54 protein-coding genes and 1 pseudogene (1 of these 55 only partly in view) are annotated in these 56,342 nt (G+C 64.1%); 30 read left to right on the forward strand and 25 right to left on the reverse strand.

What is annotated here, in order from left to right:
- The first annotated feature begins 70 nt into the window (after positions 1-70).
- From Q3C01_RS16625 to Q3C01_RS16635, 3 genes are read left to right on the forward strand one after another with little or no spacing between them, the layout of a single operon-like run.
- The gene (locus tag Q3C01_RS16625; protein WP_458146396.1) at positions 71-1,813 is read left to right on the forward strand and encodes a fumarate reductase/succinate dehydrogenase flavoprotein subunit; all 1,743 of its coding nucleotides are present in this window, start codon (positions 71-73) and stop codon (positions 1,811-1,813) included.
- 34 nt (positions 1,814-1,847) lie between these two features.
- Positions 1,848-2,081: a 4Fe-4S dicluster domain-containing protein gene (locus tag Q3C01_RS16630; RefSeq protein ID WP_008141081.1), complete on the forward strand. Its 234-nt coding sequence runs from the start codon at positions 1,848-1,850 to the stop codon at positions 2,079-2,081.
- A gap of 2 nt (positions 2,082-2,083) precedes the next feature.
- Entirely contained in the window at positions 2,084-3,061 is a 978-nt protein-coding gene (locus Q3C01_RS16635) for a HEAT repeat domain-containing protein (protein WP_458146397.1), read from the forward strand.
- 2 nt (positions 3,062-3,063) lie between these two features.
- Here Q3C01_RS16635 and Q3C01_RS16640 read toward each other — a convergent pair whose 3' ends face one another.
- The 20 genes from Q3C01_RS16640 to Q3C01_RS16735 all read right to left on the reverse strand — a co-directional run bounded on the left by Q3C01_RS16640 (position 3,064) and on the right by Q3C01_RS16735 (position 25,188).
- Positions 3,064-3,690 (reverse strand): FMN-dependent NADH-azoreductase, encoded by a 627-nt coding sequence (locus Q3C01_RS16640; protein ID WP_458146398.1) that lies wholly within the window; start codon positions 3,688-3,690, stop codon positions 3,064-3,066.
- 3 nt (positions 3,691-3,693) lie between these two features.
- Positions 3,694-5,262, reverse strand: coding sequence for an isochorismatase family protein (locus tag Q3C01_RS16645; RefSeq protein ID WP_458146399.1), 1,569 nt, complete (start codon positions 5,260-5,262; stop codon positions 3,694-3,696).
- Between the two features lie 18 nt (positions 5,263-5,280).
- Positions 5,281-6,129 carry an MBL fold metallo-hydrolase gene (locus tag Q3C01_RS16650; protein ID WP_458146400.1) on the reverse strand — a complete coding sequence of 283 codons (849 nt, stop codon included), beginning with the start codon at positions 6,127-6,129 and terminating at the stop codon, positions 5,281-5,283.
- Between the two features lie 35 nt (positions 6,130-6,164).
- Positions 6,165-7,055, reverse strand: a complete 891-nt coding sequence (locus tag Q3C01_RS16655; protein WP_458146401.1) for an amidohydrolase family protein — start codon at positions 7,053-7,055, stop codon at positions 6,165-6,167.
- Positions 7,052-8,173, reverse strand: coding sequence for a vWA domain-containing protein (locus Q3C01_RS16660; protein ID WP_458146402.1), 1,122 nt, complete (start codon positions 8,171-8,173; stop codon positions 7,052-7,054). The genes Q3C01_RS16655 and Q3C01_RS16660 overlap by 4 nt, the downstream gene beginning before the upstream one ends.
- Positions 8,170-9,051 (reverse strand): AAA family ATPase, encoded by an 882-nt coding sequence (locus Q3C01_RS16665; RefSeq protein ID WP_458146403.1) that lies wholly within the window; start codon positions 9,049-9,051, stop codon positions 8,170-8,172. The genes Q3C01_RS16660 and Q3C01_RS16665 overlap by 4 nt, the downstream gene beginning before the upstream one ends.
- Positions 9,052-9,059: 8 nt before the next feature.
- Positions 9,060-10,082, reverse strand: coding sequence for a xanthine dehydrogenase family protein molybdopterin-binding subunit (locus tag Q3C01_RS16670; protein ID WP_458146404.1), 1,023 nt, complete (start codon positions 10,080-10,082; stop codon positions 9,060-9,062).
- Positions 10,083-11,678 (reverse strand): xanthine dehydrogenase family protein molybdopterin-binding subunit, encoded by a 1,596-nt coding sequence (locus Q3C01_RS16675; RefSeq protein WP_458146405.1) that lies wholly within the window; start codon positions 11,676-11,678, stop codon positions 10,083-10,085.
- Positions 11,679-11,690: 12 nt separating this feature from the next.
- On the reverse strand, positions 11,691-12,167 hold the full coding sequence (locus tag Q3C01_RS16680) for a (2Fe-2S)-binding protein (RefSeq protein WP_458146406.1): 477 nt from the start codon (positions 12,165-12,167) through the stop codon (positions 11,691-11,693).
- A gap of 5 nt (positions 12,168-12,172) precedes the next feature.
- Entirely contained in the window at positions 12,173-12,991 is an 819-nt protein-coding gene (locus Q3C01_RS16685) for an FAD binding domain-containing protein (protein ID WP_458146407.1), read from the reverse strand.
- Positions 12,992-12,993: 2 nt separating this feature from the next.
- Positions 12,994-13,437, reverse strand: a complete 444-nt coding sequence (locus Q3C01_RS16690) for an SRPBCC family protein (protein ID WP_458146408.1) — start codon at positions 13,435-13,437, stop codon at positions 12,994-12,996.
- Between the two features lie 5 nt (positions 13,438-13,442).
- On the reverse strand, positions 13,443-13,880 hold the full coding sequence (locus tag Q3C01_RS16695) for an SRPBCC family protein (RefSeq protein ID WP_157331006.1): 438 nt from the start codon (positions 13,878-13,880) through the stop codon (positions 13,443-13,445).
- Positions 13,881-13,890: 10 nt separating this feature from the next.
- Positions 13,891-16,800: a flotillin family protein gene (locus Q3C01_RS16700; RefSeq protein ID WP_458146409.1), complete on the reverse strand. Its 2,910-nt coding sequence runs from the start codon at positions 16,798-16,800 to the stop codon at positions 13,891-13,893.
- A 26-nt stretch (positions 16,801-16,826) separates the two neighbouring features.
- Positions 16,827-17,660 (reverse strand): phosphoenolpyruvate hydrolase family protein, encoded by an 834-nt coding sequence (locus tag Q3C01_RS16705; protein ID WP_458146410.1) that lies wholly within the window; start codon positions 17,658-17,660, stop codon positions 16,827-16,829.
- 3 nt (positions 17,661-17,663) lie between these two features.
- A complete protein-coding gene (locus Q3C01_RS16710) occupies positions 17,664-19,880 on the reverse strand; it encodes an ABC transporter permease (protein WP_458146411.1) in 2,217 nt (738 codons plus the stop codon).
- A complete protein-coding gene (locus tag Q3C01_RS16715) occupies positions 19,873-20,655 on the reverse strand; it encodes an ABC transporter ATP-binding protein (RefSeq protein ID WP_458146412.1) in 783 nt (260 codons plus the stop codon). The genes Q3C01_RS16710 and Q3C01_RS16715 overlap by 8 nt, the downstream gene beginning before the upstream one ends.
- The gene (locus Q3C01_RS16720) at positions 20,648-21,775 is read right to left on the reverse strand and encodes a branched-chain amino acid ABC transporter permease (RefSeq protein WP_458146413.1); all 1,128 of its coding nucleotides are present in this window, start codon (positions 21,773-21,775) and stop codon (positions 20,648-20,650) included. The genes Q3C01_RS16715 and Q3C01_RS16720 overlap by 8 nt, the downstream gene beginning before the upstream one ends.
- A gap of 1 nt (position 21,776) precedes the next feature.
- Positions 21,777-22,787, reverse strand: a complete 1,011-nt coding sequence (locus Q3C01_RS16725) for a branched-chain amino acid ABC transporter permease (protein ID WP_458146414.1) — start codon at positions 22,785-22,787, stop codon at positions 21,777-21,779.
- A gap of 195 nt (positions 22,788-22,982) precedes the next feature.
- Positions 22,983-23,810 carry a helix-turn-helix domain-containing protein gene (locus Q3C01_RS16730; RefSeq protein WP_458146415.1) on the reverse strand — a complete coding sequence of 276 codons (828 nt, stop codon included), beginning with the start codon at positions 23,808-23,810 and terminating at the stop codon, positions 22,983-22,985.
- 127 nt (positions 23,811-23,937) lie between these two features.
- Positions 23,938-25,188, reverse strand: a complete 1,251-nt coding sequence (locus Q3C01_RS16735; protein ID WP_458146416.1) for an ABC transporter substrate-binding protein — start codon at positions 25,186-25,188, stop codon at positions 23,938-23,940.
- Between the two features lie 324 nt (positions 25,189-25,512).
- Here Q3C01_RS16735 and Q3C01_RS16740 point away from each other — a divergent pair, with 324 nt between their 5' ends.
- From Q3C01_RS16740 to mmsB, 12 genes are all read left to right on the forward strand, one after another.
- Complete coding sequence (locus Q3C01_RS16740) at positions 25,513-26,703, forward strand: fumarylacetoacetate hydrolase family protein (protein WP_458146417.1); 1,191 nt, start codon at positions 25,513-25,515, stop codon at positions 26,701-26,703.
- 277 nt (positions 26,704-26,980) lie between these two features.
- Positions 26,981-27,946 carry a galactofuranose ABC transporter, galactofuranose-binding protein YtfQ gene (ytfQ, locus tag Q3C01_RS16745; RefSeq protein ID WP_458146418.1) on the forward strand — a complete coding sequence of 322 codons (966 nt, stop codon included), beginning with the start codon at positions 26,981-26,983 and terminating at the stop codon, positions 27,944-27,946.
- A gap of 182 nt (positions 27,947-28,128) precedes the next feature.
- A complete protein-coding gene (locus tag Q3C01_RS16750; RefSeq protein WP_458146419.1) occupies positions 28,129-29,673 on the forward strand; it encodes a sugar ABC transporter ATP-binding protein in 1,545 nt (514 codons plus the stop codon).
- Entirely contained in the window at positions 29,670-30,662 is a 993-nt protein-coding gene (locus Q3C01_RS16755) for an ABC transporter permease (protein ID WP_458146420.1), read from the forward strand. The genes Q3C01_RS16750 and Q3C01_RS16755 overlap by 4 nt, the downstream gene beginning before the upstream one ends.
- On the forward strand, positions 30,659-31,639 hold the full coding sequence (yjfF, locus tag Q3C01_RS16760; RefSeq protein WP_458146421.1) for a galactofuranose ABC transporter, permease protein YjfF: 981 nt from the start codon (positions 30,659-30,661) through the stop codon (positions 31,637-31,639). The genes Q3C01_RS16755 and yjfF overlap by 4 nt, the downstream gene beginning before the upstream one ends.
- Complete coding sequence (locus tag Q3C01_RS16765) at positions 31,636-32,406, forward strand: FadR/GntR family transcriptional regulator (RefSeq protein ID WP_458146422.1); 771 nt, start codon at positions 31,636-31,638, stop codon at positions 32,404-32,406. The genes yjfF and Q3C01_RS16765 overlap by 4 nt, the downstream gene beginning before the upstream one ends.
- A gap of 2 nt (positions 32,407-32,408) precedes the next feature.
- Positions 32,409-33,335, forward strand: coding sequence for a Gfo/Idh/MocA family protein (locus Q3C01_RS16770; RefSeq protein ID WP_458146423.1), 927 nt, complete (start codon positions 32,409-32,411; stop codon positions 33,333-33,335).
- A 2-nt stretch (positions 33,336-33,337) separates the two neighbouring features.
- A complete protein-coding gene (locus tag Q3C01_RS16775; protein ID WP_458146424.1) occupies positions 33,338-34,414 on the forward strand; it encodes an aldose epimerase family protein in 1,077 nt (358 codons plus the stop codon).
- Entirely contained in the window at positions 34,411-35,292 is an 882-nt protein-coding gene (locus Q3C01_RS16780) for an SMP-30/gluconolactonase/LRE family protein (protein ID WP_458146425.1), read from the forward strand. The genes Q3C01_RS16775 and Q3C01_RS16780 overlap by 4 nt, the downstream gene beginning before the upstream one ends.
- Positions 35,293-35,366: 74 nt before the next feature.
- Positions 35,367-36,440: a multiple monosaccharide ABC transporter substrate-binding protein gene (gene chvE, locus Q3C01_RS16785; protein ID WP_458146426.1), complete on the forward strand. Its 1,074-nt coding sequence runs from the start codon at positions 35,367-35,369 to the stop codon at positions 36,438-36,440.
- Positions 36,441-36,621: 181 nt separating this feature from the next.
- Complete coding sequence (mmsA, locus tag Q3C01_RS16790) at positions 36,622-38,199, forward strand: multiple monosaccharide ABC transporter ATP-binding protein (RefSeq protein ID WP_458146427.1); 1,578 nt, start codon at positions 36,622-36,624, stop codon at positions 38,197-38,199.
- A complete protein-coding gene (gene mmsB / locus Q3C01_RS16795; RefSeq protein ID WP_458146428.1) occupies positions 38,196-39,386 on the forward strand; it encodes a multiple monosaccharide ABC transporter permease in 1,191 nt (396 codons plus the stop codon). Before mmsA ends, mmsB begins: the two co-directional genes overlap by 4 nt.
- Before the next feature lie 185 nt (positions 39,387-39,571).
- On the opposite strand, the gene Q3C01_RS16800 is transcribed toward mmsB, so the two are convergent.
- The gene (locus tag Q3C01_RS16800; protein WP_458146429.1) at positions 39,572-40,384 is read right to left on the reverse strand and encodes a Crp/Fnr family transcriptional regulator; all 813 of its coding nucleotides are present in this window, start codon (positions 40,382-40,384) and stop codon (positions 39,572-39,574) included.
- 387 nt (positions 40,385-40,771) lie between these two features.
- Between Q3C01_RS16800 and Q3C01_RS16805 the strand changes: the two are divergent.
- The 3 genes and pseudogenes from Q3C01_RS16805 to Q3C01_RS16815 form a co-directional block, all read left to right on the forward strand.
- A pseudogene (locus tag Q3C01_RS16805) lies at positions 40,772-41,023 on the forward strand (protein norD); the annotation flags it as partial.
- A 149-nt stretch (positions 41,024-41,172) separates the two neighbouring features.
- A complete protein-coding gene (locus tag Q3C01_RS16810) occupies positions 41,173-41,712 on the forward strand; it encodes a hypothetical protein (RefSeq protein ID WP_458146430.1) in 540 nt (179 codons plus the stop codon).
- Between the two features lie 117 nt (positions 41,713-41,829).
- Positions 41,830-42,015 carry a hypothetical protein gene (locus Q3C01_RS16815; protein ID WP_458146431.1) on the forward strand — a complete coding sequence of 62 codons (186 nt, stop codon included), beginning with the start codon at positions 41,830-41,832 and terminating at the stop codon, positions 42,013-42,015.
- Between the two features lie 383 nt (positions 42,016-42,398).
- Here the strand turns inward: Q3C01_RS16815 and Q3C01_RS16820 are convergent, their stop codons facing one another.
- Entirely contained in the window at positions 42,399-42,563 is a 165-nt protein-coding gene (locus Q3C01_RS16820; protein WP_458146432.1) for a hypothetical protein, read from the reverse strand.
- A 221-nt stretch (positions 42,564-42,784) separates the two neighbouring features.
- On the opposite strand from Q3C01_RS16820, the gene Q3C01_RS16825 reads away from it, so the two are divergent.
- The 3 genes from Q3C01_RS16825 (at position 42,785) to Q3C01_RS16835 (ending at position 44,926) form a co-directional block, all read left to right on the forward strand.
- Positions 42,785-43,096: a hypothetical protein gene (locus Q3C01_RS16825; protein ID WP_458146433.1), complete on the forward strand. Its 312-nt coding sequence runs from the start codon at positions 42,785-42,787 to the stop codon at positions 43,094-43,096.
- Positions 43,086-43,409: a sodium-independent anion transporter gene (locus Q3C01_RS16830; RefSeq protein WP_458146434.1), complete on the forward strand. Its 324-nt coding sequence runs from the start codon at positions 43,086-43,088 to the stop codon at positions 43,407-43,409. The genes Q3C01_RS16825 and Q3C01_RS16830 overlap by 11 nt, the downstream gene beginning before the upstream one ends.
- A 104-nt stretch (positions 43,410-43,513) precedes the next feature.
- Positions 43,514-44,926 carry a DUF2252 domain-containing protein gene (locus tag Q3C01_RS16835; RefSeq protein WP_458146435.1) on the forward strand — a complete coding sequence of 471 codons (1,413 nt, stop codon included), beginning with the start codon at positions 43,514-43,516 and terminating at the stop codon, positions 44,924-44,926.
- Positions 44,927-44,955: 29 nt separating this feature from the next.
- On the opposite strand, the gene Q3C01_RS16840 is transcribed toward Q3C01_RS16835, so the two are convergent.
- Genes Q3C01_RS16840 through Q3C01_RS16850 form a run of 3 tightly spaced genes read right to left on the reverse strand, consistent with a single transcriptional unit; the run spans position 44,956 to position 47,255 of the window.
- A complete protein-coding gene (locus Q3C01_RS16840; RefSeq protein WP_458146436.1) occupies positions 44,956-45,894 on the reverse strand; it encodes a TorF family putative porin in 939 nt (312 codons plus the stop codon).
- A gap of 24 nt (positions 45,895-45,918) precedes the next feature.
- Positions 45,919-46,581, reverse strand: coding sequence for a VIT1/CCC1 transporter family protein (locus Q3C01_RS16845; RefSeq protein WP_458146437.1), 663 nt, complete (start codon positions 46,579-46,581; stop codon positions 45,919-45,921).
- A gap of 59 nt (positions 46,582-46,640) precedes the next feature.
- Positions 46,641-47,255: a potassium channel family protein gene (locus Q3C01_RS16850; RefSeq protein ID WP_458146438.1), complete on the reverse strand. Its 615-nt coding sequence runs from the start codon at positions 47,253-47,255 to the stop codon at positions 46,641-46,643.
- Here Q3C01_RS16850 and Q3C01_RS16855 point away from each other — a divergent pair.
- The 9 genes from Q3C01_RS16855 to Q3C01_RS16895 all read left to right on the forward strand — a co-directional run.
- The gene (locus tag Q3C01_RS16855) at positions 47,232-47,780 is read left to right on the forward strand and encodes a DUF3302 domain-containing protein (RefSeq protein WP_458146439.1); all 549 of its coding nucleotides are present in this window, start codon (positions 47,232-47,234) and stop codon (positions 47,778-47,780) included. The two genes, Q3C01_RS16850 and Q3C01_RS16855, sit on opposite strands and share 24 nt — an antisense overlap.
- A gap of 30 nt (positions 47,781-47,810) precedes the next feature.
- Positions 47,811-48,956, forward strand: coding sequence for an HlyD family secretion protein (locus tag Q3C01_RS16860; RefSeq protein ID WP_458146440.1), 1,146 nt, complete (start codon positions 47,811-47,813; stop codon positions 48,954-48,956).
- Positions 48,957-49,071: 115 nt separating this feature from the next.
- Entirely contained in the window at positions 49,072-50,403 is a 1,332-nt protein-coding gene (locus tag Q3C01_RS16865; protein ID WP_458146441.1) for a TAXI family TRAP transporter solute-binding subunit, read from the forward strand.
- A 101-nt stretch (positions 50,404-50,504) separates the two neighbouring features.
- Positions 50,505-51,164: an HAD family hydrolase gene (locus Q3C01_RS16870; protein ID WP_458146442.1), complete on the forward strand. Its 660-nt coding sequence runs from the start codon at positions 50,505-50,507 to the stop codon at positions 51,162-51,164.
- 8 nt (positions 51,165-51,172) lie between these two features.
- Positions 51,173-52,123, forward strand: a complete 951-nt coding sequence (locus Q3C01_RS16875) for a sugar-binding transcriptional regulator (RefSeq protein WP_458146467.1) — start codon at positions 51,173-51,175, stop codon at positions 52,121-52,123.
- Between the two features lie 222 nt (positions 52,124-52,345).
- Complete coding sequence (locus tag Q3C01_RS16880; protein WP_458146468.1) at positions 52,346-53,599, forward strand: ABC transporter substrate-binding protein; 1,254 nt, start codon at positions 52,346-52,348, stop codon at positions 53,597-53,599.
- Between the two features lie 91 nt (positions 53,600-53,690).
- Positions 53,691-54,563 (forward strand): carbohydrate ABC transporter permease, encoded by an 873-nt coding sequence (locus tag Q3C01_RS16885; RefSeq protein WP_458146443.1) that lies wholly within the window; start codon positions 53,691-53,693, stop codon positions 54,561-54,563.
- A 4-nt stretch (positions 54,564-54,567) separates the two neighbouring features.
- Complete coding sequence (locus tag Q3C01_RS16890; RefSeq protein ID WP_458146444.1) at positions 54,568-55,398, forward strand: carbohydrate ABC transporter permease; 831 nt, start codon at positions 54,568-54,570, stop codon at positions 55,396-55,398.
- A gap of 18 nt (positions 55,399-55,416) precedes the next feature.
- Positions 55,417-56,342, forward strand: the 5' portion of a protein-coding gene (locus Q3C01_RS16895) for an ABC transporter ATP-binding protein (protein WP_458146445.1). The gene runs 82 nt beyond the window's last position; 926 of the gene's 1,008 nt are visible here — the first part of the coding sequence; its start codon is at positions 55,417-55,419; the stop codon falls past the right edge of the window.

Below are 56,342 nucleotides of genomic sequence, written 5' to 3' on the forward strand. Positions count from 1 at the left end.
TCGCCGGTAAGCCACCTGAACAAATCTGATGCAAAGGCGCCGGACGTGCCGGCGAACCCAGGAGCAAGCGATGGCACTAGATCAGATTGTCGACGGACTTTCGGAGGTTTCCTGCGACGTGCTCGTCATCGGCGGCGGCACGGCCGGTCCGATGGCAGCGCTGAAAGCGAAACTGAAGAACCCGAAGGCCAACGTCGTCCTGCTCGAAAAGGCCAACGTCAAGCGCTCCGGCGCGATCTCGATGGGCATGGATGGACTGAACAACGCCGTCATTCCCGGCTACGCGACGCCAGAGCAGTACACCAAGGAGATCACCATCGCGAACGACGGAATTGTCGATCAGAAGGCGGTCTATAAATACGCCCAAAACTGCTACAAGATCATCGAGGAGCTCGACAGCTTCGGCATCCGCTTCCTGAAGAACGAGAACGGCGACTATGCCGTCAAGAAGGTGCACCACATCGGCACTTACGTCCTGCCGATGCCGAACGGCGAGACCGTGAAGAAGGCACTCTACCGTCAGCTCCGCCGCGCCCGCATCCTGATCTCCAACCGCTACATGGCGACGCGGTTGCTCAAATCCGCCGACGGCCGCATCGCCGGTGCGATCAGCGTCAATACGCGCACCGCCGAAATGCTCATCATCAAGGCCAAGGCGGTGATCCTGTGCATGGGCGCCGCCGGCCGGCTCGGGCTGCCAACCTCCGGCTACATGTTCGGCACCTACGAGAACGCCGCCAATTCCGGCGACGGCTACGCCATGGCCTATCACGCCGGCGCGGCGCTCGCGAACCTCGAATGTTTCCAGATCAATCCGCTGATCAAGGACTATAACGGCCCGGCCTGTGCCTATGTCGCGGGGCCCTTCGGCGCCTACACCGCCAACAACGAAGGCTCGCGCTTCATCGAATGTGACTACTGGTCGGGCCAGATGATGCTCGAGTTCTACAACGAGCTGTTGTCCGGCAAGGGGCCGGTGTTCCTCCAGCTCAAGCATCTGCATCCCGACACCATCTCGGAGATCGAGTCCACGTTGCACAAGGTAGAGCGGCCGACGCGCGGCTTGTTCCAGCAGGGGCGCGGTGTCGACTATCGAAGTGAATCGATCGAGATGCACATCTCCGAGATCGGATTCTGCTCTGGCCACAGCGCCTCCGGCGTCTTCGTCGACGACAATGCGCGCACCACCGTGCCGGGACTCTATGCCGCCGGCGACATGGCGAGCGTGCCGCACAACTACATGCTGGGCGCCTTCACCAACGGCTCGGTCGCCGGCATCGACGCGATGGAGTTCGCTGACGGCCACGACTTTGCGGAAATCGATCCGAGCGAGGTGGCGAAAGAGCGCGAGCGCGTGATGGCGCCGACCACGCGCGAGGACGGCATTCCACCGAACCAGATCGAGTACAAGACGCGGCGTCTCGTGAACGACTACCTCCAGCCGCCGAAGGTGACCCGCAAATACGAGCTTGGCATGCGCCGCCTCGCCGAGGCACGCGAGGACATGCAGGACCGCATGATCGCGCGCAACGCGCATGAATTGCTCCGCGCGCTGGAGGTGCAGTCGATCATGGATTGCGCGGATATGGCGGCTCACGCCTCGCTGTACCGCGAGGAGAGCCGCTGGGGCCTCTACCACTGGCGCACGGATTTCCCGGAGAAAGACAACGAGAACTGGTTCTGCCACACGCTGCTCAGCAAGAAGGACGACAAGATGACCAGCGAGAAGCGCGCGGTCGAACCCTATGTCGTGCCGATCGCCGACGACGAGAAGGACCTCTACGACAAGCAGCGCATCCGGGCGAGAGCCTGAGCCGCCGAACAGCAACGCAACAGGAGATCTCGAAATGCCTCTCGCTTCCTATCAGACCTCGGTCCCGGTGGTGGTCGACGATGCCAAATGCATCGCGGACAAGGGCTGCACGGTGTGCGTCGACGTCTGCCCGCTCGACGTGCTCCGCATCAGCGACATGACCGGCAAGGCCTACATGGCCTATGACGAATGCTGGTACTGCATGCCCTGCGAGGCCGATTGCCCGACCGGCGCGGTCACCGTCAACATTCCCTATCTCCTGAGGTGAGCATGTCGAGCCCGTTCGAATCCTACGACGATCTCGACGACGCCGACGAGCGGCTTCAGGCCGCGGACCCCGCGGAACGCCGCGTCGCCATCATCGCGCTCGGTCATTCCGGCGATCCCGCCGCGATCGGCCATCTCGCCAACATGGTGTCCGACCCCGACGCCGGCGTGCGCCAGCAGGTTGCGATGGCGCTCGGAGAGTTCGACGGGCCGGAGGCGGCGGGTGCGCTCGTCAAGTTGCTCGTCGACCCCGAACGGATCGTGGCATCAGCCGCAGCCGACAGCATGGCCGAGTTCAAGGATCCCGCCTGCGCCGACATCATTCTGCCGCTGGTCAGGCATGCCCACGCCTTCGTCCGCATGGGCGCGCTGCGCGCACTGAAAGAGCTGCGCTGCAAGGACACGCTGAAGCCTGCGCTGGAAGCGCTCCAGGATGGTGATGCGGCCGTGCGCGTGCAGGCGATTGGCGTCATCGGCTTCCTGAAGCTCGAAGAGTCGATTCCAGCGCTGACCGCGCTGATCCACGATCCCGACGCCCACGTACGCCGCGCCGCGGTAAGCGCGCTCGCCTTCTCGCAGATGAGGCCGGCGGCCGAGACGATCACGCGCGCGCTGAAGGACGCCGACTGGATGGTCCGGGAGATGGCTGCCGAAACGCTGGGGCTCAACGTCAACGGTTCGCTCGCCGCCGATCAACTCATCGCCACGCTTGCCGACGAGTTCTGGCAAGTGCGGCTCAAGGCCATCCGCAGCCTCGGCAAGATGAAGATCGAACGCGCGGTGCGCCCGATCGGTAATGGCATCAACCACGAGCAGGCGAATTTGCGTAAGGAGGCAGCCGCGGCGCTTGGAGAGATCGCCGATCCCGAGGGCGAGGCTTACCTTGCCGTGGTCGCCAACGACCCCGATCCTGACGTGCGCAAGAACGCGCGTTGGGCGCTTCAGCAGATCGCTGCGCGGAAGGCGCGGGCCGGCTCGTAAGGTCAGAATCGCTTCGCCAGGTCAGCGAGGCGGCGATGAGCGCTGTCGCGGGCGGCGCGGATCGGATCGGCCGGTCCGGCCGTCGGGCCGATCGGCACGAAGCGGACGTCGTTCACGCCGATGAAGCGCAGCGCTTCGCGCAAATAGGGCGTCGCCATATCGATGCGGCCGCGGTTCATCCCGGTCGCAAAATCGCTGCCGCTTGCCAGGATCACCAGCGTCGGTCGGTCCTTCAGCAGAGGAAAATAGCCCTGCAACGGATCGAAGCGGAAGGTCAGGCCGGGCTGGATGATGACGTCGAACCACTGTTTCAGCTTGTAGGGGATGCCGAAATTCCACATCGGCGTCGAGATCAGGACGCGGTCGGCGAGCGAAAAGCGCAGCGCCATCCGCTCGGCTTCGGCAAAGCTGTCGCGCTGTGCGTCGTTGAATGCCTGCGCCTTCATGCGCGCATACTTCGCCTCGACGATCGGGCCGACGAACTCCGGCATGCGCTCGCGCCAGAGATCCATCACATCGACGTCCCAGTCCGGGTGCGCCTCACGAAAGCCGTCAAGAAAGACGCGCGCACCGGCACTCGACTCGGAGTCGGCACGCGGCGAGCATGACAGGTGCAGGAGTTTTGCCACCGCTCATCCCAGCGCTCTGATGACGGTCTCGGCCTTCGTGACGACGGCGACGTTCTGCATGGCGAAGTTGACCGAGGCGTTGTGCCAGTCGGCGTTCATGGTCGAGCAGCAATCCTCCGGCACGATCATGAAATAGCCCTTGTCGGCGCCGGTTCGCGCGGTGTGCTCGACCGACATGTTGGTCCAGGCGCCGGTGTTGATGATCATGTCGCGCCCCGTCGCCTTGAGGATCGTCTCGAGCTTCGTACCTTCCCATGCGCTCATGCGCATCTTCTCGACCACGAAATCGCCGGGCCGTGGCTCGAGGCCGGACACGGGCGCCGCGCCCCAGCTCCCCCGCACCATCGCCTTGTTGTCGACCAGCCCCTCGAACAACGGCGCGTTCAGCGTGACGCCGGGTGCGCCGGGCTCGACGACGAACCAGACATGGATGATGGCAACGCCGCGTCCGCGCGCAGCTTCCGCAAGCCGGCGTACGTTCTCGATCACGTTCTGTTGGCGCGCATGCACGGGGGCACCGGACTCGGCAAAGGCCCCGCCGTCCATGACGACGTCGTTTTGCAGATCCTGGATGATCATGGCGCAGCGCTGTGGATCGAGCCGCAGCTCGCCGCCGGTGAGGATCGGTGCTGCTGCCGAAGAGCTGGTGCCCGCGCCGCCACGCTTGCCGCTCATATAGGGCTCGTGCCGCGGCCCCGTTCGGGTCGGGATCGCGTAGACCGAATGCGTCGCGGTGAGATAGAGAGTGCGGAAATCCGGTCCGCCCCAGGCGAGATTGGCGACGAGCTCGGGCACCCGCACCTTGCCGAGCAACTCGCCGCGCGGCGAATAGACCCAGACGCCGCCGGGTGCGGTGACCCAGACATTGCCATGCTGGTCGCACTTCATGCCGTCGGGCAGGCCAGGTTCGAGCTCCGACTTGATCCCGCTTGCAAATACGCGGGCGTTCGACTGGGTACCGTCTGCGTTGACATCGAACACGCGGATGAGGGCCTGTACGGTGTCATTGACATAGAGCAGTTTCTCGTCGGGCGAAAAGCAGAGCCCGTTCGGCTGATCGAACAGATTGCGCTCGACCACGAGCTGCGGCTCGCCGCCCGGCATGACGCGATAGACGCCCTGGAAGCCAAGCTGCCGCGGCCGCTCGACGCCATAGACGGGCATGCGTCCATACCAGGGATCGGAGAAATAGATCGCGCCGGAGGAATGGACGCAGACGTCGTTTGGGCTGTTGAGCTCCTGACCCTGGAAATGCGAGGCCAGCACCTCGCGCCGGCCGTCGGGCCGTTCGCGGATCAGTGACGAGGTCGCATGCTCGCAAACGATCAGGTTCACCTCGGCATCATAAGTCATGCCGTTGCATTTGTTCGCCGGGCGCTTGACCTCGACGACACCGCGCCGCGCATCCCAGCGCCGGCGCACGTCGCCCGGCATGTCGGAGAACAAGAGGTATTGATCAATCGGATGCCAGATCGGCCCTTCCGTGAACTCAAAGCCGGTGCCGACCTGGCCGACCGGCGCGTAGGGATCGATCAGGGTTTCGAATTCCGAACGCAGGGTGACGTGCGTCATCGCTCGATCCTCGTCTTGTCAGGCAGGGAACCAGTTGCGCTCTGGCAACGACTGCACGATCGGTCCGGGCACCTGGTCATGCAACCGCCCCACGACATTGCCGCCTTCGATCTTGGCGGGCCGGTCGTGCACCGGCAGCAGATAGCGCGAATTGCTGAGGAGCTTCTTGATGGCGGCCTTCTCGGCGCGCTTGGTGGTGCCGTGGTTGCCGGTCGTGCGCGGCTCCCAGTCGTGGATCTCGTGGAAGGGCGTGACGATCTGGTCGTTGAAATCGTAGATCACGTCGCCGCAGATGGTCGCGATGCCGTCGACGGTGTGGACGATGATGTTCATCGAGCCTTCGGTGTGCGCGTTCGCAGCGTCGCAATAGACGCCGGGCATCAGCTCGATGGGACCGGTGATTTCGAGGTCGAGGAAGCGCAGCGCGCTCTTGGTGTGCAGGCGGTCGATCAGGTGCTTGATGTCGGGGGCGGGATATTGCGGGTGCATCAGGCCGGAGACCGAATATTCGAGCTCGCGGCGGTTGACGACGACCGTCGTGTTCATCGGGAACAGATCGTCCTTGCCAGCGTGGTCGATGTGCAGATGAGTGTGGCAGACGAAGCGGACGTCGCCCATGCGTACGCCGTGGCGCGCGAGTTGGTTCTCGATCATGTTCTCGTGGTATTGCAAGCCCCGCATGCCCAGCGTCTCCATGATCTGGTTGGAGCGGTAGCCAGTGTCGACGACGACCGGGTAGGGGCCGCCGAGGATCAGGAAGCCGAGGGTAAGGACGCGCCGGGTGCGGCCGCAGTCGCGGCCCAGAACCAGAAAGCTCGATTCCAGCTCGATATCGCCATAGTCCAGGATCTTGATCTCCAGCGGCATTCTTTCCCCTCCCTGTCTCGTTTTCCTTGATGCCTCTACGGTCCGAGCCGGTAGACGCTCGTCGCGGTTGTCCTGAAAATGGCCTGGCGCTGCGCTTCGCTCAGTGGCGCAGCGGCAGCGCGGAACGCGTCCACCAGCTCGCGATAGCTGGTCCACAATTTCTCAATCGGGAAGTTCGAGCCGAACAGACAGCGTTCTGCGCCGAACATCATGACGGTGTCGGCAACGATGGTGGCAATATGCGCGGCATCGTTGCGGTGGATAAACGTGCCGAGCCCTGAAAGCTTGGCGTAGACGTTCGGGGACGCTGCAAGACGGCCCATGCCGACGCGCCAGGCGGCGCGGCCCGCGGGCGATAAATCCTCGGGCATGCCCGCATGTTGCAGGATAAAGGTCACGTCGGGGCAGGCGTCGGCGAGATCCGCCGCATCCGGCATCTGCGGCGTGAAGACCTGCAGATCAAAGCTCCAGCCGTAATCCGCGAGCCGCGCGATGTTGCGGCGGATCATGAGATTGCGGCAGAGATCTGGCCGCGCCGCAAAGCGATAGAGCGGGTTCTCGTGCCAGTGGAGTTGCATGCGCACGCCGCGCATCAGCGGATAGCGCTCCAGACGGTCGAGCTGCGGACGGACGTCCGCGGCGGCGAAGTTGGCATAGGCGACGATGGCATGCGGCCAGCCGTGCTCATCGGCGGTCTGCTGCACCCAGGCGGCCTCGTCCTCGAAACGATCGTTGGCCCAGTTGGTCTGGACGTAGACAGAGCGGGCGACGCCAGTGTCTTTGATATCTTCGAGATATTCATGAATAGGATAGTCGCGGCGGATGGGCTCGTACGCGCCGAAGATGCGCGGCTGCATGGGGCCGATCAGCCAGGGCAGGTCAGCCTGACGCCAGATGTGGTGATGGCCGTCGACGATACCGGTCACGCCGCTCTCCTTCGTCCGGGCGCCAGCACGTGTGCGACGATCGACGCGCTCGATCCACCATCGACGAGATCGTCGACGTAGCGTTCGATCGCGACCAGCGCCTCAGTCTGCGGGCGAAAGCCGGGGCTTGTTGCGAGGGGCGTCAGCCAGCTCACGCGCCAGGCGCGCCGCGACAGTTTTGCGACGGCGTCGCGCAAGCTGTCGGGCTCGCCGCGCTCGAGGCCGTCGGAGACCACGACCACCACTGCCCCGCGCGCATAGCCGCCGAAGCGTGGCACGGCGAGGAAGGCTTGCAGCGCGTCGCCGATGCGGGTGCCACCGTCCCAGTCGCTCACGAGATGTGCGGCGGCATTGAGCGCCTGCTCACGGCGCTTGATGCGCAATGCGCGGGTCACGCGGGTCAGACGCGTGCCGAAGGTGAAAACCTCGATCGTTGGCGCGGCCTGCACCAGCGCGTGCGCAAGCTTCATGTTCTCCTCGGTACGGGCTTTCATCGAGCCGGAGACGTCGATCAGCAGCAGGAATTTGCGCGGGCGCTGCCGTCGCTTCAGGTGTCCGAGCCGTAAAATCTCGCCATCGCTGCGGACGGTATCGCGGAGGGTTCGGCGCAAATCGGCGAAGGGCCCGCGGCGCGCACGCATGCGACGATGGCCGCGTCGCTTGGGCAGGCGGCGCGGAGCCTCGCGTGCCAGGCGGCGCAGCGCGTCGCTGCTTGAGGTGGCCGCGAACCGCCGCTCGACCAGAGCCTCGGCGCGTGTGGCTGTCAGCCCGGACTCGCTGGCTTCATCCGACAGCAGCGGCTCCTCGTCGCCGCGGCCTTCCTCTTGCAGCCGCACGGTCTCGTCGTCCTCACCCTCATCGGTCCGCTCGATCGCCTCGCTGCCGCGGAAGTGCAGATCGAATAGCCGGTCGAAGGTGGCGCGGCGTTCCGGCGGCGGTGCCAGCGTTGCGAGGGCAGCCTGCCGGATGTCGTCGAGGCTGCGCGGACCGAGCAACTCGATCGCGGCCAGGAAGGACGTCGTTTGTTCCGGCGCAACGGCAAAACCGTTGGCGCGCATCAGCGCGACGAAGGAGACGAAGACGCGCACGGCGCGCGGCAACTGCGGTTCGGTGCTCATGCGGAAGCCTCCGCAAGCAGGGCGTCGAGCCGCGGCGAGATGAAGTGCAGGTCCTCCTCATCCTTGAGCGCAACGCCGATCGAGCGCCTGAACGCATCCGGCCAGCGCGCACCGCCCTTGTGCAGCAGCGTCGCGGCCTCGGCCCAGTCCACGGCCTCGGCGATTCCCGGCGCCTTGCTCAGCGGCTCGCGCCGAAGCTTGCCGACAGCGGTAACGACCGCACGGGCCGTTGCCTCGGCGACGCTGGAGGCCCGCATCATCACGATGCGCGCCTCGCGCTCGGCGGTCGGATAATCGATCCAGTGATAGACGCAGCGTCGGCGCAGGGCTTCGTGCAGGTCGCGCGTGCGGTTGGAAGTCAGCACCACGACGGGCCGTTCGGCCGCGCGCACGGTGCCGCGCTCGGGAATGGAGATCTGGAAGTCGGACAGGAATTCCAGCAGGAAGGCCTCGAACTCCTGATCGGCGCGATCGATCTCGTCGATCAGCAGCACCGTGGAATCAGGCGCGCGGAGCGCAGCGAGCATCGGACGCTCGATCAAGAACGTCTCGCCATAGATGTCGATGCTCTCGTCGCCAGCCTGGCGGATCGCCAGCATCTGGCGCGGATAGTTCCATTCGTAGAGCGCGGCGGACGCGTCGATGCCTTCGTAACATTGCAGGCGGATCAGCCGGCGCCCGAGCACGGCGGCGATCGCTTTCGCCGCCTCGGTCTTGCCGACACCCGGCGCGCCTTCGAGCAGCAACGGCTTGCCGAGCGCGAGGCCCAGATAGGCCGCGGTCGCGAGCCCTTCGTCGGCGAGGTAATAGGCCGCGCGCAGCGCCTTCTCCAGCGCCTCCGGGCCATCGATGCCGACGATGTTGCTGCGGACCGCCATGGCAAACCTCAGCGCCGCGCCTGCGGCCGCGCGCCGCCCTGGGCCTTGATCGCGCGCAGCACCTTTTCAGGCGTGATCGGCAAATCGTCGATACGCACACCGACGGCGTTGAAAATCGCGTTGGCGACGGCCGGCAGCACCGGATTGGCGCACATCTCGCCGGGGCCCTTGGCACCGAAGGGTCCGTCGGGAGCAGGGCGCTCCAGCACGGCGATGTCGTGCGGGCAAATATCGCCTGGTCCGGGCATCAGATATTCGACGAAGTCGCGCGGTCCATGCACGGGATCGGGATAATAGGGCTCCGGCGTCTCGTAGAGCGCGTGGCTGACGCCCATCCAGGCGCCGCCGACGAGCTGCTGCTCGACAAGCCGCGGGTTGAGTGCGCGGCCAAGCTCATAGGCCGAATCCATGCGCACCATGGCGACGTCGCCGGTTTCGTCATCGACCTCGACCTCGGCGACGAGGCAGGCATGGGCGTAGCAGGTCGCCGGCGACATCTCGCCGGTCTCCGGATTGACGTCTGACAGCGGCACCAGAAAGATACCGCGGCCGGAGATGGTCTTGCCCTGCTTGAACTGCGCGGCGATCGCGACGTCCTTCGTCGAGATCGAGCGGTGCGGCGCGCCCTTGACGTGGATGTTGCCGCGCCCGTCGGTTTCCAGGTCAGCCGCGTTGACCTCGAGTTCTTCGGCGGCCGCCTCCATCATCACGCCGCGTGCCTCGCGGGCAGCGGCCATCACGGCATTGCCGACGCGGTGCGTGCCGCGCGAGGCGAACGAGCCCATGCAATGCGGGCCAGTGTCGGAATCGGCCGTGTCGACATAGACGTCCTCGACGGGCACCCCGAGCGTCTCCGCGCAGATCTGCCGCGTGACCGACTTCATGCCCTGGCCGAGATCGATCGAAGACAGCGCCACCGTGAACTTGCCGCTCGGATTGGAATGAACCAGCGCCTGGCTTGGATCGCCGCCGAGGTTCATGCCGATCGGATAGTTGATCGACGCCATGCCGCGTCCGCGATGCCTGGTCATCTAGCGCCTCCTGGTGCCGAAGACGGAGGAGAAACGGGTTGCGCCATGCGAGGGCGCTGTGGGCCGTGGTGATGGCGGCGACGGTGATGGTGGCGGCGGCGGCTCACGCAGTGGCTCGCGGGTGACAGAAGGCGGCAGCCGGTCATAGCTCGTGCGCTGCTGCGCCGGGGCGGCTGGCCGCGCGCGAGAATCCGCCGGCGTCGGCGGAATGACAGCGCGACTGCCGCCACCGTCCCTGCGCGAGGAGGCTCGCCTGAACTCCTCGCGGATCGGCCATTTGGCCTTTTCGGCCGCGACCTGGACGCATTCGATCAGCGCGGTATTCTTCGCCTCGCGTCGATGCGCCTTCATGTCGCCGTCGCGATAGGCGTTGAGGATGCGGAACTCCATCGGGTCCATGCCGACGAGATTTGCGAGCTTGTCCATCTGGCATTCGATGGCAAAGTCCATCGCGGTGACGCCGAAGCCGCGCATCGCCGTCGCCGGGGTGCGGTTGGTGAAGACGCAGTAGACGTCGCCATAGACGTTGGGGATGGTGTAGGGCCCCGGCAAATGCGCGGCGCATTTGACCGCGGCGTAGCTCGACAGCCGCGTATAGGCGCCGCTGTCGAAATAGGCGCGGATTTTTCGCGCGACGATGCGGCCGTCGCGCATCACGCCATCCTTGATGTAGATGCGCTCGGCGCCGCGCGGCGGACCGTATTGCATCTCCTCCTCACGCCCGAACACGTAGCGCACGGGGCGCCCGGTCAGCATGGCGCCGAGGATGGCGAGCGGTTCAGTCAACGTATCCACCTTACCGCCAAAGCCGCCGCCGACGGTGCCGCCGATGAAGTGGAAGGTGTTGGAGGGCACGTCCAAGATCTTGGCGCAGGTATCGACCGAGAAGAACAGCGCCTGGGTCGAGGTATAGACGACGTAGCGGCCGTTGGTGTCGGGCGCCGCGATCGCGCCGTTGGTCTCGGTCGGCGCATGCTCGATCGGTGACATCTGGTAGCGCTGTTCCAGCACGTGATCGGCGGTGGCAAGCGCCGCGTCCGCATCGCCGAAGCGCAGCTTCTGGTGGTCGTAGACATCGTGGTAGGTGAAAGTGTTCTTGGGATAGGTCTCGTTGACGACGGGCGCGCCTGGCTTCAGCGCGTCCTCGACGTCGAAGACGGTTGGCAGCGGCTCGTAGTCGATGCGCACCTTGGCGATCGCCTCAAAAGCCTCGCGCTCGCTGTCGGCAACGATGGCGAGGATCGGCTCGCCCTTGTAGCGGACCTTGTCGACCGCAAGCGACGGCTCGTCGTCCTTGCCGAAATTGATCAAGCTGAGCAGCGTATTGAGATTGCGCGGCACGTCGGCGCCGCGGATGATCCGGCGCACGCCCGGTGAGCGCTCGGCGTCGGCTGTATCGATACGGCGCAGCCGCGCATGGGAATGGGCCGAGCGGACGACCTTCAGATGCAGCATGCCTTGCAGCTTGTGATCGCCGAAATAGGTCGAGGTGCCTGTGACGTGGCCGAGCATGTCCTGGCGCTGCGTGCCCTTGCCGATCTCCTTGAGATTGTCGTCGCGCTCGTCGGCGAAGATGTCTTTGCGCAATTCGAGCATGGCAAAATGTCCTCAGGCGCTGGCCCGGCCGCCTGAGGCGGCGAGGATGGCGTTGATGATCGGCTCGTAGCCGGTGCAGCGGCAGATGTTTCCGGAGATCGCTTCCACGATCTCGGCGCGGCTCGGCTGAGGATTGCGGTCGAGCAGAGCTTTTGCGGCCATGAGCATGCCCGGCGTGCAGTAGCCGCATTGGGCCGCGAAATTGTCGGCGAAGGCGCGCTGGAGCGGATGCAGGCTCGGGCCCTGCTTCAAGCTGTCGAGCGTCTCGACGGAGCGGCCGGCGACGGTCTCCGCAAGCGTCAGGCAGGAGAGATGAAGCTCGCCGTCCACAAGCACGCTGCACGTGCCGCAGCCGCCCTGGCCACAGCCGAATTTCGGCGTCATGTCGCCGATCAGTTCGCGCAGCGCGACCAGCAGATTGGTGCCGCCATCGACGAAAATGGCGACCTCGCGGCCGTTGTGACGAAATTGCAGGGGAGTCTTGGACATGCGGTCTATTCCTCACCCGAGAGAAGACGTCGCAGATGCACGCCGACGATCTCGCGGCGATACCAGGCGCTGCCGAGCGCATTGTCGGATGGTGATGTCCCTTCGCTTGCGGCGGAGGCCGCGGCTGCGATGGTGGCAGCGTCGAGCGAGCGCCCCTCCATCGCGCGCTCGGCGGCGCGCGCGCGGATCTGCGTCGGTGCCATCGATCCCAGCGCGATCCGCGCGCCGGCAACGCGGCCACCGCTGACCGGCAAATGCGCCGCGAGCGTAATGACCGAGCCACCCTTGGGCTTGATGCGGGCGATCTTGCGATAGCGGAAGGCCTCCGCGCTCGCGGGCCGCGTGCAGGAAACCGACAGCACCAGCGTGCCAGCCTGCCGCTCGCGCGATTGCAGGAATTCCTCGATCGGGATGTCGCGCGCGCCAAAACCACCTTGCACGGCGACGGTGGCATCGAGCGCGAGCAGGGCGACCGTGAAATCGCCATAGGGATTGGGCGCGAATAGATTGCCGCCGACCGTCCCCATGTTGCGCACCGCAGGCCCGCCGATCGAGCGGGCGGGAGCGTGCAGGAAGGCAAGGTCGCGCTCCGCCAGAATCCTCCCAAAGGTCACGCCGGCGCCGATCGTGATGCGCGGGCCAGATGCGTCGATCCGCGCCAGCGCCTGGTCCTTGGCGCGAACGACGGTGGAGATCGAGACGTCTCCCTCATTCAATGCGCGCATCACGAGCGTGCCGCCGCCAAGATAGCGCGCGCTGCGGTCCGACGAGAGGGCCGCGGCTGCTTCGCTGGTGCTCGCATAGGTCTTCACCGTCACAGACATGATTACGCGGCCTCCTTTAAATGCCGGCGTATGGCCTCGAAGCCGGCCTGGTAAATGTCTTCCGCGACCATGTGCGTAATGCGGGCCGCGTCGTCGGGCTTCGTGGTGAAGCGGGATTCCCAATGCCAGAAGGTACGGTCGCCGTCGGTGACCGGCAGCAGACGGACATGGGCCACGTAGTTGAACATGGGAATGGGGGTATCGAGGAGGCAGTAACTAAAAGTCTGTTCGAGATCGGAGAGCGCCAGCAATTGCTCGCGCAGCTCCGAGCCGTCCTTCAGCTTGAACCGTCTGATGCAGCCGATCTTGTCGGAGGGATGCGCGCGCTCGATCGTGGAGGTCGCGACCGCTGGATGCCATCGGTCATGGCCGTTGAAATCGCGCAGCACGGCCCATGCGGCGCCTGTCGGCGCGTCCAGGATCGTGCTCTTGACGATGTGCGGCACGGTGCTCAGCCTCCGAACACGCGCTTGAGCGCATCGAAACCGCCCTGGAACACGCCGCCGCCAATGTTGTTGACGAGCTCTGTCTCCCGCTCCGGCGCGCAGTCGAATTCGGCGGTCCACTCCATAAAGGTCTGGTCGCCGTCGGTGACCGGCGTGAGCCGCAGCGTCGCGACATAGTTCTCTACGCCCATTGGGGATTCCAGGATCGAATAAGTGCAGAACATGTCGTAGTCGGAGAGGCCGAGCAGCTTTTCGCGGATGCGGTCGCCGTTGCGAAGGCGAAAATCCCGGACGCAGCCGATCTTATCGGAGGGTTCACCGCCCTCGATGCGGCTCTCGGCGATTGCCGGGTGCCAGTTCGGCATGCCATTGAAGTCGCGCACCCGCGCCCAGACGCGATCGTTGCGTGCATTGACGACGGTTGAGACGTAGACGCGGGCCATGGTCTAGACCTCAGCTCTTCTTCCGCGGGCCGCGCTCGGCCGGCGGGCCAGTTTCGGCGGAAGGTGCAGAGGAGGTGGCCGGTTTGTCGCCGCCGCCTCCGCCACTCTTGCGGGCGGAATCCTTGATGCCCTGCATGTCGCGGGCTTCGCGGATCAGGCCCGGCATCTTTGCGAGGCTGCCGCCTTCGACGCCGATGTCGGACAGAATGGAGTCGATGAGAGGCGCCTGGACGCGGTAGCGCAGCGCCGAGTCGATCACCTCGTCGGTGGCGCTGCGACCGCCATTGCCGCCACCATGGCCGTTGCCATTGAGGCCGTCGACCTGGAGGATGCGGATGCCCTCGATCTTCTCCATCGGCTTGACGCTCTCGCGCACGATGCCTTCGATCCGATCGAGCAGTTTGCGACGGAACAGCGAGTAGCGGGCCTGATCCGTCAGCACGTTCTCGGCCTCGTTCAGCATCCGCTGTGCCTCGGCTTCGACGGCCGCGCGGACACGCTCGGCCTCGGCGGCAATGCGAGTCTCCTCGGCCTGCTTCTCGGCGAGCAGCACCTCGACGGTCTTGCGCCGCTTGGCGATCTCGCTCTCTCGGGCCGTGACGACGCGTTCCGCCGCTTCGGTCGCCCGCATGCGGGCCTCCTCGGCGGCGGCGCGCGCGGCCGACTCTTCCAGAGACTTCTGATGGATGGCGATCGCCTTCTCCATCAGGACCGTCTCGACTTCCTTCTCGCGGTTCACTTCGAGCTTCCGCAGCTCGCGCTCGCGGCCGATGCGCGCCTCATCCAGGCCGCGGTCGGACGCGATACGGGCACGCTCGACTTCCTCGCGGGAAGCGATCTCGGCTTCCTGCAGGGATTGGACGCGAGCGACCTCGAGCTGCTCGATCGCGCGGCGGCGCTCGATACGGGTGGCTTCCAGCGCCTGCTCGCGCGAGACATCCGTGGTCTCGACCTCCTTGCGCGCGACGATCTCGGCCTGCCTGACCTGGCGGTCGGCGTCGATGCGCTCGGACTTCTTGGTGGACAGCGCAATGACGCGATCCTCATCCGCAATCTCGATCGCCTTCTTCTGCTCGATGTTGAGCACCTCGCGCTTCTTCGAGGAGGTGATCCGCTCGGCTTCGAGCGCGAGGTCGACGCCGATGCGCTGGCGCTCTATGGCATCGCGCCGCTTCAGTTCGGCCGCCTCCAATATGCCGGTCCGCTCGATTTCGAGCGCGCGAGTCTCGCGCTCGGCCTGGATGCGCTCGGCGGCAACCGCTTTTTCCTGCGCGATGCGTGCGGCCTCGATCGCCTCGCGGGAGGCGATGTCGGCTTCCTCGACAGTGCGGTTGCGGGCGATCTCGAGAGACCGGACGCGCTCCTCCTGGGCGATGCGGGCCGCTTCCGTCGCCTCGCGCGCGGTGACGCCGGCGATATCCAAGGTCTGGTTACGATCGATCTCCAACTGCCTCGTGTTCTGCTCGGCCGCAATGCGCTCGGCGGCCAGCGTCCGTTCGCGGGCGATGCGAGCGGCTTCGACCGCGCGCTGCGCCTCGATCTCAGCCTCCTGGATGGTGCGCACCTGCTGGATCTCCAGCGCACGGGTGCGCTCGTCGGAGGAAATGCGCTCGACATTCACAATCATAGTCTGGGCGATACGGGCCTTTTCAGTGGCCTCACGTGCCGTGATCTCGGCCTCATCGACGGCGCGGGTACGCTCGATCTCGCGGCGCCTTGTCTCTTCCTCGTTGGCAATGCGGGCGTCGGTCACCACACGATCCTGCTGGATGCGGGCTTTCTCGATCGCCTCACGCGCGGCGATCTCGGCTTCCTCGACGGTACGCATCCGTTCGATCTCGCGTTGGCGCACCTCACGTTCGGAAGCGATGCGCGTCGTATCGATCGAGCGCTGGTTGGCGATCCGTGTCCTCTCGACCTCCTCGCGGGCGAGCAGCTCCTTCTCTTCGATGGTCCGGGTCCGCTCGATCTCCTTCTGACGGGTCTCGCGCTCGGAGGCGATGCGGGCCTCGGCGATGGCCTGATCGTTGGCGATGCGGGCCTTCTCTATGGCTTCGCGTGCTGAGATCTGGGCCTGCTCGGCCTCGGTCTCACGCAGCGCGCGCTCGCGGGCGACCTCGGTGCGCTGAAGCGCGCGGCGCATCTCGATGTCGCGCTCCTGCTCGAGGCGGGCCGTTTCACTCTCGCGCTCGATCTCGAGCGCCTGCCGCTCGGCTTCCAAATTGCGGGAGCGGATCTTGATCATCGAGTCCTGCTCGATGTCGTTGCGCAGCTTGCGCTTGGCCTCGATGTCCTCCATCAGCCGCGTCAGGCCCTCGGCGTCGAAGCGGTTCGAGGGGTTGAAGAATTCGAGGTCAGTCTGGTCGAGATCGGTGATCGCAACCGACTCGAGTTCGAGACCGTTCTGGGCGAGGGCTTCCGCGGCATTGGTCTTGACGCGCGCGACGTAGTCGCCGCGCCGCTCGTGCATCTCCTCCATGGTCATCTCGGAAGCAACCGAGCGGATCGCGGAGATGAACTTGCCGGCCAGCAGCGCGTGGAGCTGCTCCGGCTCCATGGTGCGGCGGCCGAGCGTGGCGGCCGCGATCGAGACGGCTTCCCGGGTCGGCTGCACGCGGACGTAGAAGTCGGCCTCGATGTCGACGCGCATGCGGTCACGGGTGATCACGGCGTCCTGCCTGGAACGCAGGATGCCCATCGGCAGCACGTTCATGTTGACCGGCGTGTAGTCGTGGATGAAAGGCAGCACGAATGCACCGCCATTTATGACCACGCGTTCACCGAGGAAGCCGGTCCGGACGAACGAGACCTCCTTGGACGAGCGATGGTACAGCCAGTTCACGATGTAGACGCCAACCACGATCACGATGACCGCGACGATCAGCCAGAGGATCAATTCACCGACTAAAATCCCCGACATCTTTCCCTCCCTCGAACGTGTCGGCGTTAGCGCGCGCCGATCGCCTTGAATTTGCGAACCTGGTCCGTCAGCGCCCGCTCCACGGGCAGGCGCTCCATCGAGGAGGCTCCGTAGAAGCCGTGGCAGTGGCGGGTATGCTTCATGATGAAATCCGCATCTGCGGGGTCCGCGATCGGACCGCCATGGGCGAGCACCAGAATGTCCGGGTTGACGCTGAGCGCGGCGGAGGCCCAGGTGTCGATACGCGCCGGGCAATCGGCAAGCTTCGGCGCGGTCTGCGCGCCGATCGTGCCGCCGGTCGTGAGTCCCAGGTGACAGACGATGATGTCGGCGCCCGCGATCGCCATCGCTGCGGCTTCCTTCTCGCTGAAGACGTAAGGCGTCGTCAGCATGTCCTTCTCGCGCGCCTTGGCGATCATGTCGATCTCCAGCGCGTAGGACATGCCGGTCTCCTCCAGATTGGCGCGGAAGACCCCGTCGATCAGCCCGACAGTCGGAAAGTTTTGCACGCCTGCAAAGCCGAGTGTCTTGAGCTGGTCGAGGAACGCATCCATGTCGCGGAACGGATCGGTGCCGTTGACACCGGCGAGCACCGGCGTCTTGCTGACCACGGGCAGCACTTCGCTCGCCATTTCCAACACGATGGCGTTGGCATCGCCGTAAGCCATGAGGCCGGCGAGCGAGCCGCGCCCGGCCATCCGATAGCGGCCGGAATTGTAGATGACGATGAGATCGACGCCGCCGGCCTCTTCGCACTTGGCGGAGAGACCCGTACCGGCGCCGCCGCCGACGATGGGCTCGCCGCGCTTTGCCATCTCGCGAAATCGCTTCAGCAGTGCAGCCCGTTCAAACCTGGCCATCGGTCACCTCACCATTCTCCGGCGCGCCCCGGTGCGTCCGAACAGGGTCTTGAATGCACTGACGACCGTGGAGGCGAACTCGGGATCGTTGATGTTGTTCTTGACGCGGACGAGCTGGCGATTGCTGGTCTGCCGCACCGTGCGTTCGAGCGCACGAAACAGCGCGGCATCGGCCTCGGGGTCCCAGAACGGCCGTCCATGCGCATCGAGGGCGGAGACGCCGCCGTCGGGGACATAGAACCGCACCGGCCCGTCCATCTGATTGAGCCGCTCGCCGATCCATCGTCCCATACGCTCGTTCTCGTCCACCGTGGTCCGCATCAAGGTGACCTGCGGATTGTGGACGTGGAATTTGCGGCCGCGATAGCGCTCGGGGATGGTGTCGGGCGCGCCGAAATTGACCATGTCGAGCGCGCCCACGGAGCCGACATAAGGTACGCGGCTGCGGATGATCGCGCCGAAGCGATCTTCGGTCGCCGGAAATACCCCGCCCATCAGGAGATCGCAGACCTCCGTCGTCGTCAGATCGATGACGCCGGCGAGCTGGCCAGACTCGACCAGCTTCTCCATCGAGCGTCCGCCGACGCCAGTAGCGTGGAACACGAGGCATTCGAAATCATCGCGCAGATCGGCCGCGATCTTTTGCACTGCCGGGGTGGTCACGCCGAACATGGTGATGCCGATCGCTGGCAGGCTTGCGCTCGCGGCGCGCTCGTTGGCCTCGCGCTGGTCGAGGCGCGCCTTGACCATGCCGGCAAGCGCGTTGGCCCCGTTGGCGAGCACGGCGCGCGAGATCGAGTTGAGGCCCTGCACGTCGGTGACCGAATACATCATGGTGATATCGGCCGGCCCGACATAGGGGCCGACGTCGCCGGAGGCGACCGAGGAGATGATCAGCTTCGGGACGCCGATGGGAAGGGCACGCATGCCGGGTGCAACGAGCGAGGCCGCGCCCGAGCCGCCGGCTGAGATGACGCCAGCGACGTTGCCTTGGCGGCGGAGCCAGTTGGCGAATGCATCGGCCATCGCGGTCACGGCAACACCGCGGTCGGGACCAAACACGGCCGACCCGCCGCGTCCGTGATTCAGGGCGATCTCCTGCGCGGAGACGTCGCAGCTCGTGTGTCTGCCACTGGTCGAGACGTCGACGAGCCGCGTGCGCAGGCCATTTTCCGCGATGATGTCACGGATGAAGCGCAGCTCGGTGCCTTTGGTGTCGAGCGTGCCGACGACGAGCACGACGGGCGGACCCGAGGTTTGCGCCGCGCCGGGTTCGCGCTTGCGTCGCGCCGACTCGTCCAGCCGTGCGACTTGCGTCGAGAGCGTGCGCGCCGCGGCCTCGATGCGCGCGATCGGCACCGGCTGCGACCAGCGCGTCGGCGGCGTCGGGTTGGAGATGTAGATGCGGATCGGGCCGCTCGGTCGCGTGGGCTGCGGCGCAACTTTTGTCTCAGGACCTGCCGCGGGGATATCGATCTCGGGCGCAAGCTCGGCATGAAGCCCAACACCGAGCAGGCGCTGCTGCAAATCGCGGTCGGCGGCAAGGCGAACCGAATCGATGATGCGATTGATCCGGCCGTTGACCATGATTGCGACGTTGCGCGAGATCGCGGTGGCAACGCCGATATTCTGCTCGATCACGAGCACCGACATGTCGCCGTCCTCGCCGAGCCGCAGCAGCATGTCCTCGACCTGGGCGACGATGACGGGCGCAAGGCCCTCGGTCGGCTCGTCCATGATGAGGAGCTGCGGGTTGGTGAGAAGGGCGCGCGAGATCGCAAGCATTTGCTGCTCGCCCCCGGAAAGCTGGCCGCCGCCGTGGCCCTTGCGCTCGGCGAGCCGCGGAAACGTGTCGTAGATGCGTTCGACGGTCCAGGCGCCACTGCGGATGCCGCCGGCAAGCCGCAGATGCTCGTCCACGCTGAGCGACCGCCAGAGCCGGCGTCCCTGCGGGACATAGCCGACGCCGAGACGCGCGATATGCGCCGGCGGGCGCCGCGTGATGTCTTCGCCGCGAATGCGAATCGAGCCGCTGCTCACCCGCACAAGCCCCATGATCGCCTTGCACAGCGTGGTCTTGCCCATGCCGTTCCGACCGACCACGGAAAAAACGCCCGCATCGAGCGCGAGGTCGACGCCTTGTAGCGCGTGCGAATGGCCGTAATAGACGTCGAGGCCTTTCACCTCGAGTGCGGGCGCGGAGCGACGGACCTCATTCATGGCCGCCTCCGAGATATAGCTCCTGGACCTCGGGGTCGGACTGGATCTCCTGCGGCAGGCCCTCCTTGAAGATGCGGCCGTTGTGCATCATCGTGACGCTCTCGACGACGCGCAGCGCCACGTCCATGTCGTGCTCAATGATGATGTAGCCGATATGAGCAGGTAGGGACGTCAGGATCTCGATCAGCTCCAGCCGCTCGGCGGGCGAAAGACCTGCGGCCGGCTCGTCGAACAGCACGAACCGCGGCGCGCCTGCGAGCGCCAGCGCGATCTCCAGCTGGCGCTGCTGGCCGTGCGCGAGCTCGGCGACACGCTGATCCCTGACGTTCGTCAGATGCACCGCCTGCACGAGATTGTCTGCGGCATGTATCAGCGCGTCGTTCTGCCCCGGCCGCAGGAGCGAAAAGCGCCCGCGCGAGACGCCGCGACAGGCGAGGTAGACATTGTCCTGCACGGTGAGGCCGGGGAACAGGGCTGAGATCTGGTAGGTCCGCCTCAGGCCGCGGCGGATACGCTCATAGGGCGGGAAGTGCGTGATGTCCTCGCCGAAGAAGCGGATGGTGCCGGAGGAGGGCGGGAAGTCGCCGGTGATGCAGTTGAACAGCGTCGTCTTGCCCGCGCCGTTGGAGCCGAGCACGGCGCGCCGCTCGCCGGGGCGAACGGTGATGGTGACATCGGTGAGTGCAGCCAGCGCGCCGAACAGCCGTGTCACGCCGCGCAGCTCGAGCGCGGCGCCGGCGCCGACGGCCGAGAGGCGATGGGCGACGCTATCCATGACCGGATCCTTGGGCAGATCCTTGGGCAGATCCTTGGACCGATCTTTGGCCGCTGCGCCCGATTGGGCGCGTCGGGGTGGTGCGCTGGCGCCAGCGCTGCCAGAGCCCGATGACGCCATCCGAAGACCAGAACACGATGGCGAGGAAGCCGAGCCCGATCAGCAGCCGGAAACGGTTGCCGTCGAGCCCGATCTTGACCAGGAAGTCGAGCGCGAAGGTGCGCAGCAGTACGAAAATCAGCGCGCCGATGTAGGGGCCGATAGGCCGCGTGATGCCGCCGACGATCGCAATAATGAGAATGTCGATGCAGGCGCCAACGCTGACCGAGCCGGGCGAGATCTGCCGGTAGTTCCAGACCTGCAACACGCCCGCGAGCGCCGCGACGAAGGACGCAAACGCGTAGGCCGCGACGCGATGGGCATTGACGTTGAAGCCGAGTGCGGCCATGCGGCGCGGATTGTCGCGCACGCCCTGCAAGGCAAGGCCGAACGGCGCGCGCGAGATGTATTCGACCGCGAAGTAGCAGAGCGCGGCGACACCGAGCACGACGTAGTAGAAGGGAATATCGGCGCGCCAGTTGACGCCCCAGAAGCGCGGTGTGCCGACGTTGTTGATGCCGGTGTGGCCGTTGAAGATAGCCCAGTTCTGGTTGGTGAAATAGTAGAAGGCCGCGCCGATCGCGAGCGTGATCATGATGGTGTAGATGCCCTCGGTCCTCACCGCGAGCGCACCGCCGAGCGTGCCGAAGGCCGTGGCGAGCGCGAGAGCCATGGGAACTGCGAGCCACCATGGCCAGCCCAGGCTGATATTGGCGTTGTCGCTGGTGCCGAACACGGCGACCATGTAGGCGGCAAAGCCGGCCACAGTGAGCTGCATCAGGCTGACCATGCCGCCATAGCCGGCGAGGAACATCAGGCTCAGCGCGATGGTGCCAAGGATCAGCGTCGTCGCAAAGATCTCGATCAGGAAGAAGCCGTTGGCGATCAGCGGCATGATCAAAAGGATGATCGCGACGATCCAGGCGGCGGGATTGTCGATCTCGGGCCATCCTCGCAGCGCGGGCCGCTGCGCGCCGGAGGCGGTGCGAACGGGGACGCGTGCGTCGTGGGTGACCGACATGTCAGCGCCTCGCCAGCAGGCCTTGCGGCCGGAGCGCCAGCACCAGCACCATGATCAGGAAGGTCACGACGATCGCATAGGTCGGGATGTAGACCGAGCCGAGCTGCTCGGCGAGGCCGATGATCAGCGCGCCGAGCGCCGCGCCGGGGATCGAGCCCATCCCGCCGACGATCACGACCACGAGCGAGGCGAGCAGGAAGCGGATGTCCTCACCGGGCGATAGCGATTGAAACGTGCCGCCGACGACGCCGGCAATGCCGGCGAGCCCGGCGCCGAGCGCAAAGACCAGCACGAACACGACCTGGATGCGTACACCGGTCGCGGCCAGGATGTCGCGGTCATCGACCCCGGCGCGGATGATCATCCCGATCCGCGTGCGGTTGAGCGCCAGCCACATCGCGATGCCGATCACCACGGACGCGGCGAAGATCACGAGCCGCACCAGGGGGTAGCGCAGATAGACCGGCTCGCCCGAGGATTTGAGCGCCGTGATCAGCGGCAGCTCGACGGGACCGATCAGCCAGCTCGGGGTCTGGATCTGGTAGAAGTCGCCACCGGCGGCCCATAGCATGAGATCGGCGAACACGATCGAGAGCCCGATCGTCACCATCGTCTGGCGCAGGTCCTGGCCCTCCATGCGGCGGAAGACGATGACCTGGAGCAGGATGCCGACCAGCGCCGTCAGTATGAAGGCGATGATGAAGCTGAGGACCCACGACCCGGTCGAGGCGCTGATGGCATAGCCGATATAACCGCCGAACAGATAGAGCGAGCCGTGCGCGAGGTTGACGTTGCGCATCAGGCCGAAGATCAGGGTGAAGCCGCTTGCGACCAGGAAGTAGAGACCGCCGAGCGTAATGCCGTTGAAGACGGCGTTGAGGAACACCCGCTTGCGGCCGATCGCCTCTTCCAGTCCCGGCGGCCAGACCGCGAAGATCAGCCACAGCGCGAGCGCAATCGCGATGATGACGATCAGCGCCCAGGCGGGATGGCGTTCGACGAAGCGGGTCATGGCAGCCGCTCCACCGCGGAGGCGCCGCGCCGACGATCATCCCGATGCAGGTCAGACAGCCCTGAGCAGGCTGCGTACCACGCCATGGACGTGCATCTCCCTGGGCTCGCGTTCCTCTTTCGGGATCGCGTTCCGCGTATCCTAGCGAGGACACAAGGAGAGTGTTTGATCGAGAGTATCTTTTCGCGCGCGGCTTTACGCGCGCAAAACCTTGGCGGCGCGGCGATAATCGGTCGGCGCCATGCCGACATTGGCAGCGAAGAAGCGGGTGAAACCGCTCTGCGAGGAGAAGCCGAGATCGAAGCCGATATCGGCGATCGGCGCTTCGCTCGCGACCAGCGCCTCCAGCGCCTGCTCCATGATCAGCGTGTTGAGATAGAGATGCGGGGTCACGCCGGTCTGGGTGCGGAACAGGCGGTAGAAATGCGGCCTCGACAGGCCGGATTCACGCGCGATGGTGTCGAGCTCCATCTCGGCGCCCGGGCTTTCCGACATCAGCCTGATGCATTTGCGCACGCGGAAGTCGGTGACGGCGCCGGCCGCGCGGGCGTCGCGCGTGATTTCGGCCTGCTGCCAGCTTTCGTCGTAGCAAATGTCGATCAGCCGCCTGAGCTCGGAGTCGAGGCTCGAGAGCGATGGGGCGCCGCACACCAGCGCTGCGGTCCTTCGGATGTGCTTGTCGAGCGCCGGCGTGCGCTTGAATTGGGTGCGGCCAAAACGCAGCCGGTCCGCGCCGGGTGCATCGGGCGCGAACCACTCGGCGTTGACGTAGAGCACGAAGAAGATCGCGCCGGCGTCGAGATCGGAGGGCAGGAAGTTGTGCGGTTCCCAGGGATTGACGGCGACGACGGAAGTTTCATTGAGCTGGAAGCGTCCGTCGCAAACATCGATGCACGCGGGCATGCCGCCGACATGAAATATCAGATGACCCTCGCGATGCGCGTGGATGTTGAAAGGGCGGTTCAACTGATAGACCGTCGCCCGACCAAACCGGCCGTGGAAGACGGCGAGCGCCCGGCTCATGCCATCCCCTCCCGATGTTGTCTTGTTTTGCCGTTAGCGTTCAACAACCGGGGAGAGATTGCAAGGGCGGTGAGATCCGCGCCTCGCAAATCGCTCCCCGGTCGCCGCAGTTGCGAACGTGATTGCGTCAGTACTTCTTACATTCTGGCACTGTACGGCTCGGCAATCCGATCTTGGCAAATACCGCCGGATCGTAGCCGAGGGTCTGGTTCACGTTCGGGATCACCTTCACGACCTTCGAGAACAGCGCGCCCTTGCCGTCATCGACGACCTCGGTCACGAAGTTGGTGCCGATCGCCTGGCGGTTGGAGTCGAGCTTGATCTTGCCGTTCGGCGCATCGAGCTCGATCTTTGCCAGCGCAGCCTTGTACTTCGACTGATTGTCGCTGAGGTCGCCGTTGACCTGGCGCAGCGCGAGGATCAGCGCCATGGTCGAGCCGTAATAGTTGGTCGCGAGCAGCGACGGGCTCGGGAAGCGCTTGTTAGGCGGGAAGGCGTCCTGATAGTCCTTCACGAACTTCTGCCAGCCCGGATCCTCCCAGGTGTCGGCCTGGCCGCTCGCCGCCAGCGTTCCGATCAGCGCGTTCTTGGCGTTGCCCTTGGAGGACAGGATGGTCTGGTCGATCATGATCGAGCCGCCCATCAGGTGCGCCTTGCCGCCGGCCTGCTGGTACTGGTTGAGGAAGTTGACGGCGTCGGCGCCGCCCAGGCCCAGATAGATCGCGTCGACATCGTCAGGCAGCGCGGCGATCACCGAGGCAAAGTCCTTGGTACCGAGCGGCACCCACTGCCGATTGGTGACCTGTCCGCCCATGCCGCAGAATTCGAGCACGAGGCCGAACACCTGCGTGTAGATGAAGGAATAGTCTTCGCCGACCGTCGCGATCTTGCGATAGCCCTTGTTCTCATAGGCATATCTGCCGAGGCCCACCTGCCACTGTGCGCCGTCCATGTTGTAGCGGAAGAAATTCGGCGCGGGATCGACATAGGTCGTTTCCTGCGCGCCCGAGGCCGCGTTGATGAACGTCAGCTCGGGATGGGTTTTGGCGAAATTCTTCACCGCGATGCCTTCGTCGCCGGACAGCGGCGAGAGCAGGATCTGCACCTTGTCCTGCTCGATCAGCTTGCGCACCGCACGCACGGCGGAGTCGGGTGTTGCGTCGGTCGAGGCGATGACGAATTCGAGTTCCTTGTCGCCGACTTTCTTGCCGAGCACGTTGAGCGCCGTCTGGAAGCCGCGGATGCCGTCCTCGCCGAGCACAGTGTAGGTGCCTTCGAGGGTTGCGGTGACGCCGACCTTGATCTTCTCCTGAGCCATTGCTGCGCCCGAAAGCAACAGGCTGCTCAGCGCGATAAGTCCCACACTGCCTTTCAACATTGCTCTCCTCCCTGTGTCGTCATTATTCATCGTCATTATTCATTCGCCGGAAGCTCGTTGGCACGAGGCACACGGTTCTTGAGTGAAGGCTAACCGAACTCGGATGCAGCGCACGCGTCGGAGCCATGCGTGGCTTAACGGGCAGTCTCATTTTGAATGTTGCGTCGCAAATGGTTCCGCGGTGCAATAGGCGAGGGCGCCCGGCGCGGTTGCATCGTATGCTGCCAGTGGCGGAGCGGCCGCAAATGGTGTTTTTGGTGCTGGCGAGCGGCGCGCCTCTCGTGCCGTCTGCGCGTGACAACGAATGAGAAAAGGACCGATGCAATGAAGTCGGAAACGGCCAGGATGACACTGACGGCGAAGGATGTCTTGCCGGAGGACGGGACGCGCGGCACGCTGGTTGGCCGCGTCTGGTTGCCGCAGGTCAATGGTCCCGCCGTGGTCGCGGTCCGCAGCGACGGCGTGTTCGACGTCACCGCGCGGTTTGCAACCGTCAGCGCGCTGTGCGAGGAGGCCGATCCGGCAAAGGCGGTGGGCGAGACCAGGGGCGAGCGGATCGGCGATCTCGAGGCGATCGCAGCCAACACGCCGCCCGATCAACGCGACCGGCAAAAGCCCTGGTTGCTGGCGCCGGTCGATCTCCAAACCCTGAAGGCCGCCGGCGTGACCTTTGCCGTCTCCATGCTCGAGCGCGTGATCGAGGAGCGGGCAAAGGGCAATCCGGCATCGGCCGAAGCGATCCGGAAAGAGGTGACGCGGCTCATTGGCGACGATCTGTCGAAGCTCAAGCCCGGCTCGGACGGGGCGATGCGGCTGAAGCAGGTGCTGATCGAGCAGAACGCCTGGAGCCAGTATCTCGAAGTCGGCATCGGCCCCGATGCGGAAGTCTTCACCAAGGCGCCGGTGCTATCGTCGGTCGGCGCCGGCATGGATGCCGGGCTGCATCCGAAATCGACCTGGAACAATCCCGAGCCGGAGCTGGTGCTGTTCGTCTCGAGCCGCGGCAAGATCGTCGGCGGTGCGCTCGGCAATGACGTGAACCTGCGCGACTTCGAGGGACGCTCGGCGCTGCTGTTGTCGAAGGCCAAGGACAACAACGCCTCCTGCGCCATCGGCCCGCTGCTGCGGCTGTTCGACGACACCTTCTCCCTCGATGACGCACGCAAGCTGGACATCAGCCTCAACGTGAAGGGGCAGGATGGTTTTGTGCTCAACGGCCATTCCTCGATCAGCAAGATCAGCCGCGATCCCACCGATCTCGTCGCGCAGACGATCGGCACCGTGCATCAATATCCTGACGGCTTCGTGCTGTTCCTCGGCACGATGTTCGCGCCGGTCGAGGATCGCGATGCGCCGGGGCAGGGGTTCACCCACAAGCCCGACGACATCGTCACGATCGCAGCCCCCGAGCTCGGCAAGCTCACCAACCGCATGCGCACAAGCGACGCGTGCGAGCCCTGGAGCTTCGGCATCGGTGCGCTCATGAAGAACCTTGCTCAGCGGAAGCTGCTGTAACGCCCCGGGCGCCAGCATCGGGTAAGATGACGTGCGAAGCCGGTGCTGGCCTTGCCTCCGCAAAAAATGTCGAAAACAACCCCATGCAAAGTAGGGCCACGGGGTGCGAGGCGGCGTGCCAGCGTCAAAATCTCGGATCAGTCATATAGTCAAATAATATGACTATACACCGTTGAGCTTCCATGAAATGGTGCCTCCCGCCGCCCAGAGGGGCGGTCTAGCAGGTGCCATGATACCGATTGGCATCCGAGATAAACATTTTTGGGAGACACGCCTGATGACCCTCAAAGCCCTCTTTGCGGCCAGCGCCACCGCCGCACTGCTGCTTTCGCTGCCGGCCAATGCCGGCCAGCTCACCATCGGTTTTTCGCAGATCGGATCGGAATCCGGATGGCGCGCCGCGGAGACCTCGGTCTCCAAGCAGGAAGCGGCCAAGCGCCAGGTCAACCTGAAGATCGCCGACGCGCAGCAGAAGCAGGAGAACCAGATCAAGGCGATCCGGTCCTTCATCGCGCAGAACGTGGACGCGATCTTCCTCGCACCGGTCGTCTCGACCGGATGGGACGCGGTGCTGAAGGAGGCCAAGGAAGCCAAGATCCCGGTCGTGCTGCTCGACCGCGACATCGATCCCTCCGGCAAGGACCTCTATCTCACCGCGGTCACCTCGGACAGCGTGCACGAAGGTGAGGTTGCCGGCGAGTGGCTCGCCAAGACGGTCGGCGAGAAGGCCTGCAACGTCGTCGAATTGCAGGGCACGGTCGGTGCCAGCGTCGCCACCAACCGCAAGAAGGGCTTTGACGCCGTCGTCGCCAAGCATCCGAACCTGAAGGTGGTGCGTAGCCAGACCGGCGACTTCACCCGCGCCAAGGGCAAGGAAGTGATGGAGAGCTTCATCAAGGCCGAAGGCGGCGGCAAGTCGATCTGCGCGGTCTATGCGCATAATGACGACATGATGGTCGGCGCGATCCAGGCCATGAAGGAAGCCGGCCTCAAGCCCGGCAAGGACGTCCTGACCGTCTCGATCGACGCGGTTCCCGACATCTTCAAGGCGATGGCCGCAGGCGAAGCCAATGCCACGGTGGAGCTGACGCCGAACATGGCCGGGCCGGCGCTCGACGTCATCGCCGCCTTCAAGGACAAGGGCACCGTTCCACCGAAGTGGATCCAGACGGAATCGAAGCTCTACACCGCCTCCGACGATCCGCAGAAGGTCTATGACAGCAAGAAGGGCCTCGGTTACTGAGCCCTATCGTGCGCCGCTGTGGCGGGCGAGCATGATCCGGAAAAGTGTGTAGCGGTTTTCCGACAAGACCATGCTCAAACCAGTCGCTCCAGTGGCGCACCCCCCTTCGAAACTGCTAAGCGTGGTGAATTGGCTGGACGTCCGCAACCCCACAAGCGGACGCCGGCGGGAGTGACGTCGCAATGGAGACCGGCCCGGATTCTGCCCCTTGTCTGCTGGAGGTGCGCGGGATCAGCAAGAGTTTTGGCGCTGTGCATGCGTTGCAGGACGTTGATTTCACGCTTCGTGCCGGCGAGATCCATGCCCTGCTCGGTGAGAACGGCGCCGGCAAGTCCACGCTGATCAAGGTGGTCACCGGCGTATTCCCGCGCGATGCGGGAATCGTTCGGCTCGGTGGCGTCGAGGTCGCGCCACGATCGTCGAAGGCGGCGCTGCAAGCTGGTATTGCCACCGTCTACCAGGAAGTAAATCTGCTGCCCAATCTGTCGGTGGCGCAGAATCTTTTTCTCGACCGGCAACCGATGCGCTTCGGCATCGTCCGCGAAGGCGAGATGCGGCGGCGCGCAAAGGCGCTGCTCGCCGAGTTCGGCCTCGACATTGACGTGGCGGCGCCGCTCGGCAACTACTCCGTCGCGATCCAGCACGTCACCGCGATCGCTCGCGCCGTCGACCTGTCGGCGCGGGTTCTCATTCTCGACGAGCCGACCGCGAGCCTCGACCGCCACGAGGTCGAGATTCTCTTCAAGATCATGCGACAGCTTGCCGGCCGCGGCATTGGCATCGTCTTCGTCAGCCACTTCCTCGACCAGGTCTACGAAATCTCCGACCGCATCACCGTCCTGCGCAACGGCCGCCTGGTCGGCGAGCGCGAGACCGCATCGCTGTCGCGCCTCGAACTCATCCGCATGATGCTCGGTCGCGAGCTTGCGGAGACCACTAGCGCACGCTCGGCTGCGAGCGAGCATCAGGCGCGTGAGATCTGCGCGAGCTTCGAAAACTACGGGAAGGCTGGCTACGTCGCGCCATTCAATCTCGAACTGCGCCATGGCGAGGTCGTAGGTCTTGCCGGTCTCCTGGGCTCGGGGAGGACCGAGACGGCGCGGCTGGTGTTCGGCGCCGAGCGTTCCGATCAGGGCCAGGTGAAAGTGGAGGGCGCGCCAGTGCGGCTGCAAACCCCGCGCGACGGCGTCCGCTACGGTTTTGGCTACTGCCCGGAGGAGCGCAAGACCGAAGGCATCGTCGCCGAGCTCACGGTGCGCGAGAACATCGTGCTCGCGCTCCAGGCCAAGCGCGGCCTTTACTTGCCACTGTCGCGCCGCGAGCAGGATGAGATCGCTGCGCGCTTCATAAAACTGCTCGACATCCGTCCGCCTGACCCCGAGCGCCCGGTCGGCCTTTTGTCCGGCGGCAATCAGCAGAAGGTGCTGCTGGCGCGCTGGCTCGCGACCTCGCCGCGGCTCCTCGTACTGGACGAGCCGACCCGTGGCATCGACGTCGGCGCGCATGCCGAGATCATCCGCCTGATCCGCGAGCTCTGCGACGACGGCCTCGCGCTGCTCGTGATCTCCTCCGAGCTCGACGAGATCGTCACCTATTCGGATCGTGTCGTCGTGCTGCGCGATCGCGTCCATGTCGAGGAGTTGCAGGGCGAGGCGATCGACGTCTCCAATATTTTGGCGGCGATCGCCGCCGACGGCAGCGCTGTCGCGCAGGAGGGCAGGCCATGACCGCTCTTCTGCCGCGCCGAGGCCTTGCCCAGATATTTGCGCTGATCGTCATCCTGGCGGTCGACCGCGCAGTCTCGCCACAATTTTTCGATCTGCGCCTTCAGGACGGGCGACTGTTCGGCAGCATGATCGACGTGCTCAATCGCGGCACGCCGGTGGCGCTGCTCTCGCTCGGCATGGTGCTTGTGATCGCCACGCGCGGCATCGATCTGTCGGTCGGTGCGGTCATGGCGATCTCGGGCGCGATCGCCGCGAGCCTAGCTGATAGCCACGGCCTGCCGGTGGTGCTGGCCGCTGCGCTCGGTGCGGGCCTTGTCTGCGGCCTCTGGAACGGCTTCCTCGTCAGCATCCTCGGCATGCAGCCGATCGTCGCGACGCTGATCCTGATGGTCGCCGGCCGTGGCATCGCCCAGCTCATCACCGAGGGGCGCATCGTGACCTTCACCTCGCCCGATCTGGTCTGGCTCGGCAACGGCGCCATCCTTGGCGTTCCCGTGCCGGTCGCGATTGCCGTGGGGATGCTGATCCTCACCGGCGCCGTGGTGCGCGGCTCTGCGCTCGGGCTCCTGATCGAGGCGACCGGCGGCAATGCGCGCGCGAGCGAGCTCGCCGGCGTCGGCACGCGCGCCATGATTTTGGCCGTCTATGTCTGGTGCGGCGTGTGCGCGGCGCTCGCCGGCGTGATCGCCGCAGCCGACATCATGGGGGCTGATGCCAACAATGCCGGCCTTTGGCTCGAGCTCGATGCGATCCTGGCCGTCGTCATTGGCGGAACCTCGTTGTTCGGCGGCCGCTTCAGCCTCTTGCTCGCCGTGCTCGGCGCGCTCATCATCCAGACGATGAACACGGGCATTCTCTTGTCGGGCTATCCCCCGGAATTCAACCTCCTGGTCAAGGCCGTGGTGGTGCTGGCGGTGCTGCTGTTGCAATCGCCGAAGCTGACCGGTATGGCCGGCATCGTGGCGCGTATCCGGGGGACGAAAGCATGAAAGGCCTGCCGCCCGTCCTCATTACGGCCATCGTGCTCGTCGCGGGCTTCGTGCTCTGCGCGCTGCAATTTTCCAACATTGCCTCGACCCGCGTGGTCTGCAATCTCCTCACTGACAACGCCTTCCTCGGCATCGTCGCGACCGGCATGACCTTCGTGATCATCTCGGGCGGAATCGACCTGTCGGTCGGCTCGGTGATCGGCTTTACCACCGTGTTCGTCGCGCTCGCGATCGAGCGCTGGGGCATGCCGCCGCTGGTCGCCTTCGTGGCGATCCTGGCGCTGTCCGCGGCCTTCGGCGCGGCGATGGGCGCCGTCATCCATCTGTTCGACCTGCCGCCGTTCATCGTCACGCTGGCCGGCATGTTCCTCGCGCGTGGCGCGAGCTTCCTGCTCTCGACGGAATCGGTGCCGATCACGGCGCCGATCTATTCGACGGTCTCGGACTTTGCGCTGCGACTGCCGGGAGGTGGACGACTGACGGCGGTTGCAATCATCATGCTGGTCATCGTGATCGGTGGCGCGCTGCTGCTGCAACTCACCCGCTTCGGCGCGAACGTCTATGCGCTCGGTGGCAGCCGGGTCACGGCGAGCCTGATGGGTATTGCCGTCGGCAAAATGACGATCCGCATCTACATGCTGTCGAGCCTGCTCGCAGGCATCGCCGGCATCGTCTTTTCCTTCTACACCGGCGCCGGCTATTCGCTCTCCGCCGTCGGCGTCGAGCTCGACACCATCGCTGCGGTGGTGATCGGTGGCACGCTGCTCACGGGCGGGCAGGGCTCGGTGGTCGGAACGTTCCTCGGCGTCCTCATTCAGGGCCTGATCCAGACCTACATCAATTTCGACGGGACACTGTCGAGCTGGTGGACCAAGATCGCGACCGGCGTTCTGCTGTTCGCCTTCATCGCTCTCCAGCAAGTCATGATCGCGATCGCGCGCCGGCCGACCGTGAGACCCGCGGGAGCCACGCCATGACCTCGCGCATCGTCGTCATCCCGACGCGGCGGGCCCATTCCAACCATGCGGAAGTGTCCCGCTCGATCGGCGTCGACATCATTGCCGGCCGCTATGCCGAAGGTACGCGGCTGCCTGGTGATGCCGAGCTGACCTCGATGTTCGGTGTCTCGCGGCCGGTGCTGCGCGAGAGCGTGAAGACGCTCGTGGCAAAAGGCCTGCTCACCACCAAGGCGCGGGTCGGCACCGTCGTGCGCGAGCGCGGCGCCTGGAACATGTTCGACGCCGACGTGCTGGCCTGGCATCTCGACGCCGGCATCGACAAACGCTTCCTCAACGACCTCGCCGAGATCCGTCTCGCGGTCGAGCCGCGCGCAGCGATGCTCGCGGCTGCACGGCGCTCGGAGGAGGACCTCGCTGAGCTCAGGCGCAGCATGGATCGCATGCGGCGCGAAGCATCCGATTCCGCCGCCTTCGCCGATGCGGACCTCGCCCTGCACGTTGCGGTCGCGCGGGCGTCGGGCAATCTGTTCATGCGCTCGATCGGCCATGTCATTGAAGCTGCCTTGCGAGCGTCCTTCCTGCTCAGCGCGCCGGTCGAGGTCGAGGATCGCGACACGGTGCTGCTCTGGCACCAGAAGATCGTCGATTCGATCGCGGCGGGCGACGTCGAGGCCGCCTCGGCCGCCATGGTCTTCGTCATCCACAATGGCATGAGCCGTCATGAAGGCACGGTGATCGAGACGGCGCCGGCTCAGGCGACGTCATCGGCGCAATCTGGAGAATAAAAGTGACTGAACTTCGCATCGCCATCGTCGGCTTCGGCAAGATCGCGCGAGACCAGCACGTCGCCGCGATCGCGGCAACACCGGGCACAAGCCTTGTCGCCATCGCGAGCCGCAATGCCTCGCTGCCGGACCTGCCGCATTTCGCCAGCATCGAGGAGCTGCTGGCAAAGGGCCCGCCGATCGATGCGGTATCGCTGTGCACGCCACCGCAGGTGCGCCGCGCGCAGGCCGTCGCGGCGCTTGCCGCCGGAAAGCATGTCATGTTGGAGAAGCCACCGGGCCTCAGCCTCGGCGAACTCGATCCGCTGGTCATGAAGGCTAAAGATGCGAAGCGGACGCTGTTTGCGACCTGGCATTCGCGCTTTGCCCCCGCCGTCGAGCCGGCGCGGCAATGGCTCGCCGCGCGCCGGATCAACTCCGTCCACATAAGCTGGAAGGAAGACGTCCGCGTCTGGCATCCGGGGCAGGGCTGGATCTGGGAGCCGGGCGGGCTCGGCGTATTCGATCCCGGCATCAATGCGCTCTCGATCCTGACCCGCATCCTGCCGCGCCAGGTGTTCGTGACGGCGGCGGACTTGTCGTTCCCAGCCAATCGCGACGCGCCGATTGCGGCGAATTTGGCGCTCACCGACGCAGGCGGCCTGCCGATCACGGCCGAGTTCGACTTCCGACAGACCGGCCCGCAGAGCTGGGACATCGTAGCCGAGACCGATCAGGGCCGGATGACGCTGTCGGGCGGCGGCGCCCGCATGGCGGTCGACGGCAAAGCCCTTGCGGAAGAGCCGGAAGCCGAATATCGCGGGCTCTACCGGCGTTTCGTCGAGCTTGCGGCGACGGGGGAGAGCGATGTCGACCTGACGCCGTTCCGTCTCGTCGCCGACGCCTTCATGCTCGGCAAGCGCAACGTCGTCGAACCGTTCGTGGAATGATCATGGCAGGCAGCAGCATCACAAAGGACGTCTTCGGAACGCTGCCGGATGGCCGTGCCGTCGAGCGCGTGGTGCTGCGCGGGCAGGGCGGTTTCGAAGCGCGCATCATCACTCATGGTGCGGTGATTCAGGCGCTGATCGCCCCGGATGCCAAGGGCGCTACCGACGACGTCGTGCTCGGCTATGACGACTTCGCCGGTTATCTCGCTGAACGGAAGTTTTTCGGTGCAACCGTCGGCCGCTACGCCAACCGTATCGCGGACGCGCGCTTCGTGCTCGATGGCGAGACGGTGCAACTCGCCGCCAACAACGGCCCGAACGCGCTGCACGGGGGCCTGGACGGCTTTGACCGCAAGCTCTGGCAGATCGCCGACGTCTCTGACGGCGCGGAGCCTGCGGTCACGCTCACTTACACGAGCGAGCACGGTGAGGAAGGTTACCCCGGCCGGCTCGACGTTCGTCTCAGCTATCGCGTGACCGGACCTGCGGAGCTGTCGGTCAGCATGGAGGCGAGGAGCGATCGTCCGACGATCGTCAATCTCACCAATCACAGCTTCTTCAATCTGGAAGGGGCGACGTCGGGGACGCCGATCCTCGACCACAAGCTCATGGTCGCCGCTGATCATTTCCTGGCGATCGATCCGACCGCGATCCCGCTGGCGGGGCCGCCGCACGCGGTTGCCGGCACGCCATTCGACTTCCGGACGCCGACCGCGGTCGGTGCGCGGATCCGTCAGAGCGATCAGCAATTGCGCAACGGCAAGGGCTACGATCACACGTTCTGCCTTCCGCTTGACGGCAGCTTGCGTCTTGCTGCGCGTGTGGAGGCGCCGCGCTCGGGGCGCGTCATGGAGCTGTTCACGGACCAGCCGGGCTTGCAGGTCTATTCCGGCAACTACCTCGACGGCTCGGTGGCGGGCAAGGGCGGCCGGTTGTATAGGCAGTCCGACGCGCTGTGCCTCGAGCCGCACATCTGGCCGAATTCGCCGAACCGGCCGGATTTCCCGAGCCCGCGTCTTGCACCCGGCAGCGTTTACAAGCACCGCACCGTGTATCGCTTTGGGGTGAGCTCGCCATGACCGAGCAGGTGCCGACCTCTGTCCTGTGCGCCGAGCATTGCCATCTCGGCGAGGGGCCGACCTATGACGTCGCCACCGATACCGCCTGGTGGTTCGACATCCGGGAAGGCCGCCTTTACGAGGCTCATCTCGGGACTGGCAATATCCGCGTCCACGCCCTCGGCCGGATGGCGAGCGGGCTCGGCCGCATCGATGCCGAGCGGCAGCTGATCGTGGCCGAGGACGGCCTCTACATCCGCAGGCTAGCTGACGGCACGATGACGCTCTATCGCCCGCTGGAAGACGACAACCTGGCGACGCGGTCGAACGACGCGCGCGTGCATCAATCCGGAACGTTCTGGATCGGTACCATGGGCCGCAAGGCGGAAGCGGGCGCCGGCGCGATCTACGCGCTCCACCGCGGCAAGATCTCGATGCTGTTTCCCGGCATCAGCATTCCGAACTCGATCTGCTTCTCGCCGGACGGCGCCATCGGATATTTCGCCGACACTGCGCGGCACGTGCTCTATCGCGTTTCGCTCAATCCGGCGACGGGATTGCCGCGCGGCGAGCCGGAGGTGCTGGTGCGCCACACCGGCGTCGGCGGTCTCGACGGCTCGGTGGTCGATGCCGACGGATTGATCTGGAACGCACGCTGGGGCGGCGCCTGCGTCGACATCTATAGTCCGGAAGGCGAGCGCTTGCGCTCGCTGGCAGTGCCGGCGCTGCAGTCGAGCTGTCCCGCCTTCATCGGGCCCGATCTGTCACGCCTCCTTGTCACCTCGGCGTGGCAGGATATGGATACGGCGGCACGCGCCGCCGATCCGCAAGCCGGCTGCACCTTCATCCTCGAGGCTGCCGCGCGCGGTCGCGCGGAGCCCGACGTCAAGCTTGAATAGGAGATCCAAAGCATCACACAACACACCGAGTTCTCACCGCAACGACAACGTTCTTACACCTGAGGGAGTGAAGTATGCTGAAACTGAAGACGACCGTTCTCGCGCTCGCATTCGCGGGCGCCGCCGCGATGGCCTCATCGGCCCCTGCATTGGCCCAGGACAAGCCGACCGTTGGTATCTCGATGCCGACAAAATCATCGGCGCGCTGGATCGATGACGGCAACAACATGGTCAAGGTGCTGAAGGAGCGCGGTTACAACACCGACCTGCAATACGCCGAGGACGACATTCCGAACCAGCTCTCGCAGGTCGAGAACATGGTGACGAAGGGTGCCAAGGCGCTCGTGATCGCCGCAATCGACGGCACCACGCTCTCCGACGTGCTCAAGCAGGCCAAGGCCAAGGGCATCACCGTCATCGCTTATGACCGCCTGATCCGCGGCACGCCGAACGTCGACTACTACGCGACCTTCGACAACTTCCAGGTTGGCGTCTTGCAGGCGCAGTCGATCGAGAAGGGACTGGGCCTGAAGGAAGGCAAGGGTCCGTTCAACATCGAGCTGTTCGGCGGCTCGCCCGACGACAACAACGCCTACTTCTTCTACAACGGCGCGATGTCGGTGCTGCAGCCTTACATCGACAGCAAGAAGCTCGTCGTCGTGTCCGGCCAGATGGGCATGGACAAGGTCGCGACCTTGCGCTGGGACGGCGCTACCGCGCAGGCCCGCATGGACAACCTGCTCAGCGCCTACTACGGCAACAAGAAGGTCAACGCGGTGCTGTCGCCGTATGACGGTCTCTCGATCGGCATCATCTCGTCGCTGAAGGGCGTGGGCTACGGCAGTGCCGACCAGCCGATGCCGATCATCAGCGGCCAGGACGCCGAGGTGCCCTCGATCAAGGCGATGCTGCGCGGCGACCAGTACTCGACCATCTTCAAGGACACCCGCGACCTTGCCAAGGTGACCGCCGATATGGTCGACGCGGCGCTGGCCGGCAAGCAGGTCACGGTGAATGACACCAAGACCTATGAGAACGGCTCCAAGACCGTGCCGTCCTACCTGCTCAAGCCGGTCGTGGTCTACAAGGACAATTGGGAGAAGGTCCTGGTTGACAGCGGCTACTACAAGAAGGCGCAATTCCAGTAAGGTGCGCGCCTGCTCCCTCTCCCCGCTTGCGGGGAGAGGGTTGGGGTGAGGGGCAGTCTCCACGAGGGTGGGGATAGATGGTGTCGCGGAGACTCCCCCTCACCCGAAATCCGCGCTAAGCGCGCATTTCGACTTCTCCCCGCGAGCGGGGAGAGGTGAGCTAACGACGGGACACGAAGCCATGACGGCAATGTTGGAAATGCGCGGCGTCAGCAAGAGCTTTGCGGGCGTGCAGGCACTGCGCGACGTCAATTTCTCGGTTCAGGCCGGGGAGATCCATGCCCTGGTCGGCGAAAACGGCGCCGGAAAATCCACCCTGATGAAGGTGTTGAGCGGGGTCTACCCCCACGGCAGCTACGAAGGAACCATCGTATTCGAGGGCGAGGAGCGCCGCTTCCGCGACATCAATGATTCCGAGGCGCTCGGCATCATCATCATCCATCAGGAGTTGGCGCTGATCCCGCTGATGTCGATTGCGGAGAATATCTTTCTCTCGCATCCGCCTTCACAGCTCGGCGTCATCGACCGAGACGAGGTCTACCGCCGGACCCGGGAACTCCTGGCCCAGGTCGGTCTGAAGGAGTCGCCGGATACGCTGATCACCGATCTCGGCGTCGGCAAGCAGCAGCTGGTCGAGATCGCCAAGGCGCTCTCCAAGCGCGTGCGGATGCTGATCCTGGATGAGCCGACCGCCAGCCTCAACGAGGCCGACAGCGCCGCGCTGCTCGAGCGCCTGATGAAATTTCGCGAGCAGGGCATCGGCTCGGTCCTGATCTCCCACAAGCTGAACGAAGTCGCCAAGGTCGCCGACCACATCACGGTGCTGCGCGACGGACGCACCGTGGATGGCATCGACTGCCGGAGCGAGCAGGTCCAGGAGGACCGCATCATCCGCAGCATGGTCAACCGCGATCTCGCCCACCGATTCCCCGAGCGGAGCGCCAAGATCGGCGAGCCGGTCCTGAAGGTCGAGAACTGGTCGGTCTACCATCCGATCCATCCCGACCGGCAGGTCATCAAGAACATCAATTTCGGTGTGCGGCGCGGCGAGGTCGTCGGGATCGCCGGGCTGATGGGGGCAGGGCGCACCGAATTCGCCATGAGCCTGTTCGGCCGCTCCTGGGGCACCAATATCACCGGCCACATCCGGCTCGAGGGTAACGAGATCGTCCTGCCGAACGTGGCGGCGGCGATCGATGCCGGCCTCGCCTATGTCACCGAGGACCGCAAGCAGCTCGGCCTGATCCTGGCCGACGACGTCCGCAAGAATATTACGCTGGCCAGCCTCGACCAGGTCGCCCCCGGCAAGGTGATCGACGACATTGCCGAGCTGAAGGTGGCAAGCGACTACCGCAACCGGATGCGCATCCGCTGCTCCGACGTCTACCAGGAGACCGGCCAGCTCTCGGGCGGCAACCAGCAGAAGGTCGTGCTGTCGAAATGGCTGATGACCGACCCCAAGGTTTTGATCCTGGACGAGCCGACGAGGGGTATCGACGTCGGTGCCAAATATGAGATTTACTGTATCATCAACGAGCTGGCGGAGGCCGGTCGGGGCGTGGTGGTGATCTCGTCGGAAATGCCGGAACTGCTCGGCATCTGCGACCGCATCTGCGTCATGAACGACGGCGCTTTCGTCGGCGAGTTCGCCGGCCATGAGGCGACGCAAGAGAAGATCATGCGCGCCATCATGCGCAATGAGAGAAGCAACGGGAACGGCGTGCCTGAGGCCGCGGAGATGGGAGGAATGCAGCCATGACCGACAAGACGGTTTCGCTGCCCGAGGAGCGCCGGCACGCTGGCTTCATCAAGAACAATTTGCGCAATTACGGCATGCTGATGTCGCTGATTGCGATCATGCTGTTCTTCCAGATCATGACCGGCGGCACGCTGCTGCAGCCGCTCAATCTCACCAATCTGGTGCTGCAGAACAGCTACATCGTCATCATGGCGCTGGGCATGCTGCTCGTGATCGTCACCGGGCATATCGATCTCTCGGTCGGCTCGGTAGCCGGGTTCGTCGGCGCCGTGGCCGCGCTGCTGATGGTGAGCTATCATGTCGACTACACGGCCGCCTTCATCGCGTGCCTGCTGGTGGGCGCGGCGATCGGTGCCGCGCAGGGCTACTGGGTCGCCTATTTCAAGATTCCGTCCTTCATCGTGACGCTGGCCGGCATGCTCGTGTTCAAGGGCCTTGCGCTCGCGGTGTTGCAGGGCCAATCGCTCGGACCGTTCCCGTCGACCTTCCAGAAATTGTCCTCGGGCTTCATTCCGGAGTTCCTGCCTGAGGCCGGCACGCTGCATCCGACCTCGATGCTGATCGGCGCCGTGCTGGCCCTCGGACTGGTCTATGCTGGCGCGAAGAACCGTTCGCGCGAGCAGTCGCACGGCATCGAGGTCGAGCCCTACGCGTTCTTCCTCGGAAAGAACGTCGTGCTGGCCTGTGCGGTGCTCTATTTCACCTATCTGATCGCGACCTATCGCGGCCTGCCGAACGTGCTGGTGATCATGAGCGCACTGATCGCGCTCTACGGCTTCGTCACCCGCCGAACCGTGATCGGCCGCCAGATCTATGCCGTCGGCGGTAACGCCAAGGCGGCCAGCCTGTCGGGCATCAAGACCGAGCGGCTGACCTTCTTCACCTTCGTCAACATGGGTGTGCTGGCTGCGCTCGCCGGCCTCGTCTTCGCCGCGCGGCTCAACACCGCAACGCCGAAGGCGGGCCTTGGCTTCGAGCTCGACGTCATCGCCGCGTGCTTCATCGGCGGCGCGTCGGCCTATGGCGGCGTGGGGCGCGTCGGCGGTGCCGTGGTCGGCGCCATGATCATGGGCGTAATGAACAACGGCATGTCCATCCTCGGCATCGGCATCGACTACCAGCAGGTCATCAAGGGCCTGGTGCTGCTCGGTGCGGTCTGCATCGACGTGTACAACCAGCGGCGGTAGCCAATTCGACGGTGCCGTAGGGTGGGCAAAGGCGCGCGAGCGCCGTGCCCACCGTATTCTCTCTACATCGCGCAGAAGTGGTGGGCACGCTTCGCTTTGCCCACCCTACATTTTCGTCTATTTCGTGGGCACGTGCTCGTGCGACACTGTTGGCTATGTCAGGCTGATCGGATCGAGAACACGCTTCATCTTCTCTCTCGCGAAGCGGCTCTGGATTCAGGACCCGCTTCGTCGAAGGTGGCAATCGAGCTTTCCCGGACTGGGGCAAACGCGGGTTGCGGCGCCGACAATTCCTGGCAATACATCCGATCGATCTTCTGCTGCATGAGCGCATAGCAGTCGCATGCGGCCCTCTCCAGCCGCGCCCGGTGGATCTCTACGAAGCCGCGCCGGTCGGACGGGATGGCGCCCGCCTCGCGAAGCTTGCTCATCGTCAAAGTGACGGTCGTCCGCCGCACCCCGAGCAATTGTGCAAGCGCCTCCTGCGTCACGGGAAGAAGATCATCGGGAACGCGGTCGTGCAGTTGCAGCAGCCACCGCGCCATGCGGCCATCCACGCGATGCAGCGCGTTGCAGGCGGCGACGTGCTGGAGCTGTAACAACAGCGCGCGGGCGTGCACCTGCACGACATGCCTGATGGCCGCGCTCCGCGCGCAGGCAGCCCGGAACTTCGCGGCTGATATCAGCGATGCCGTACCCGCCAGGCGTGCAGTCGCTGTGACGGATGAATGCGACGGACCGAGTACGGAGAACGAGGCCAAAGCACCTTCCCGTCCCATCAACGTGGTTGCGACCGTTTGCCCGTCCGGCATATCGAGCATGAAGGCGATCGCGCCGCTGTGGGGAAAATAAACCGGGTCGAGTTCGTCGCCCGACCGCACCAGGACGGCATCGGCTTCGAACGAGACCTTCTGGAAGTGGGGCGTGAGCAAGCCCAGATCCTCGGGCGGCAACGCCGCCAGAAGCCGATTCCCAATGCCGGTGCGGTGAACGGTCACGATGCCTCTCGGTGAACGAGCAACCCAGGAACGACGCTGGCTAGCATCCATGAAAGTGAGTTCGTGTCAACGCGGCGCGCGCCGGCAAGGTCGGTTTTACATGCGCGGCAGTCCGGAAGCGGAACACACGGAGTGGTCGAGGCAAAGCCAACCAACAACGCAGCGTGCAACATTTCGATTCCAAAAAATTAAATTATCCGAAATTGAAGCGACGAATGGAATCTATCGAAACAGAGCGATTGCCGGAGATCAAGCACGGGGAATTGCGGATGCGGAACCGGCATCCTACTGCGTCGTGAACAGCACCACCGCGATCGCGACCGACAGACAGATCGCAGATACGGTCGCCGCCGTCGACAGCACGCCCATCCTCCGGAGCTCCGCGGCGAACTCCTCGTTCTAACCGACGGCAAGCCGAACGATGTCGATCACTACGAGGGACGCTTTGCGATCGAGGACACCCGCAAATCCGTGCAGGAGGCGCGCCGCCTCGGCATCGCAGTATTCGGCGTAACGGTCGACTCGACGGCGCAATCCTATTTTCCAACACTGTTCGGACGGGGCGGCTACGCGATCGTCGGCAACATCCGCCGGCTGCCTGCGGCGCTGCCGGCAATCTACAGGCAGGTAGTCCATTAAGGACAGAAAAGCCGCAAGCAGCGGTGCGTCAGTGTTATTGGCCTAAGGCGGCAGGAAATCTCGTCAGGAAACGTTGATCTAGCGCAAGGCGCACGCCGATCGTGACGGCGCATCGTCTGCAATGGGCAGGAAAACCGTGGAGCCAATCCATGAACCAGATGAGTTTGAGAAAATTTGCAATAGCGACCTCGACCTTCGCGTGCGCGGCATTGCTCTCCTTCAGCTGGTCTGAGCAACGCGGCGTCTCGCTATCGATCGATAGTGCCCAGGCGCGGGTCGGGCGTCCGCTCACTCCGGTGAGCGTTGCGGGTGTTGCACGCCGGCAAAACCGGCGGGCTGCGTACCAGTACGACTCGGCCGGCATTGCGGGCCCGATGGCGGTTAACTACGCCGGCCTTGCAAGCGCGGCTGGCACGGCAACCGTCGCCGCCACCCAACCTTGGGGCTGGGGTGGTACTGGCTACTATGGCGGCCGGCCCTACGTCGGTAGCGGGGCTTTGGCAGCCAATGCCTATTATGCCGGCGGCGCCATCCAGACCAGTCCGTTCTACCTGCAAAGGGCTTATCCTGCGAATGGCCCTTGGTATGGCGTTGATGGATGGGCTGGCTACAAGGCGCGCTATGGAATCGTCTGTGATCCAGGCAGCCTGATCAAAGGCGATGACGGCCTGATGCATGTCTGTCAGTAGGCCATCCGCGAGGCGACATGGGGCGGCTTGCGGGCCGCCCTTTCCGTGCCGCGCTGATGAGCGCCGGTCGCAAATAAAAAGCGGCGCCAGGGTGCTCAACCGGGAAAGAAAACTCCAATGCCGGATCCAGTAGAAGTCATTGAGGCAGCCATTCGCTCTGCTTTTGTCAGCTACCCGAAGGAAGACGATCCCGATTGGAGGAGCCCATCCTGGATCAAGCCGGCGGAATGTTCGCACTTGACCAAAGTGATCATGAGCGAACTGGACTCGAACGGCTTCAAGATCGAGAAGAAGGCGGGGTGAGTCGTACAAACGTGCCGGCCGACTCATCGACCGGGACTGCACGTCGGAGACAATGTCGTCGGTGTGGACCGTTGGTCTGCCGGCTTAAGACTTTTGCCAGAGGCTGCCGTATTAGCGGCGACGTAGGCGCATTGCGCTGCGAGCACCAACTAAAGATCAGCCAGATACGATAGAGCGACGATGCCGTTCCCAGAAGGATTGCAAGGCCCGTCCATCTCTCGAAGGTCTTGGAGTGAATGGGACGCCTGGGTTCATCGTTAGGATCGAAAAGCACGACAAATTTTCGTCGCTGTTGGCGCGACGCAGGTATGGAGCGTTGCGCCGCGGCATCGCGTCCCGTTGATCTGGATCAACAGGGCTGGAGCGGAACCCCGCATGCCCGCTCATTCGGCGCGAACATGCGGTAGCCGGACGACGAGTTTTTCTCTTTCGCTCAAACTACTTTTGGGGAGCTGTGCTGCCCGTCGTCGGGGGAGTGTCACCCCTTCTTGCGTCGCGCCGGTCTTCGCGGTCGTCACGCCGATCGTCGCGCCGGTCCTGACGATCATCGCGCCGGTCCTCGCGCCGGTCCTGGCGGTCTTCGCGCCGGTCTTCGCGGCGCTCCATGCCCGGGGTTTGAGCCTCGGCTCTTGGCAGCCGCGGCTCCGGTCACAATTCTAGCGGGATCAGATGCGGCTACGTGCACACCCGTAGCTTCTCCTCCGAGCAATCCGATCATGATCGTCGCTGCAGCCATGACGACGAGTGCCGCAGGCACGGCGGGGGCCATGTGACGCAGGCGCTCGCGGCCATCGTCATTGCGGCAATGTTGCATCTGACGAAGCCGAGCTATCTGCGCAAATTGTTCGCCCGAAGCCACTGGTCGTTTGCAAACACCCTGATTGTCATCGCCGGCGAACTGACGTTGGGGGTGCTCCAGGGCATCGCCCTGGGCGTCGTGCTTTCGTTGCTGACGTTGATCTATCTGACCAGTCATCCAAAGGGGGACGAGCTCGGTCAACTTCCAGCCCTATCGCAGTGTGCAGCGGCATCCCGAGGCCGCAACATTTCCGGGACTGCTGATTTGGCGAGTGGGCGGTGACCTCTTCTTCGCGAGCATCGGCCACATGAGTGCGGCTTTGAAGGTGTCACTGGCCGAGCGGCCAGACGTGAAGCGCGTGCTTCTGGACTTCGCTGCGGTCAATTTTATCGACGTCAGCGCAGGGGACGAGCTGTCAGGCCTGATCAAGGAGCTAAAGACGACGGGCGTCACCGTTGCTTTTGCCCGGGTGCGGGATGCCGTACGAGACGATATGAGGCGCGCTGGGATCGAAGCGGTCGTGGGACCGAACGCTTTTCATGAACGGACGACGGATGGCGTGCGCGCCTGGCAACAACAGCAAGGCGGCTCGTAAGTTGTTTGCCAGTCAGGACACTCATCACGTTCACGATCTCGCTGATCGTGCGGCCAGACATCGGACTTCTTGGGTATCCCTGAAAGACGCTGCGATAGCTCGACATGGAACACACAAGACAGATCTTCGATCTCGCGGCCCCCTTTGCCGGCCACGCGGTACACATCGTCTCGCCTGACGCGCGGATAGCTGCCGGCAAGGCGCTGCGCGACAAGATTCCACGCGAGCAGCACGGGCGATGGAACGGCGTCAAGGGACGAGCAAACCCGATCGACCTTCTGCACAGGTCGGATGCCGGCCGCGTGAAGAAGCTGATTCCGATTCGGTACGGCCGAATGCTGCAATCTCCTTTTGCTTTCTATCGCGGCGCCGCGGGTATCATGGCCGCCGACTTGGCGCGAACGCCGACCACCGGAATGAAAGTGCAGGCCTGCGGTGATTGCCATCTTCTTAATTTTGGCGGATTCGCTACCCCCGAACGCAACGTCATCTTCGACATCAATGACTTCGATGAGACCTCCCCCGGGTCATGGGAGTGGGACGTCAAGCGGCTTGTCGCATCGATCGTGCTCGCTGCTAGATCGAACGGATTGTCTGATGCCAGAGGCCGCGACTGCGCCGTCAGTTGTGCGCGTATGTATCGCGAACACATGCGCAAGTTCTCCAGGATGGATCCGCTACAGGTCTGGTATGCCGAAACAAGTGCCACGGACTTTATCGACACCCTGCCCGACGCCTTGCAGAGAAACGTCAAGAAGCGAATCGCAAAAGCCGTGGCTCATACTGGTTCTGAGTTTGATTTCCCGAAGCTTGCAGGTTCGGTCGGTGGACATATTCGCATTACCGACCAGCCACCGCTCATCTTCCATCCGCAGAGCACCGCGACCGACGGTGCAGCGACGTCGCTGGACGAACTTTTTCGTAGCTACCGGGAGTCGTTATCGCCCGACCGACGGGGGCTTCTCGATCGTTATCGGCTCGTCGATGTTGCGATCAAGGTGGTCGGCGTCGGCAGCGTCGGCCGGAGGTGCTGGATCGCCCTGATGATGTCGGAGGGAAACGACGCGCTCTTTCTACAATTCAAAGAGGCGGTGCAGTCGGTGCTCGAGCCTTACGCCGGGAGATGCCCATACGGTCATCACGGACAGCGGGTCGTGATGGGACAGCGCTTGATGCAGCCAGCATCGGATATTTTCCTTGGCTGGACGACTGCTCCCAATGGCCGGCATTTCTATGTGCGACAGCTGCACGACGCCAAGATCAAGCCTTTGGTCGAGACATTCGACGCCGGAATGTTGGACGTCTATGCGCAAGCGTGTGGTTGGGTGCTGGCCCGCGCCCATGCGAAGGCCAGCGAAATATCCGCGACGATCAGCGGGTATCTCGGCTCTTCGAGCGACGCGTTCGATACTGCCATGGGAAAGTTTGCGTTGGCCTATGCGGATCAGGCCGAACAAGATCATGCCGCGCTCAAGGCTGCCGTACGAAAGGGGTTGGTTGCCGCCAGTTCGGGATAGCCATGAACGTGCACCTGCAAACGCCCCAGTTAAAAAGAAAACCAGGCTTTGGCAACGACCGTTGCACCGCACCAGTTCGATACCAAGCCACTCGGGTTGGTAATGGGGTCAATACGACCACCTGGCCGCGCGTTTGGATCCCCAGTATAGACGAAGCAGTTTTCCTTCGAGAGGTTGGTATCGTAGTAGCGTAAATCGAGGTTGAAGGCCTTGCGGGTGAAGGTCACGCCTGCATGCCAATTGAGATAGGCAGGTAATGGGAAGCTCCCGAGTTGCGGAGCCTGGTTGCCGAACCAAAAGTAGCCGGCAGCAGTCGTGAACGATACGGTCAGGTCCTTTGGGAGCAGACGAGTTGGCACGTCGTAGCCCACCCCGGCAGCCACGTACTGACTCCAGGCGCCCGTGTTCGAGACATTTGGAGAATAGGCGTAGCCGGCGGCGATACGGAACGACTCGCCGATGCTTCTATCGCCGCGGATAGCCGCCTCCCAATAATTGATGCCATTCGTCACGCCGGGAAACTTCTCTCTGGGATAGGCGAAGTAGGTCACGCCGAGATCAAAGTCGATATTTGCAATCTTCGGGCGGACGCCGGCTGACATGGTGAACTCGGCGACTGGTTCGGTCGGCAGCTTGACGGTAGCCATTGTAGCGCCGGCGTATACCGACCTGAATCTTGCTTCAAAGGCGGCGCCGGCCGCAGGCTGGCGAGCGGTCATCGTCGTCCCGCGATAAATGTAGTCAGATGCAACCCCCGCGCGGGCGCTGAGTTCGAGTTCACTCGAAGGCTCGCTCACAGGCGCAGCGCCCTTCGTTTCGGCCGCTGACCAGCCGCGATTGCCGAGCCCGATCGCGCTGCCCGGGCTGCTCTCGGGGGCTTCGGCGCGCACCAAACCGCCGGTCATCGGCGCAAGCCACAAGCCAACGAATGCAGCATTCGAGGCTAAGCTTACCTGCCACAGTGCCATGGCGCCTCTCTTTCGCATTGTTAGCTATCCTCCAAGCACTATCGTGATGCCGACCAATGCACCACCAAAGGCTACCATCAGAAGGCCTGCTGCCCAGGGCTGAAGTCCGCTGCGATAGCCGAATACGTAACCACAGCAGAAAAGCATCGCGATGGCGACAGCGTAGGAGACGCGCAGTGCCAGTTTGGCGTCGCTCAGGAATATGAACGGGATGACAACCGGGAAGGTTGAAGCGAAGCTCAGCAAGCAAAGACCCAGTGCGCCGATCCAGTCCCGCTCCACGAGCTTCGGGCGCTCGCGCGGCTCAGGCAATTGCTGCAACCGTCGGCGCATCAATTCCAGTTCCTCCAGACGCAACAGCGACGCCAACTCGGGCGGCAGCGCGTCGGCGACGATGCGTCGCGCCGTTTCGGAATCCGGTGCGCGCTGTATTGCGCGCAGTGTCAGGATATTGCCGCCCCGGTCATTGATGCGAGCCAACAGGTAAAGACCGCCGTCAACGATGCCCCAAGCCAGGTTGCAGCCGAGCGCACCGATCAGCATCGTTTGGATCTTGATGTTGCCCGACGTCGCGACACCGAGGCTGCAGATAAAGGTGAGGGCCATGATGAGGCCGAACAAGGTCTCGGAGATCCGCTCCATCGGATCCAGCACACGCCAAAAGGGAATATCTGAAATCGCTGACATCAAATCAAATGCCCCTTGGCCATTCTTTCCGTCGATCCGGCACGCTCAGCGTGTGACGGCTAGTGGTCGTCGGCGGCGTCTTGAAGCGAGCGCACGCCGAGTGCGGCAACGAGGCCCGTCAGCAATACGCCGGAGAAGGCGATCGCTATTGCAATCATCCGCGAGGCAATGCGCTTTGGGGCCACATCCCCGTAACCAACTGTTAGAGCGGTCACGAACGTGAAATAGATCGTCTCGCTCACCGACCAGCGCTCGAGGAATCCGATCACGGCGCCGAGTGCCAGTTGGAAACCGATCAGCCCTGACACGACCGGCCATATGACCTGCAAATGTTTCCAAAGATGCCGAAAGAAGCGCTGTCTCACCTCCGCATTTGTTGCCATGTTTCGCCTCAACGCTCCTCTGCGCAATCCTGATGCCTCGATTGGACCCGCCGGTAACTCCATGTCCGTCGTCGAAAGTTGCTCCTGCATCGACACGAAGTTGCCGCCATAGTCCTCTTCGGCCGTCGTCCGCACTGGGAGCCTTGCCCTTGGGTCTGATCGTGCTCGCAACGAACTGAACCAGGTGCGGCGAACTGCACCTTTGACATTGATCTGAATCAACGGCCCCGGACGCTGACCTGATTCGATATTGATCGATGTCAATCGATGGCAGGCGATCTGGCGCGGCATTTTCGCGCGGATAACCAGTCAGTGACGCTTACGCAACCGTTTTCCCGGCCGCCCATGGAAGATCCGTTCCTCAACTACTTCGCGCTCGGCTTGCTGTTCTTCGTGATCATCGTGCTGGTCTACGGCATCATCGCGATCCACGATATTCCGGCACGCATCGCCAAGGCGCGCCATCACCCGCACGAAGATGCCATTCATGCTGCCGGTTGGATCAGCCTGTTCATGCTGCATGTGCTGTGGCCATTCCTCTGGATTTGGGCGATGGCCTACAAGCCGGACCGTGGCTGGGGCTTCAGTGACAAGCCGGGCGAGCCGTCGTCTCGCTTTGAGGCTGTGGCTGAGCTGGAGGCTTTGAAGCGCCGGGTCGGCGAGGTCGAGGCCAAGCTTGAGGCCAAAGAGCGCCTCGCTCGTTTCGAAGACCAGGCGCCCGCCCGATCGGACCTGGCGGAGCTCGCCGAAAGATTGGTCGAAAGCAGTACTGCCGCGGGCGCGCCGGTGGCAGGGAGCCAGGCCGCGCAGCGATAGACGCCATCCGCTCGGGACAGGAGGCCACTGATGGAAATCTTGCTCACCCTGACCTACGTGGCACTTTGCTATGCCATCTTCAAGCTGTTCAGGATTCCGGTCAATCAGTGGACGCTTGCAACAGCAGCCCTCGGCGGCATTTTCGGCCTTTCGCTGCTGTTCATAACGATGGCCTACAACCATCCGTTTTCCACCAATGCGCGCATCTACTTTACCGTCACGCCGGTGCTGGCGGGCGTCCGGGGCCGCGTGATCGAAGTGCCGGTGGAGGACAAATCCAACCAGCACCTCGAAGCCGGAGAAGTTCTCTTCAAGATCGATCCGAAGCCCTACGAATATGCCGTCGCGGAGAAGCGGGCGGGACTCGCCGACGCGGAGGCCAGTGTTGCAGAGCTCAAGGCATCCGTCGACCAGGCGACGGCGTCGGCCGAAAAATCCAGGGCAGAAGCGGACCTCGCTCAGACGAACTACGAGCGACAGAAGGAGTTGTTCGACAAGAATGTCGTGGCCCAGGCGACCCTCGATACTGCGACGCGCAACCGCGATGCGGCGAACCAGGCGCTGGCCGCGGCTGTTGCTGCACAAGATCGGGCGCGACAGGCCTATGGCGCGACAGTCGACGGTGAACACTCGGCCATCGTCCGTCTACGCAACGAACTTGCCGATGCTGAATATAATCTCAGCGAGACCACCGTGAGGGCGCCCACCAGCGGATTCGTTACCGAGGTCTCACTGCGACCAGGCATGTTTGTCGGCGCAACGACAGCCCGTCCCGTCATGATTTTCGTCAACGACACCCAAAAAGACCGGGCTTTGGCTGCTGCCTTCCAGCAAAACGCACTGCAGCGGGTCAAGGCCGGTGACGAGGCCGAAGTTCTGTTCAAGGGCATCCCCGGCCGGGTCTTCAAGGCCAAGGTCCGCCTGGTGATCGATGCCATTGCGGCCGGGCAGCTTCAAGCCACAGGGGCGCTGCAGGAGATCCGCGGTGCGTTGCCCGGAGACCGCGCCTTGGCGGTCCTCGACATCATCGACGACATGTCCGGCTACCAGGTGCCGCTTGGCTCGGCAGGCGAGGCCGCCATCTACACCGAGCACATCCACGAGCTGTCCTTGTTGCGGAAGATCCTGCTGCGGATGCGAAGCTGGCAGAACTACGCTTTCTTCGAAGCCGAATAGAATTGGTGCTCGCGATGGGCATGAAGTCGTGCACAGACAATCTTTCAAAAATTGCAGGCCTCCGCAGGTGGAGATTGAGGCCGCTTATGGCGTTAAGTGACGGTCAAGGATGAGCATGGGTGCCGTCAAGCTGCCGATTTGGCTCCGTATCGTCGTGGTCGTGGCTCTGGTCCTGCTAGCAGCTGGCGCAAGCTTGTTTGCGTACCGCTGGTACGTCCGGCCGGTGACGCTATCGATCGCGGTCGGCTCGCTGGACGGCGATGCGCCAAAAATCATATCGGCGCTGGCGAGCAGGCTTGTCGTCAATAACGCGCCGGTGCGGCTCAAGGTGGTGGAGACCACCGGACCGATCGAATCCGCGGCGGCATTCTCCTCGGGCAAGACGGACCTTGCCGTCGTTCGCGGCGATGTTGGTGACTTGTCGCAGGCGCAGGCCATCGTCGTTCTGGCCCAGGCCGTGGCGGTGCTCGTTGCGCCTCCAGGCTCTGCCATCACGGACATGGCCGGCCTGAAACGCTCGACGGTGGGGGTGGTCGGTAGCGACACCAATCAGAAGCTCGTCGACGTGTTGAGAAGGACGTATGACCTTGACCGCGCCAACGTTGCATTCAAGGGCGTTACGCTCGATCAGGTCCGCCGGGCGCTCGAAACCAAGGAGATACGTGCCGTCCTGTTCGTGATGCCGCTGAGCGACAAATACCTGTCGCTGGTGCGCGGGCTGTTCCCTCAGAACGCCAAGACCGCCCCGGTTCTGATTCCGATCGAGAGCGCAGGAGCGATTGCCGAAAAGGAACGTGCTTACGAGAGCTTCGACATCCCCAAGGGCACGTTGCGCGGATCGCCTCCCGTTCCCGAAGATGACGTGACCACGCTCCAGACGGCCTTCTACCTCGTCGGCAAGAAGAGTCTCGACAACGATATGATTGCGGGTTTCACGCAAGCCATCACGACGGCTCGCAGGGACCTTCTGGCTGAATTGCCGATTCTGGCGCAGTTCAAGGCGCCCGATACCGATGCCGGCGCATTTCTTCCCGTTCATGCAGGCGCAGCGGAGTTCTACAACGGCAATCAGCTCACGTTCCTGGACAAGTGGAGCAACGCCATCTTCCTGGCACCGATGGCGCTTGGCGCGCTCGTCACGGTTCTCGCCGCGGCCTGGCGGTTTCTCCGATCCGGGGAGTTGAAGCCGAGGGAGCCGGCGCTCGATACGCTCTATGGATTGGGGCAACGGATAAGGCACGCTGGAAGTGCCTCCGAATTGCTGGAGATCGAAACTCAGATCGACGACGTCTTGCGCGCGCAACGCGCCAGGACGGACGACGACGAACAAGCCCTGGATGCTGCAACCCTGAATGTTGCGGCCCATCGTCTCGAGAATCTGATTCATGATCGCCGGGCGGCGCTTGCTGCCGCCGGTTCGGAGGCGGCGCACAAAACAGTGCCGTGATGCGTCCGGGATTTGAGGGGCGGGGCTTGCCAACCGTCCGTCGTCAGGCAGCCATGCCGCGAGCTATTGCCCAGCCCGTGAGTATATGATCGAATGCCTCGATGGACGCAACCAGGCCCGACCTGATCATCTTCGACTGCGATGGCGTGCTCGTCGACAGCGAGCTCTTGAGCTGCCGCTGCCTCTCCGAGGTGCTGTCGGAATTCGGGATCGCGCTCAGCGAGCAGCAGGCGCTCGAGCTGTTCCTCGGGCGTAGCACGAAGGCGATCGAGCAGCATTATCGAGATCTGGGACAGGTTGTGCCGGACGGCTTCCTGCCTCGCTTGAAGTCGAGGGTGCTGGCCACCTTCGCAGGCGCATTGCAGCCGATCCCCGGGATCGGCGCGGTGGTATCGGAGTTGAACAGGCCGTTTTGCGTCGCCTCGTCGAGCGACATCGACCGCGTCTCGCTTTCGCTCGATGTCACCGGCCTCAAGCCGCATTTCGGCGACCGGCTCTACACGGCGCAGATGGTGAGACACGGCAAGCCGGCGCCCGACCTCTTCCTCTATGCCGCTGAAAAGATGCGCACCGATCCGGCACGCACGCTCGTGATCGAGGATAGCGTCAGCGGCGTGCAGGCGGCCAAGGCCGCCGGTATGACGGTTTGGGGATTTGTCGGCGGCAGCCATTATCGCGCCCGCGACGGCCGCGCTATATTGGCCGCCGCCGGAGCCGATCGGGTCTTCGCGCAGATGACCGATTTCTGGAAGGACGCGTGACGCCGGCCATGGCGATGGAGAACGAAAAATCCAGGCTCGACGATGCCGCGCGCGCCGGCTGGCTCTACTTCATTGCCGGTCACACGCAGGACGAGATCGCCAAAATGCTCCAGGTTTCGCGTGCCTCGGCGCAGCGACTGGTCTCGCTGTGCCTCGCCGAACGCCTGATCACCTTTCGCCTCGAGCATCCCATTGCCGCCTGCATGGAACTGGCGGCGCGGCTGAAGCAGCGTTTTGAGCTTGCCCATTGCGAGGTCGTGCCGGCCGATCCCGCAGCGCCGCAGGCAACCGCTGGAATTGCCGAGCGTTGCGCCAATCTCCTGGACTCGACGCTGCGTTCCGAGACGCCGGTCATCGTCGCGCTCGGGACGGGGCGCGCGGTGCGAGCGGCGGTCGAGCGCGTCACCCCGATCGAGCGGCCGAATCACCAGATCGTCTCGCTGGTCGGCAACATCTCGGCCGACGGTTCGGCGAGCTTCTACGACACCGTCGGGCGCTTGGCCGACCGTACCGGGGCGCGACACTATCCGATGCCGCTGCCGTTCCTGATGTCCTCGGAGGACGAGCGCAACAAGATGGGTCGGATCGAGCCGATCGCGAAGGTGAAGGCGATCGCGACCAAGGCCGACCTGCGGCTCGTCGGCATCGGCCAGATGGACCAGAAGGCGCAGGTCCACGTCGACGGCTTCGTCACCCGCGACGAGTTGTTCGAGATGATGCGGCTCGGGGCCATCGGCGAGATCACCGGCTGGGCCTATGATGCCAAGGGCCGCCTGCTCAAGGGCGGTACCAACAAGCGCCTCACCAGTATCCCGCCCGAAGTGCCGGTCAAGACCACGACGATCGGGGCGGCGGTCGGCGCCGCGAAAGTGCCGGCGATCGCGGCCGCGCTGAATGGACACCTGATCAACGGCTTGATCACGGATGAGGCGACCGCGCGCGCGATCCTCGAACGCTGAACTCCGCGGCCGCAGCGCATCTCCACCAGCATCTCTCTTGCACTGCACCACCCTGAATTGAGGGGAGGGCGCACGCGCCTGCTTGACAAAGCTCCGGCCTTGAGTTGAACATACGCCCAACGCGTGGGCATATGCTCAAAACGCGAGTATAGGGAGGTCACCGTGAAAAAAGTCCTAGGCGCCGTCTGCGGCGTGTCTGCACTGCTGTTTTCCGTCCCCTCGATGGCCGAAACGACCCTGACGATCGCCACCGTCAACAACAGTGACATGATCCGCATGCAGGGACTGACCAGCGAATTCACCGCGAAGAACCCCGATATCAACGTGAAGTGGGTGACGCTCGAGGAGAACGTGCTGCGCCAGCGCGTCACCACCGACATCGCCACCAAGGGCGGGCAGTTCGACGTCCTCACCATCGGCACCTACGAGGTTCCGATCTGGGCCAAGAAGGGCTGGCTGGTGCCGCTCGCCAATCTCGGCGCCGACTACGACGTCGCCGACCTCTTGCCGAAAATCAAGGACGCGGTCTCCGTCGACGGCAAGCTCTACGCCGCGCCGTTCTACGGCGAGAGCTCGATGGTGATGTACCGCACCGATCTGTTCGAGAAGGCCGGCCTGAAGATGCCGGAGAGCCCGACCTGGGATTTCGTGATCGATGCGGCCAAGAAGCTCACCGACAAGAATGCCGGCGTGTACGGCATCTGCCTGCGCGGCAAGGCCGGCTGGGGCGAGAACATGGCATTCCTCACCGCCATGTCCAACTCCTACGGCGCGCGCTGGTTCGACGAGAAGTGGGAGCCGCAGTTCAACTCGCCGGAATGGAAGACGACGCTGACGACCTATGTCAATCTCATGAAGGAAGCCGGCCCTCCCGGCGCGAGCTCGAACGGCTTCAACGAGAACCTGGCGCTGTTCAACGCCGGCAAGTGCGCGATGTGGATCGACGCGACGGTTGCGGCATCCATGGTCTCCAATCCAAAGGAATCGAAGGTCGCCGACAAGGTCGGCTTTGCGCTGGCGCCGAACACCGGGCTCGGCAAGAACGCAAACTGGCTGTGGGCCTGGAGTCTCGCAATCCCCGCTGGTTCGAAGAAGACGGACGCGGCCGAGAAGTTCATCGCCTGGGCGACGAGCAAGGACTACACCAAGCTCGTGGCCTCCAAGGAGGGGTGGGCCAACGTGCCGCCGGGCACGCGGACCTCGCTCTACCAGAACCCTGAGTATCTGAAGGTCGCGCCGTTCGCGAAGCTGACGCTCGCCTCGATCGACGCGGCGGACCCGAACAAGCCGACCGTGAAGCCCGTGCCTTATGTCGGCGTGCAATATGCCGCGATCCCCGAGTTCCAGGGCCTCGGCACGCAGGTAGGGCAGCAATTCTCAGCCGCACTTTCTGGATCGACCACAGTCGATGCCGCGCTTTCAGCGGCCCAATCCTCGACCGAGCGCGAAATGAAGCGCGCCGGCTATATCAAGTAGGACCAAGGCTCACCCTCCTGAGAGCCTAAACTGCGGCCATCCGCCAGACGGGATGGATGGCCGCCTTCTTCCCCGAAGAGGAGAAGAGAGCATGGCAACCAAGCAGACGCAGTATCTTGCGCGGTCGCTCCTGGCCCCGGCCGTCGGGCTGCTGTTCATCTGGATGATCGTCCCGCTCGCGCTGACGCTCTATTTCTCGACGCTGCACTACAGCCTGCTCGATCCCGGCTCCGAAGCGTTCGTCGGTCTGGAAAACTTCCGCTACTTTCTCACCGATCCGGCCTTTCTCGCCTCGCTCCAGAACACGCTGGTGCTGGTCGGCTCGGTGCTGCTGCTGACTATTCTGCTCGGCATTCCCCTGGCGCTCCTGCTCGACCAACCCGTGATTGGCCGCAACATCGTGCGGCTGATGGTGATCGCACCGTTCTTCGTGATGCCGACGGTGAGCGCGCTGGTCTGGAAGAACCTGTTGATGCATCCAGTTTCCGGGCTGTTTGCCTGGCTTGCAAAATTGTTCGGGCTGACGCCGATCGACTGGTTCAACGACGTGCCGATGTTCGCCATCATTCTGATCGTCGCGTGGCAATGGCTGCCGTTCGCGACCCTCATCCTCCTGACCGCGCTGCAATCGCTCGACGAGGAGCAGAAAGAGGCCGCCGAGATGGACGGCGCGAGCGGGGTTTCGACGTTCATCTACATCACGCTGCCGCATCTGGCACGTCCGATCACCGTGGTGGTCCTGATCGAGACCATCTTCCTGCTCACGGTGTTTGCGGAGATCTTCGTCACCACCGGCGGCGGACCGGGCCTGCAAACCACCAACATCGCCTTCCTGATCTATTCGCAGGCGCTGATCCAGTTCGACGTCGGCAGCGCGTCCGCGGGCGGCCTCGTCGCGGTGGTGATCGCGAACATCGTCGCCTTCTTCCTCGTCCGCATCGTCGGCCGCAATCTGGAGGCTTGAGACCATGGCACGGATCGCAACGACGCAGCGGGTCGCGGTCTCGACGGCAGCCGCCTGGCTTTGCGGTTTCCTGATCTTCTTCCCGATCCTCTGGATGGTCCTCGCCAGCTTCAAGACCGAGCTGGAGGCCTTCGCCATTCCGCCTTCATTCCTGTTCTTCCACTGGACTCTCGAAAATTACGTGACGGTGCAGGAGCGCAGCGACTACCTCCACCATGCGCTGAACTCGATCATCATCGCCGGGGGCTCGACGCTGATCGCGCTGTTGATCGCCATTCCTGCCGCGTGGTCGATGGCGTTCTCGCCCACAAAGCGCACCAAGGACATCCTGCTCTGGATGCTTTCGACCAAGATGATGCCGCCGGTCGGCGTGCTCGTGCCGATTTACCTGATCTTCAAGAACGTCGGCCTGCTCGATTCGCGCATCGGCCTCATCTTCATCCTGTGCCTCGGCAATCTGCCGATCGTGATCTGGATGCTCTTCACCTATTTCAAGGAGATTCCGCGCGACATCCTGGAAGCGGCGCGCATGGACGGCGCCACGGTCGGCCGCGAGCTCGTCTATGTCCTGACGCCGATGGCAATCCCCGGCCTGGCGTCGACCTTGCTGCTCAACCTGATCCTCGCCTGGAACGAGGCGTTCTGGACGCTCAACCTGTCGACATCAGAGGCTGCGCCGCTGACGGTGTTCATCGCGTCCTATTCGAGTCCCGAAGGATTGTTTTGGGCAAAATTGTCGGCAGCCTCCACGCTGGCAATCGCTCCTATTCTCGTCCTCGGTTGGTTCAGCCAGAAGCAGCTCGTCCGCGGGCTCACCTTTGGCGCGGTCAAGTAGCGAAAGGGCTGTCGCATCATGGGTCAAATCACACTTCAAGGCGTGCAGAAAGCCTTCGGGCCCGTGCACATTATCAAGGGCGCCGATCTCGATATTGCGGACGGCTCCTTCGTGGTGTTCGTCGGTCCGTCCGGCTGCGGCAAGACCACGCTCTTGCGGTTGATCGCCGGGCTCGAAGACGTGACGGATGGACGGATCCTGATCGACGGCAAGAACGTGGTCGCCGTTCCGCCCGCCAAGCGCGGCCTGTCCATGGTGTTCCAATCCTACGCGCTGTACCCTCATATGAGCGTGCGCGGCAATATCGGCTTTGGGCTCAAGATGGCGGGCCTCGCAAAGGACGAGATCGACCGCAAGGTCGAGGCGGCGGCCGCGACCCTCAACCTCACGCCCTATCTCGAGCGCAAGCCGCGCGAGCTGTCCGGCGGCCAGCGCCAGCGCGTGGCGATCGGCCGCGCGATCGTCCGCGAACCCAAGGCGTTCCTGTTCGACGAGCCGCTGTCGAACCTTGACGCCGCGCTGCGGGTGCAGATGCGGATCGAGGTGACGCGCCTCCAGAAGCAGCTCGGCACCACCGCGATCTACGTCACCCATGACCAGGTCGAGGCCATGACGATGGCCGACAAGATCGTCGTGCTCAATGGCGGCAAGATCGAGCAATACGGCTCACCGCTCGAGCTCTATGAAAAGCCCGCCAACCTGTTCGTCGCGGGCTTCATCGGCTCGCCCAAGATGAATTTCGTCACCGGCGAGCCCGCTCTTCAGCGCGGTGCGATCACGATCGGCGTGCGGCCCGAGCATTTGAAGATCGAGCGCGATGGTGGAGGCGGCTGGCCGGGCACGATTGCGGTCGCCGAGCATCTGGGCAGCGACACTTTTCTTTATGTCGACGCCGGCCAGCTCGGCATGCTGACTGCACGCTATATCGGCGAGTTGAGCCTGCA

The sequence above is a fragment of the Bradyrhizobium sp. UFLA05-109 genome (genome assembly GCF_054185165.1).

Excerpts from the sequence above, each read along its gene's own strand:
- Q3C01_RS16625 (WP_458146396.1), top strand. The coding sequence starts at position 71 with ATGGCACTAGATCAGATTGTCGACGGACTTTCGGAGGTTTCCTGCGAC.
- Q3C01_RS16630 (WP_008141081.1), top strand. The coding sequence starts at position 1,848 with ATGCCTCTCGCTTCCTATCAGACCTCGGTCCCGGTGGTGGTCGACGAT.
- Q3C01_RS16635 (WP_458146397.1), top strand. The coding sequence starts at position 2,084 with ATGTCGAGCCCGTTCGAATCCTACGACGATCTCGACGACGCCGACGAG.
- Q3C01_RS16645 (WP_458146399.1), bottom strand. The coding sequence starts at position 5,262 with ATGACGCACGTCACCCTGCGTTCGGAATTCGAAACCCTGATCGATCCC.
- Q3C01_RS16650 (WP_458146400.1), bottom strand. The coding sequence starts at position 6,129 with ATGCCGCTGGAGATCAAGATCCTGGACTATGGCGATATCGAGCTGGAA.
- Q3C01_RS16660 (WP_458146402.1), bottom strand. The coding sequence starts at position 8,173 with ATGAGCACCGAACCGCAGTTGCCGCGCGCCGTGCGCGTCTTCGTCTCC.
- Q3C01_RS16665 (WP_458146403.1), bottom strand. The coding sequence starts at position 9,051 with ATGGCGGTCCGCAGCAACATCGTCGGCATCGATGGCCCGGAGGCGCTG.
- Q3C01_RS16670 (WP_458146404.1), bottom strand. The coding sequence starts at position 10,082 with ATGACCAGGCATCGCGGACGCGGCATGGCGTCGATCAACTATCCGATC.
- Q3C01_RS16675 (WP_458146405.1), bottom strand. The coding sequence starts at position 11,678 with ATGCTCGAATTGCGCAAAGACATCTTCGCCGACGAGCGCGACGACAAT.
- Q3C01_RS16680 (WP_458146406.1), bottom strand. The coding sequence starts at position 12,167 with ATGTCCAAGACTCCCCTGCAATTTCGTCACAACGGCCGCGAGGTCGCC.
- Q3C01_RS16685 (WP_458146407.1), bottom strand. The coding sequence starts at position 12,991 with ATGTCTGTGACGGTGAAGACCTATGCGAGCACCAGCGAAGCAGCCGCG.
- Q3C01_RS16695 (WP_157331006.1), bottom strand. The coding sequence starts at position 13,880 with ATGGCCCGCGTCTACGTCTCAACCGTCGTCAATGCACGCAACGATCGC.
- Q3C01_RS16700 (WP_458146409.1), bottom strand. The coding sequence starts at position 16,800 with ATGTCGGGGATTTTAGTCGGTGAATTGATCCTCTGGCTGATCGTCGCG.
- Q3C01_RS16705 (WP_458146410.1), bottom strand. The coding sequence starts at position 17,660 with ATGGCCAGGTTTGAACGGGCTGCACTGCTGAAGCGATTTCGCGAGATG.
- Q3C01_RS16710 (WP_458146411.1), bottom strand. The coding sequence starts at position 19,880 with ATGAATGAGGTCCGTCGCTCCGCGCCCGCACTCGAGGTGAAAGGCCTC.
- Q3C01_RS16715 (WP_458146412.1), bottom strand. The coding sequence starts at position 20,655 with ATGGATAGCGTCGCCCATCGCCTCTCGGCCGTCGGCGCCGGCGCCGCG.
- Q3C01_RS16720 (WP_458146413.1), bottom strand. The coding sequence starts at position 21,775 with ATGTCGGTCACCCACGACGCACGCGTCCCCGTTCGCACCGCCTCCGGC.
- Q3C01_RS16725 (WP_458146414.1), bottom strand. The coding sequence starts at position 22,787 with ATGACCCGCTTCGTCGAACGCCATCCCGCCTGGGCGCTGATCGTCATC.
- Q3C01_RS16730 (WP_458146415.1), bottom strand. The coding sequence starts at position 23,810 with ATGAGCCGGGCGCTCGCCGTCTTCCACGGCCGGTTTGGTCGGGCGACG.
- Q3C01_RS16735 (WP_458146416.1), bottom strand. The coding sequence starts at position 25,188 with ATGTTGAAAGGCAGTGTGGGACTTATCGCGCTGAGCAGCCTGTTGCTT.
- Q3C01_RS16740 (WP_458146417.1), top strand. The coding sequence starts at position 25,513 with ATGAAGTCGGAAACGGCCAGGATGACACTGACGGCGAAGGATGTCTTG.
- ytfQ (WP_458146418.1), top strand. The coding sequence starts at position 26,981 with ATGACCCTCAAAGCCCTCTTTGCGGCCAGCGCCACCGCCGCACTGCTG.
- Q3C01_RS16750 (WP_458146419.1), top strand. The coding sequence starts at position 28,129 with ATGGAGACCGGCCCGGATTCTGCCCCTTGTCTGCTGGAGGTGCGCGGG.
- Q3C01_RS16755 (WP_458146420.1), top strand. The coding sequence starts at position 29,670 with ATGACCGCTCTTCTGCCGCGCCGAGGCCTTGCCCAGATATTTGCGCTG.
- yjfF (WP_458146421.1), top strand. The coding sequence starts at position 30,659 with ATGAAAGGCCTGCCGCCCGTCCTCATTACGGCCATCGTGCTCGTCGCG.
- Q3C01_RS16765 (WP_458146422.1), top strand. The coding sequence starts at position 31,636 with ATGACCTCGCGCATCGTCGTCATCCCGACGCGGCGGGCCCATTCCAAC.
- Q3C01_RS16775 (WP_458146424.1), top strand. The coding sequence starts at position 33,338 with ATGGCAGGCAGCAGCATCACAAAGGACGTCTTCGGAACGCTGCCGGAT.
- Q3C01_RS16780 (WP_458146425.1), top strand. The coding sequence starts at position 34,411 with ATGACCGAGCAGGTGCCGACCTCTGTCCTGTGCGCCGAGCATTGCCAT.
- chvE (WP_458146426.1), top strand. The coding sequence starts at position 35,367 with ATGCTGAAACTGAAGACGACCGTTCTCGCGCTCGCATTCGCGGGCGCC.
- mmsA (WP_458146427.1), top strand. The coding sequence starts at position 36,622 with ATGACGGCAATGTTGGAAATGCGCGGCGTCAGCAAGAGCTTTGCGGGC.
- mmsB (WP_458146428.1), top strand. The coding sequence starts at position 38,196 with ATGACCGACAAGACGGTTTCGCTGCCCGAGGAGCGCCGGCACGCTGGC.
- Q3C01_RS16810 (WP_458146430.1), top strand. The coding sequence starts at position 41,173 with ATGAACCAGATGAGTTTGAGAAAATTTGCAATAGCGACCTCGACCTTC.
- Q3C01_RS16815 (WP_458146431.1), top strand. The coding sequence starts at position 41,830 with ATGCCGGATCCAGTAGAAGTCATTGAGGCAGCCATTCGCTCTGCTTTT.
- Q3C01_RS16820 (WP_458146432.1), bottom strand. The coding sequence starts at position 42,563 with ATGATCGTCAGGACCGGCGCGACGATCGGCGTGACGACCGCGAAGACC.
- Q3C01_RS16835 (WP_458146435.1), top strand. The coding sequence starts at position 43,514 with ATGGAACACACAAGACAGATCTTCGATCTCGCGGCCCCCTTTGCCGGC.
- Q3C01_RS16840 (WP_458146436.1), bottom strand. The coding sequence starts at position 45,894 with ATGGCACTGTGGCAGGTAAGCTTAGCCTCGAATGCTGCATTCGTTGGC.
- Q3C01_RS16845 (WP_458146437.1), bottom strand. The coding sequence starts at position 46,581 with ATGTCAGCGATTTCAGATATTCCCTTTTGGCGTGTGCTGGATCCGATG.
- Q3C01_RS16855 (WP_458146439.1), top strand. The coding sequence starts at position 47,232 with ATGGCAGGCGATCTGGCGCGGCATTTTCGCGCGGATAACCAGTCAGTG.
- Q3C01_RS16850 (WP_458146438.1), bottom strand. The coding sequence starts at position 47,255 with ATGCCGCGCCAGATCGCCTGCCATCGATTGACATCGATCAATATCGAA.
- Q3C01_RS16860 (WP_458146440.1), top strand. The coding sequence starts at position 47,811 with ATGGAAATCTTGCTCACCCTGACCTACGTGGCACTTTGCTATGCCATC.
- Q3C01_RS16865 (WP_458146441.1), top strand. The coding sequence starts at position 49,072 with ATGGGTGCCGTCAAGCTGCCGATTTGGCTCCGTATCGTCGTGGTCGTG.
- Q3C01_RS16870 (WP_458146442.1), top strand. The coding sequence starts at position 50,505 with ATGGACGCAACCAGGCCCGACCTGATCATCTTCGACTGCGATGGCGTG.
- Q3C01_RS16875 (WP_458146467.1), top strand. The coding sequence starts at position 51,173 with ATGGCGATGGAGAACGAAAAATCCAGGCTCGACGATGCCGCGCGCGCC.
- Q3C01_RS16880 (WP_458146468.1), top strand. The coding sequence starts at position 52,346 with ATGGCCGAAACGACCCTGACGATCGCCACCGTCAACAACAGTGACATG.
- Q3C01_RS16885 (WP_458146443.1), top strand. The coding sequence starts at position 53,691 with ATGGCAACCAAGCAGACGCAGTATCTTGCGCGGTCGCTCCTGGCCCCG.
- Q3C01_RS16890 (WP_458146444.1), top strand. The coding sequence starts at position 54,568 with ATGGCACGGATCGCAACGACGCAGCGGGTCGCGGTCTCGACGGCAGCC.